Consider the following 55515-nt stretch of genomic DNA (forward strand, 5'->3'; position numbering starts at 1 on the left):
ATGCAGAGACGATCGGTGCGGGCGCGATCCTCTATCTCGAAGGCTATCTGTGGAACGCCGAACAGTCGCGCGATGCGATGAAGCGCGCGATCAAGATGGCGCGCGATGCCGGGCGCAGGGTGGCGTTGACGCTGTCCGACACCTTCGTGGTCGAAGGACATCGCGATGAATTCTTCGAGCTGATCGACGCCGGCCAGATCGACCTGCTGTTCGCCAACGACAACGAAGTCCGCGCGATGATGCAGACCGACGATATCGCGGCGGCGGTGAAGAACCTGGCGGCGCGCGTGCCGACGCTTGTCTGCACGCACGGTCCCAAGGGTGCCGAGGCGCATCATGGCGACCAGCATGCCCGCGTGCCCGCCGAACCGGTCGATCATGTCGTCGACACGACCGGTGCGGGCGACCTGTTCGCGGCGGGCTTCCTCGCCGGCCAGGCGCAGGGCCGCGACCTCGAGACGAGCCTGCGGATGGGCGCGATCTGCGCCGCCGAATGCATCTCGCACGTCGGCCCGCGCCCGCTGGCGGACCTCAAGAAGCTGGTGGCTGAAAAGTTGAGGTGATCCTGTTTCTCTCTCCCGCAAGCGGGAGAGGGAGGGGCTCGCGAAGCGGGAGGGTGAGGGTCTTCTTTCTTCTTCCAGGCGTCCGCCGAGACAGAAGAAAGAAGACCCTCACCCAACCTGCACCGGGTGAACAGTGCCCCGCACTGTTCAGGTCATGCCGGGGGCATGACCGACCCGGTGCACCCGCAGGCGGGAGAGGGCTAGAAAGAAAAGGGGCCGGAGTATCGCTACTCCGGCCCCTTTCTCGATGCCCTAAAGGCGGGCGCTCACTCGGTACCGGGCACGCGCGGCGCGAGGCCTTCATAGGCCTCCGGCTCGGGCACATCGATGATACCCCGGCCGACATGGCTGCGGCTGCGGCTGTAGAAGAAATAGATCAGCAGCCCGATCAATCCCCAACCCGGCAGGACGAGGATCGCGGTCAGCGGCAGCGAGATATAGAGCCCGATACAGCCGATGATCGCGAGCGGTGCGATGATCCACACGCCGGGCGTGCGGAACGGCCGCTTGCGGCCCGGATCAGTGCGGCGCAGCACCATGACCGACACCGCCACCATGAAGAAGGCGAACAGCGTGCCCGAGTTGGAATAGTCGGCGAGCTTACCCACCGGCAGGATCGCCGAAGCCACCGCCGCGCCGACTCCCGTCACGACCGTGACGACATGCGGGGTACGGAACTTCGGGTGGACCGAGGCCAGCCTCTCTGGAAGCAGGCCGTCACGCGCCATGGTGAAGAACACGCGGGTCTGGCCGAACATCATCATCAGCACGACCGACGGCAGCGCGAGCACTGCCGCGACGCCGACCAGTCGGCCGATCACCGGCCAGTTTATAACCTGGAGAACATGGACCAGAGCTTCCTTCGAGCAGACTAGCGGCTCCATCGCGCCCGTCGCGACGATCCGGGCGCAGCGTCCGGCCATTTCGGCCGATCCCGGTGCGAGGACGCTGCCATCGGCGCCGGTCACCGGCTGCGCACCAATCGCACCGATCGCGCCCGAGGCGACGAGCAGGTAGAAGATGGTGCAGATGCCGAGCGACCCGATCAGGCCGATCGGCACGTTGCGCTGCGGATTCTTGGTTTCCTCGGCTGCGGTCGAGACTGCGTCGAAGCCGACATAAGCGAAGAAGATCGATGCCGCGGCGCCCAGCATACCCGTCGTGCCGGTGGGCAGGAACGGCTCGGAGGGCGAGTTGAAATGCGTGCCGTTGAGGACCGGTAGAGTCAGCACGATGAACGTGGTCAGCGCGGTAATCTTGATCAGCACCAGCACCGCATTGACGCGCGCGCTCTCCGTCGTGCCGATGACCAGCAGCCAGGTGACCAGGCCGACGATGAAGACCGCCGGAAGGTTGATCCAGCCGCCGGTGTCCATCGCCGTCTGCAGGTCGACGTTGGGCGTGGCACCGAACGCGACCTGGGCATGAGCCATCAACGCATCGGCGTTCTTGATCGCATTGGGCAAATGGAAGCCGATACCATCGAGCAACCCGGCCAGATGGTTCGACCAGCCGACCGCGACCGCGCTGGCGCCGACCGCATATTCGAGGATCAGCGCCCAGCCGACCATCCAGGCGAGCAATTCGCCGGTCACGGCATAGGTATAGGTATAGGCCGATCCCGATACCGGCACCATCGAGGCGAGTTCGGAATAGCACAAAGCGGCGACCGCGCAGACGAACCCCGCGACGACGAAGCTGAGCAGCATGCCCGGCCCCGCCTTTTGCGCGGCTTCGGAAGTCAGCACGAAGATACCCGTGCCGATCACGGCGCCGATGCCGAGCATCGTCAGCTGGAACGCACCGAGCGATCGGTGCAGCCCCTTTTTCTCGGCGGTCGCAAGGATCGCATCGAGAGGTTTTACGCGGTCAAAAATCATGAATGGCCAACCCCCAAGGTGGTATTTTGGTGCTGGCGGCGGAGCCTAGTCGCAAAACCCCTACGTGCAATCCCTTATTGGTTTCTGCTGCGACGAACGCGCGTTCGGTTTCAGCAGAGCTGAAACGGTGTCGATCCAGCGAAGCTGCAAACGCTCTACCGCGCCAGCATCGGCCCCAGGGCGCGTCCGCCGAACAAGTGGACGTGGAGATGCGCGATCTCCTGGTGTCCGTGCAGGCCGACATTGGCGAGCAGGCGATAGCCCGGCGCGACGAGATCGAGGTCGCGCGCGACCTTGCCGACCGCTCGAACGAAGCCGGCGATCTCCGCTTCGGACGCGTTGGCGCTGAAATCGTCCCACGAGACATAGGGTCCGCGCGGGATCACCAGGACATGGATCGGCGCCTGGGGGTTGATGTCATGGAAGGCGACTGCCCATTCGTCTTCGTACACGCGCTTCGACGGGATCTCATCGCGCAGGATCTTCGCGAAGATGTTCTGGTCGTCATAGGGCAGGGTGGCGTCGATCGGCATCAGCGGCTCCGATTGGCTTTTTCGGTGAGACCGGAGGTGCCCGTCCGCCGCGCCAGCTCGTTGCGCACGTCGTTGAGGCACAAGCCGGATTCCGCGAGCAGGACGAGTAAATGATAGACCAGATCGGCGGCCTCGCTGGTCAACTCTTTCTTGTCCTTGCGCATGGCGGCGATGACGGTTTCGACGGCTTCCTCGCCGACCTTTTGCGCGATCTTGGCACGGCCGCCGACGAACAAGGCAGCAGTGTACGAGCTGGAGGCGCTCTCGCCCTTGCGGGAATGGATCAGCGCGTCGAGCGCGTCGAGCGGATCGTTGTTCATGGCGCGAGCGCTGCCTGTCCGCGCCGCCGCCGTCAATCCTTTGGCGCAGCCGCCGTCGTGTCCGCCGGTTTGGCGAAGCGCTTGCGAAGTGCCCGACGCGCCAGCCAGACGCCCGCAACCGCCATGCCGAACAAGGCGATGTCGGACAGTTCGGGCATCGATCGCGTGTGGATCACCCCGCTATGCGGTGGGACCGAGGCGAGCGTGGGCATTGCGGTCAGCAGCAAGGGCAGGGCGAAGACGTAGCGCATTGAGAGGGCGTAATACCGCGAGCCTCTTAACTTTCCGTCATGTCGGGTTTGTCCCGGCATCCAACACGCAACAACGGCTGGATTCCGTTGAGGAGCGTTGGACCCCGGAACAAGTCCGGGGTGACGTTGTAGCTAGGCTAGCGGTCTACGCACCGGGATGCCCGCCGCGGCCAGCGCGCGGTGCGCGTCCGCGATGCTCGCCTCACCAAAATGGAAAATACTCGCGGCGAGCACCGCGCTGGCATGGCCGTCGCGGATGCCGGCGACGAGGTCGTCAAGGCCACCGACGCCGCCCGAGGCGACCACCGGCACGCTGACCTGGTCGGCGATCGTGCGGATGAGCTCGAGGTCATAGCCGCTGCGCGTGCCGTCGCGGTCCATGCTGGTTACCAGTAACTCGCCCGCGCCAAGTTCGGCTAGCCGCAGGGCATGCGCGACCGCGTCGATTCCGGTCGGCTTGCGGCCGCCGTGGGTGAAGACTTCCCAACCGTGCGTCGTGCGTCGTGCGTCGACCGAGGCGACGCAGCATTGGCTGCCGAAGCGCTCGGCGATGTCGCTGACGAGTTCGGGCCGCGCCACGGCGGCGGAATTGACCGCGACCTTGTCGGCACCGGCGAGCAACAGGGCGCGTGCGTCCTCGGCCGAGCGCACGCCGCCGCCGACGGTCAGCGGCATGAAGCAGACTTCGGCCGTCCGCCGCACGACGTCGAGGATGGTGCCGCGCGCTTCGTGACTGGCCGTGATGTCGAGGAAGCAAAGCTCGTCGGCGCCCGCCGCGTCATAGGCCTGCGCCTGCTCGACGGGATCCCCGGCGTCGCGCAGGTCGACGAAATTGACGCCTTTCACCACTCGGCCATTGGCGACGTCTAGACAGGGGATGACGCGGGCGCGAACGGTCATCTGCCGGTTCCGACCGCGAGAATAAGGATGCCCGCCAAGGCCATGCCGGTAACGATCACCAAGTTGACGGCCGTCGCGCCCCAGAAGAAGGCGGGCGCCTGAGCACGGTCGAAAATGAGCGGGTTGATGTTGCCGAAAAATAGAGCCGGCATCTCGCCGTCGTTATAGCCGTCGCGGAGCTTGCTGGCGCCATAGGCCGCCAGGGCAAACAGAATCAGCGAAAGGACGACCCGGTTCACGCCGCTTCCGCCACCGATATCGCCGTCGCGAGGTCGAGCCGGCCATCGTACAGCGCGCGGCCGGTGATGACGCCCTCGATCCCGTCGCGGGCGTGGAGCGCGAGGATGTGGATGTCCGCAATCCCTCCGACACCGCCCGAGGCGATTACCGGGATGTCGACCGCGCGGGCAAGATCGACCGTCGCCTGGACGTTGCAGCCCTTGAGCAGGCCATCGCGTCCGACATCGGTGAACAGCAAGGCGGCGACCCCGGCATCCTCGAAGCGACGCGCCATATCCTCGACCGACACGTCCGAGACGTCCGCCCAGCCGCGAGTCGCGACCATGCCGTCCCTGGCGTCGACAGCGACCACGATGCCGCCCGGGAAATCGCGCGCGGCCTCGCGCACCAATTGAGGATTGTCGAGCGCCGCAGTGCCGATCACCAATCGCGAGACGCCGACGTCGAACCATCCTTCGATCGCCGCGCGGTCGCGGATCCCTCCGCCCAATTGGACATGGCCCGGAAAGGCGGCAACCACCGCGCGGACGACATCGCCATTGACCGATCTGCCTGCGAACGCACCGTCGAGGTCGACCATATGGAGATGCTGCGATCCCGCCTCGGCAAACGCCATCGCCTGCGCCACGGGGTCGTCGCCATAGACCGTCGCGCGGTCCATATCGCCCTCGGCCAGGCGCACGACATTGCCGCCCTTGAGGTCGATCGCCGGGAAAATGATCAAGGACATCAATAATCCTCCCCGGAACGGGGAGGGGGACCGCTCGGCGCTAGCCGAGTGGTGGAGGGGCCCCGCGACCAACGAGCAACAGTGGAGAAGGCAGCCGCGGGAGGGGCCCCCTCCACCAAGCCGCTGCGCGTCTTGGTCCCCCTCCCCGTTTCGGGGAGGATTTTCACGGCCGCCATTCTAGGAACCTTTCCAACAGCGCTAACCCGTAGCGCTGGCTTTTCTCGGGATGGAATTGCACGCCCGCCATATTGTCGCGCGCGATTGCGGCGACGACCGGGCCGGCGTGGTCGGTGGTCGCGACGACGTCTTCGCCCTCGAATGCGTAGCTGTGCAGAAAATAAGCCTCACCCGCTTCGATCAGCGGGTGCGGGAGTGTCGGCCGGACGTCATTCCAGCCCATGTGCGGTACCTTGGCGGCAGGGTCGGTCGGCGTCAGCAGGCGAATGCGGCCCTTGATCCAGCCGAGCCCTTCGTGATCGCCCATTTCCTCGCCGACGTCCGCCATCAACTGCATGCCGACGCAAATACCGAGGAACGGCGCGCCGTCGCGCCGCACGCGCTGGTCGAGCGCCTCGATCATGCCGGGGACGGCACGCAACGCCGCCGCGCAGGCGCCGAACGCGCCGACGCCGGGAAGGACGATGCGATCGGCACCACGCACCAGCTCGGGATCGGCGGTGACCGCGACGTCCCGCGCGCCTGCCGCCTTCAGCGCGTTAGCTACCGAATGCAGGTTGCCCGCGCCGTAATCGATCAGGGCGAGCGTCACGCGAACAGGGGAGCGACCGCGTCGGCCGCCCAACTCGCATTGAATTCGATCACTTCGATCGTCGCCGAACCTTCGGTCACGAACGGGTCGGTCGCCGCGAGTGCTTCGACTTCCGGCTTGCGGCCGCGGCAGACGATCACGCCGCCGATGCGCGGGTTGCGGCGTCCCGACAGCAGAAACAGGCCTTCGGCATAGCCACGCTCGAGCCAGTCGATATGCGCCTTCATGTGGCGGTCGACCTCATCGAGGGGAACGACATAGGTGATCAGGATCAGGCATACCGGCGCGTCGGCGTTGGTCGCCGGCATCACAGCGTCCCCTTGGTCGAGGGAATCGCACCGGCCTTGCGCGGATCGATCTCGACCGCTTCACGCAAGGCGCGGGCGAGGCCCTTGAACGCGGCTTCGGCGATATGGTGATTGTTCGAGCCGTACAGCGTCTCGATGTGGAGCGTGATTCCGGCGGTCTGCGCGAACGAGTGGAAGAAATGCTCGAACATCTCGGTGTCCATCTCACCGAGGCGCTTCTGCGAGAATTCGGTCTTCCATACGAGGAACGGACGCCCCGAAATGTCGAGCGCGACCCGGGTCAGCGTCTCGTCCATCGGCGACAGCGCTTCGGCATAGCGGCGGATGCCGCGTTTTTCGCCGAGTGCCTTGTTGATCGCCTCGCCGATCGCGAGCCCGGTATCCTCGACCGTGTGATGCTGATCGATATGGAGGTCGCCGATCGTCTTCACATCCAGGTCGATCAGCGAATGGCGCGACAATTGTTCGAGCATATGGTCGAAGAACCCGATGCCGGTCGACACGGCATAGCTGCCGGTCCCGTCGAGATTGACGGCGACGTCGATCGACGTTTCGCTCGTCTTGCGGCTGATCGTCGCGGTGCGCATCGCGCCCCCATATGGGTGTGTCGCACGTCATGCAATCTTGACCCGCCGCTCGCATCGGCTACCCAAGGCATATGAGTGATGGACTGCCCGATAGCCTGATTCCGTATGATGAGATCGTGCAAGAGGCATTGCGCGCCGTGGTCGGCCGCGTGCTGGGCTCGGTCGCGGCCGGCGGCGGGCTGCCCGGCGAGCACCATTTCTATATCACGTTCAAGACCCAGGCGCCCGGAGTAAGCATTCCCGAGCGCCTGATCGAGCGGTTCCCGGACGAGATGACGATCGTCCTGCAGAACCGCTATTGGGACCTGACGGTCGACGACGAGCGATTCTCGGTCGGGCTGAGCTTCAATCAGGTGCCGTCGAAGCTCGAAATTCCCTATTCAGCGATCACCGGCTTTCACGATCCGGCGGTCAATTTCGAACTGCGTTTCCAGGCGCAGGAAGGACCTGAAGGTCCCGAACCGCATGACGAGGCCGAAAACGATCATGTCGAGCGCGTCGATGACGGCTCGAACGTCGTAAGCGTCGATTTCAAAAGGAAGAAGTAGGCCGAAGCGAGCCGCGCAAGCTGCGCGGCGGTCACCTATTGGTGACGCGAACGGCCGGCCGGTGCGGCGATAGCCGCGTCCGACGTCACGGGATTTACTTCCGTGACGGCTCCTGGAGGTCTGCTTTCCCAGGTGAACTAGCCCCATCTCCCGCGTCACCCCGTCCTTGTGCCGAGGTCCACTCCTCCATTCGCGAGATGAGGGGTTGTTGCGCGGTGGATGCCGGGACAAGCCCGGCATGACGAAGAAGGTGAAGGCCTTCTATGGTAACGGCTAGGCTCAATCGAGCCGCTGACTAGGCCGCCAGCGCGAGACGCGATCCGCGTTCGGCATCTCGACCATTTCCCCCGGCGTAACCTCGACCCCCGCCCACAGCCGCGCGATCACCTCGCGGTCGAGCTTATCGCTTTCCTGCAGCAGATGCGGGCACAATGCCGGCCAGTCATGCGCGCCCCAATCGGCGGGATTCTCCTGGCGAAGGACGGTCTTGCACGCGTCGTCATCCGCCAGAATGATGTCGCGCGGTTCGACCAAGCCGTTCGCAGCGGTGTCGTAGAAGACGCGCAGGCGCGGGCGGCTGGCGCGGCGGCCGTTGGACAGCACGATCGCCAGCCGCTGCGAGCGCAGGCGGACGACCATGCCGACCGGGAACACCGCAATGCTCTGGTAGAAAGTGAACAACAGGTCGCGATCGAATTGGCCGTTCCAGCCATGCATCGCGGTTACCGCTTCAATCGGGGACCAGGACTCCTTGTACGCGCGGTCCGACGTCAGCGCGTCATAAACGTCGCAGATCGCGCCCATCCGCGCTGCCAGGCTGATCTCGCTGTCCTTAAGTCCGAACGGATAGCCGGTGCCGTCGATCTTTTCGTGATGATGGCGGCAGACGTCCATCACAATAGCGGGGATGGCGTCGGCCCGGCCGAGAATCGCGCAGCCGCGTTCGGGATGAAGCCGCGCGATGGCGAATTCCTCGTCGGTCAGCCGACCTGGCTTGTTGAGGATTTCGGACGGCACGTCCATCTTGCCGATGTCGTGCAACAGTCCCGCCAGGCCGAGTTCGCGCACCATGTCGTCGGCCAGTCCAAGGTGGTGGGCGAAATTGACCATCAGCGCGCACACCGCGACCGAATGCAGATAGCTGTAATCGTCCTTCGATTTGAGCCGGACGATACCGATCAGGGCATAGGCGTTGCGTTGCACCGATTCCGAAATCTCGTCGACGACTGCTCCGACCTGATCGGAGTCGATTGCCTTCCCCATTCGGGCATCCTCGAAAACGCCGCGGATGATTTCCCTTGTCCGCGCGACGATGTCGGCGGCGCGCTCGCGCTCGGCGGTGATGCCGGTGGGGATGTTGGCGGCGACGGGTTCAGTGATGATGATCGGCTCCGGCTCGTCGTCGACCGGGGCGAGTCCTCGCGCGGTGTCGATCGTCACGAAGGCGATGCCCGCGTCGCGCAGGGCGGCGATCTCGCCGTCCGATCGCAACAGGAACCGGCGGCGCCAGAACGGATGGCTGAGCCACGAGCCCTCTATGGCATGCAGGAACATGCCGGGGCGAAGCAGAGAGAGCGGGACTCGGCGCAGCATGCTCGCCTGAATAATCGATATCGGTTGACAAGTTACTACTTTCGCAGTGTTTTCCTATCCGAGGATATGTCGGCCGTCGGGCTCTGTCTCCGCCGGATCGAGATCGACCTCACCAGGAGAAGGTGGCGCGCCGCATAGGGTGATATGGCTCAACACCAGCCGCAGGATCCGACACCAATGTCACGCGCAACCGCGATCGCTTATGCGGTCGCGCTGCCGATTTCATTGCTGCTGCTCGTGTTCCTACCTGTTGGCGATATCGGCTGGATGCCGGGCTGGATCTTCGTCGCGGCGCTGGCGATCGGGTTCGCGGCATCGGGGTTGGCGCTCGCCAAGGTCAATCCTGTCATCTTTCGTGCGCGCAGTCGCTTCCAGCCGGGGACCGAGCGTTGGGACTTGCCGCTGGTGGCGGTGATCCTGACCGCGATGGTCGCAACCATTCCCGTCGCAAGCTTCGACGCGGGAAGGGCGCATTGGTCGCACGTGCCGCTGTGGTTGGTCGTGATCGGTTACGCTGCCTTGTTCGGCGGGATCGCGGGCACCGCCTGGGCGCAAGCGGTCAATCCGTTCTTCGAACCTGGCGTGCGCATCCAGTCGGAACGGCATCAGCGGGTGATCGACACCGGGCCTTATCGCTTCGTCCGGCACCCCGGCTACAGCGCCGCGGTGGCGATGTTCCTCGGCATGCCGCTGGCGCTCGCTTCCTGGTGGGGACTGCTTCCGGCCGCGATCGCGTCGATCCTGCTCGTCATCCGTACGGCCTGGGAAGACCGGCTGCTCCAGGGGCGCCTGCCCGGCTATCGCGAATATGCCGGTCGTGTGCGCGCAAGGCTTGTGCCCGGCATCTGGTGACGCCAAGTCGGGCGCACCGTCCGACAAGGAGCCTGCGCGATGACCGACACCCGCACCGAAACCGATTCGATCGGCGCGATCGAAGTGCCGGCGGGCGCTTATTGGGGGGCGCAGACCCAGCGATCGATCGAGAATTTTCCCTTCGGCGAGCGCGAGCGCATGCCGATCGCGATCGTCCATGCGCTGGCCCTGGTGAAGCAGGCGGCGGCGCGGGTGAACCGCGCACATGGGCTAGCGGCGGAGAAGGCGGACGCGATCGAGGCGGCCGCCGCGGAAGTCGTCGCCGGCAAGCTCGACGACCAGTTTCCGCTGGTCATCTGGCAGACCGGCAGCGGCACCCAGTCGAACATGAACGTCAACGAGGTGATCGCCGGCCGCGCCAATGAGATGCTGACGGGCACGCGCGGCGGCAAGACGCCGATCCACCCCAATGACGACGTCAATATGAGCCAGTCGTCGAACGACAGCTTTCCGACCGCACTGCACGTCGCGGCGGCGCTGGCGGCGACGCGGCGGCTTCTTCCCGCGCTCGATCGCCTCGCCGACGCGCTGCTCGTCAAAGCGGAGGCATGGGACGATATCGTGAAGATCGGGCGGACGCATTTGCAGGATGCGACGCCGCTGACGCTGGGGCAGGAGTTTTCGGGCTATTACGCGCAACTCAAGCTGGCCCATGCCCGCACCGAACCGTTCGTCGTCCATGCTTTGTCGAAGCTGGCGCAAGGCGGAACCGCCGTCGGAACCGGCCTCAACGCTCCGGCCGGATTCGCCGAGGAAATCGCCGCCGAATTGTCGAAACTGACCGGTTTCGCATTCGAGACCGCGCCTAACAAGTTCGAGGCGCTGGCCTCGAACGACACTTTGGTCGATTTTTCGGGACGATTGAACAGCCTGGCGGTGGCGCTGACCAAGATCGCCAACGACATTCGCCTGCTCGGATCGGGGCCGCGCTCGGGCATCGGCGAGCTGGTACTGCCGGCAAACGAGCCGGGCAGCTCGATCATGCCGGGCAAGGTCAATCCGACCCAGTGCGAGATGCTGACGATGGTCGCGGCGCAAGTGATCGGCAATCACCAGGCCGTGACGGTCGGCGGTATGCAGGGGCATCTCGAGCTCAACGTGTTCAAGCCGATGATCGGGGCCGCGGTGCTGCGGTCCGTCGACCTGCTGAGCGTCGGGATGGAGAGTTTTGCCGAACGGTGCGTCGAGGGAATGGAGCCCGACCGGCGCCGGATCGCCGAGTTGGTCGACCGCTCGCTGATGCTGGTCACCGCGCTCGCGCCGGAGATCGGCTACGACAATGCCGCGAAGATCGCGAAGCATGCGCATGCCGAAGGGATGACGCTGAAGGAAGCGGGGCTGGATTTGGGGCTGGTCGACGAGGCGACGTTCGACCGTGTGGTACGGCCGGAGAAGATGGTGGGGCGGTAAGGCAAATCCTCCCCGCTTTGCCGGAGGGGGACCGCCGGCCGTAGGCTGGCGGTGGAGGGGGTCGGCCGCAATGGACTCGCTTGCGGCCTACCCCCTCCACCAAGCCGCTTCGCGCCTTGGTCCCCCTCCCCGTAAACGGGGAGGATTTTTTAGCCCTTGATCCGCGCCACCTCGGCCTCAAGCTTGTTCAACGTCGTGCGCCAGCCTTCAGGCGCGCCGCCGACCATGGCCTTGGCCGCCTCGTCGTAGATTTCATATTCCTGCCGCACCGACATCAGCGAGCCGTCGCCGTCATCGGTGAAGGTCACGAACGTGCGCACCGCGAACGGCGCGTTGCCGCTGTCGTCGACATGGGCGCCGGCCTCGAACGACAGGCTTTCATTCTCGACCACGTCGATGAAGCGGCCATGGTTCCAGAATTTCTGACCGTCGGGCGCCTGCATGCAGATGTCGAAGCGGCCACCGGGGCGGCATTCGATCACCGCTTCGGGCGTGGTGAAATGTTCGGGGCTGAACCAGTTCTTCATATGCTCGGCCGTGGTCCAGGCCTGGAACACGATGGCGCGTGGCGCATCGAAATGGCGCTCGATCACGAGCGGTTCCGGGCGAATGATCGTCTTCTCGGTCATTTTTGCTGTCCTTTCAGGGTGTTGACATAGTCCTCCAGCTTATCGAGTCGGCCTTCCCACTCGCTGCGGCAATCGGCGGTCCAGCGTTCGACCAGCCCGAACGTCTCGGTGTCGATCCGGCAGGTCCGGACCCGCCCAGCCTTGTGGGACCGGACCAGCCCCGATTCCTCGAGCACCGCCAGGTGCTGCATGACGGCGGGAAGCGACATGGCGAAGGGGGACGCCAATTCGCTCACCGACATCGGCCGAAGCGCGAGCCTTTCCACCATCGCCCGCCGCGTCGAATCGGCGAGGGCGTGGAAGACGCGATCGAGAGAAGGTGATTCGTTAAGCATGCGCTTAAGTATTCCGAGTCTAACACTTTAGCAAGTGCTTTAGTGTTGATCGGCCTATTTTCCCGTCACCCCAGCGAAAGCTGGGGTCTCGGGCGAGGGGCACGATAGGGCCGAAGACCCCAGTTTTCGCTGGGGTGACGGCATGGAACCTTCTGCGCCATCCGGCTTTCAATCACAGACATCACAGGGAGATATTGTGTGATCGGAGACTTCATCGCCGCTGCCATCGGCCGCAACATCGACCAGCGCGACGGGGAGGGAGGGACTCTCGGCGCGGTTGTCGGGGTGGCGACGTGGGAGGTTGCCAAGCGCGTCGTTCCCGCCGCGATCGTGCTCGGTGGCGCGGCGCTCGGCGCACGCTATCTGATGCGCAAGTTCGGGAACGAGCCCGCCAGCGCTTGACGCGCCCCCTGCGCGCACGTCAGTAGCGCGCATGATCGATCATCGTTCCTCGCAGCCGCCGGGCTTCAAACGCCGTGGCCTGATGTTCGTGCTGTCCTCGCCGTCCGGCGCCGGCAAGTCGACCATCGCCAACCGGTTGCTGGCGGAAGAGAATGGTCGCCTCAAGATGTCCATCTCCTACACGACGCGGCCGATGCGCCCAGGCGAGCAGGAGGGGCGCGAATATCATTTCGTCGATACCGACACGTTCAAGGACATGGTCGAAGACGACGCCTTCCTCGAATGGGCGCGGGTGTTCGACCAGCGCTACGGCACCCCGCGCGACACGGTGTTCAAGGACCTTGAGGCCGGGCAGGATATATTGTTCGACATCGACTGGCAGGGCGCGCAGCAGTTGTTTCAGCTTGCCGGGGGCGATGTCGTTCGCGTCTTCATCCTGCCGCCGGGTTTGAAGACGCTCCGCCAGCGACTGGAGGGGCGCAACACCGACAGCCAGGACATTATCGACCGCCGCATGGAACGCGCCCAGGCCGAAGTCAGCCACTGGGACGGCTATGATTATGTCCTGGTCAACGACGATCTCGACGATTGCTTCGAATGCGTCCAGACGATCCTTACGGCCGAACGGCTGAAGCGCTCGCGCCAGCGCGGGCTGATCGGATTCATTCGCAAGCTGCCGGATAATTGATTGGGAGCCAGCAATAAACTCCCTCTCCCCTTGTGGGAGAGGGAGGGAGCGCCGTGGGCGCGGAAGGGTGAGGGGGAGTCACAGCCGATCTCGCTCGTGACTCCCCCTCACCCTTCCAACTCGCTGACGCGAGCGGGCCCCTTCCCTCTCCCACAAGGGGAGAGGGAGTTGGCCATCGGCCGCGCACACTAGACCAAACTCAGAAACCGCGCGGCTGCCTCGAAGTCGCGTTGCCGTGTCTCGCGCGCTTTCACCGCCAGCTCGTCCTCGCCCCATTGCTCGGCCTGCCAATCCTCGTCGAGATTGGCGGCTCTCCAAACGGCGTCGGCGTCCATGGCGCGCTCGGCCAGCGCCAGCGCCAGGACCAAGGATCCCGTGATCGTCACGATCGGCGACAGCGGCGCGAGCTCGAATGGGGCGCGTGCGGCGACAGCGGCGCCCAGCCGATCGATCGTCGCATCGGGTTGGGCGCGGTGGATCACCCCGGTTACGATCTCGAAATGTACGTCGTAGCGGTCGCGTGCCCAATCGAGCGGCGGATTCCATAAAGCGGTCTGACGCTCCACGAGCTCGGGGGGGCTCTCGGCGTGGTAACAGAGCAGGTCGCTCTCACCATAAGCGGCTAGGCCAGCGGCGAAGGCGGCGGGATCTGGCGCTATGCGGTCGATCGCGGCATTGGCGAGGCCGGTCAGCGGCATCGCGCGCGGATCGATATCGTCGGCGACCATGCGCCATTCGTCGGCGACGGCTTCGGCCAGGCCGGCGGTCGGCAGCACCAGCGGCGCGCGACCCGGCGTGCGCACCGGCCGGTCGTCGAGCCGCACGCCGCGCTCGGCGTCGACGGTGACATCCTTCCAGAATCTCTTCATCGCCGCGTCTTGGTCGTCCGTTTGGGCGGTTCGTCGACGGTGCGCCAGCGATGCGCGAGCGAGGCGGGAACCGCCCAGGACATATAAAGCGCCGACAGCACGATCGCGACGCCCAGCACCTTTGGAGGCCAGGTCGGCGCGCGCCCGATCAGGATCACCGCGAACACCGCGCCGGCGATCGCGAGCAGGCGGATAGCGGTGATGATCAGCCAACGGTTGCGGGATTGGACGGCGGAATCGGTCATCATGCCTCCAGATGATGCGGCAGGTCGGCGACCGCAAGCGCCACGCCATGCGCGCCCGCCGCGACGAGTTCCTCGGCGGGATGATAGCCCCAGGCGACTCCCACCGCGCGGACGCCGGCATTCACCGCCATCAATATGTCGAAGCTGGTGTCGCCGATCATTACCGTTCGCGCCGGGTCGGCGCCGGCTTCCGCGATCGCCGCCGCGATCATCGACGGATGCGGCTTGGAGGGATGACGGTCCGCGGTCTGCAACGTGACGAAATGATGCTTCAGGCCATGCGCGGTCAGGATATGGTCGAGCCCGCGATCGGATTTGCCGGTGGCGACCCCCAGCATCCAGCCGTCGTCGGCGAGCTGCTCGACGATCGCGTCGATGCCGTCGAACAATGGCTCGTCGGCGAGCGCGCCGCTGGTCCGCATCGCGAAGAATTTGTCCTTATACGCCTGGGCCAAGCGGCGGTGATCCAGGTCGCCGGCGTCCGGCAGCAGCGCCTGCATCGCTTCGACCAGGCTCAACCCGACGATGCGGCGGATGCGGTCGCGCGAGGGTACCTCGACCCGCGCCTCGGTCAGCGCCTCCTCGACCGCGCGGCAGATATTGGCCTGGCTGTCGACCAATGTCCCGTCGCAATCGAAGATTGCCAATCTGGTCGTCGCGGGGCCGCTCACGCGTTGCGCATCCAGTGCGCGATGCCGCGCCGTCCCGATGCCTCGACGCCGTCGGCGGCCGACAGCCGCGCTGCTTCGGACTTGTTCTGGCCGAGCTTCAGCGTGCCGCGCCAGGCGGCGATCTCCAGCCGGAAGCCGACGATCGCGCTCGTCATCTTGCCGAACAGCGCCGGGTCCATTTTGCCGCGGGTCCATGGCGTCTTGTCGAGCCGCTCTTCCTGATGAGCGGTCAGTTGATCGACCTGTGCGACCAGCGCGTCATGTTCCATCCGCCGCATCGTGCCTTCGAGTTCCACCGCGACGTAATTCCAGGTCGGGACCTGATTGTCGTCGAGGCCGTACCAGTCCGGGCTGACATAGCCGTCAGGCCCTTGCGCCACGAACAAGGCGGTCGCGCCGTCGAGATGACGGACGATGCCGTTGCCGCGCGCCAGATGCAGGCCGAGCGTGGTTTCGTCGAGCCACACGATTGGCACATGCGCGACGCGCGGGCCGTCCGGCGTCGCACAGAACAAGGCGCCGAAACCGAGTTCGGCGACCAACGCACGCATAGCGTCGCGATCTTCCCACCGGAACGCGGCATTGGGATGCATCAGCGCCCCTTCCGAGGCGGCCCCTTGGGACCGCCCGATTTGGGCCTTGCAGGCTTTGCCCCGGCAGTCCTGGACCCGGCGGTCTTCGGGCGCGATCCACCCTTGCGCGGCTCTGCGACCGTTCCTCGGTTGCGGCGCTCGCCCTTGCGTTCCCTGCGCACCGATTTGGCATGGGCTTTCGCCTTGGCCTTTTGCGCGTGCTTGGTCGGCGGGGCCGGTTCGTCGAGCGGCATCATATTGCCCGCCATCTGGTCGAAGCCCAGGCTTGCCAGGCTTTCGGCGAAATGGGTCGGCAATTCGGCCTCGACATCGATCTTGCCGCCATCGGGATGATCGACCGAAATACGGCGCGAATGGAGGTGCATCTTGCGGCTGATGCCGCCGCTCAGAAAGGCTTCGGGACCGCCATATTTGCCGTCGCCGACGATCGGATGGCCGATCGCCGCCATATGCACGCGCAATTGATGCGTGCGCCCGGTGAACGGCTGCAATTCGACCCAGGCGGCGCGGTTGCCGGCGCGCTCGATCACGCGATAGCGCGAACGGGCGGGCTGGCCCTCGGCTTCGTCGACATGCATCTTTTCGCCACCGGTGCCCGGCTGCTTGGCGATCGGCAATTCGATCATGCCGTCCTCGATCGACGGCACGCCGACGACCAAGGCCCAATACACTTTCTTTGCGGTGCGACCCGAAAACGTCTTGGCGAAGAATGCAGCCGCGCGCGCGGTGCGCGCGACGAGCAAGGCGCCCGACGTGTCCTTGTCGAGCCGATGGACCAGCTTGGGCCGCCCTTCATTGTCGAACTGCAGCGCGTCGAGCAGCCCGTCGACATGCTGGTGGGTCTTGGTCCCGCCTTGCGTCGCAAGCCCCGGCGGCTTGTTGAGCACAAATGCCTGCGGATCCTGATGGATCACCAATTCGCGCGCGAAGGCGATCTCGTCTTCGGTAAGGGGAGGGCGCTCGCGCTTCGGCTTGCCGGCCACCGCGACGGGCTCGGGCGGAGGGAAGCGCAATGTCTGTCCAGCGGCAATCCGGTCGCCCGGTGCGGCGCGCGCGCCATCCACGCGCAATTGGCCCGTGCGCGCCCATTTGGCGACGGTGGTGAAGCTGGTGTCGGGCAGATGCCGTTTGAACCAGCGATCGAGCCGGATGTCGTCGTCATCGGGTGCGACGATGAAGGTGCGGATCTCGCTCATGCCATTGCCCGGATCAGGTGCAGCCCGGCGAACAGCGCGAGGATCGAGCCGATCGCCGAGACCAGGACATACGCGATCGCGATGCCCAATTCGCCGCGCTCGATCATCAGCACGGTGTCGAGGGAGAAGGAGGAAAAGGTGGTGAAGCCGCCCAGCACGCCGACGCCGAGCAGCAAGCGCGTATGTTCGCTGCCGCCGGTGCGCGCGAGGATTCCGGCGAGCACGCCCATCAGGAACCCGCCGATCAGGTTCACGGCGAGCGTACCCCAGGGATAATCGGGTCCGAACCAGCCGAGCGTCAGCTTGCCGACCCCATAGCGCGCCGCGCTACCGACGGCGCCTCCGGCCATGACGAGAAGGAAATTCATTCGCGCGCTGTAGCCGGAGGCGGGCATTCGGACAAATGGCGGTTTTGCGGAGCGGGCGCGCGTCGTGCCAGTCGTCACCCCGGACTTGTTTCGGGGTCTAATCCTCAACAACGGAATCCAGCCGTTGTTGCCCGCTGGATGCCGGGACGAGCCCGACATGACGAAAACTGGTTGACTGCTTGCTGCCCGAGGCCCCGGCCTTCGCCGGGGCGATCGCCGCGTTGCGGCGATCGGTTTTCAGCATCGACGCGAACGGCGTGACCCTTGCTGTCCGTTATCGGGAGGGCGAGCTCGCGTCGATGCTGAAGCGGCTAGAAGAGATGAGAACCCAATCAGTTCCCGTTATTTGCGACCAAATCCACTTCGGTCCGCCCGTCACCGCGTTTTTCCACGTAGATGACATAGGCGCCGCCGTCCTTGCCCCGGGTGCCGCCCAGCACATGCTGCCCGCCATCCGCCTGATGTTCGGCCGAATAGCCGGCGGCGGTGACGCGGCCATAATAATAATCGAGCACCGTCTGGACCGAGGCCCCGGTCGAGAAACTGACGACGCGGAGCGCGCAGCCATTGCCGGCGACGCCGGCCGCCTCGTCGACGCGGGCGTCGGGATAGAGCGGAATGTCGGCGGGCAGGCGCTGTACCCAGGCGGTCGAATATTGAAGGCTGCGCGCGCAGCCCGATGTGCGCTTGTCGGCCTGGCGCTGCGCCAGTGCGCCGAGCGTAACGGAATCGCGCTTCACCTTGCATTGCAGACAATCGCCGGCCGGGGCGGGTGCCGGCTTGCTGCCGCCGCTCGAAGATCCGGTGCCGTCGGCGATGTTGGTGCCGTCGGTCTTGGACGGCGCCACCGAATCGGGCGGCGTCGCGCCCGAATAAGGCTGTTGCGGCGGACGGACGGCGTCGTTGTTGGCCTGACCGGTCAGCGCGGGGTCGACCATGATCTGGTCCTGGAGCGCGCTCATCATCGCCGGGTCGCGGCTGTTGCCCGTCGTGTTGCCGGCCAGTTCCGCATCGAGCGAATCGATATTGCTGTCGGCCGGCGGCTTCGATCCGCACGCCGCGAGGGCGAGCGGGGCGAGCGCCCAGGCCAGATTGCGAAAGGTGATAGCCACCCAAAACTCCGATCGGTTCGGCGCCCGCCATGCCCGTGAAGTGGTTAATAAACCGCCTATCATGATGACAACGGACTTGCACCCGAGGTGTATTGCCCACATATGACGCAGCATGTTCAACGTGCTCTCGATCGTCATCGGCGTGATCCTGCTGGTCGTCACGCTCGTCGCTCCAGGGTCTGTACTCAATTAGCACGAGGTCGTGACGGAGCCGATTTTGGTGTCCGGCGAGGAGCAAGGAGGGAGCGATGCTGTAGGCATCGTGACCGACGCGCGACGACGTCCGGGCGCCAAAATCGGCCCGCCGCTTCGCGGTTGCCCGCAGGAGCCCGCCGAGCGTCGTCGCTTGCTTGCGCGTAGCTTCAGCTACGCGTCTGCGCTGCGCTCCTCGTCGGAGGGCTCCTGCGGGCAATCACGATCCTCGCGCTAATTGAGTACAGACCCTCATCCCGTTCCTGGGCTGGCTGAACTGGCTCGGACTGATGATCGGCGCGTTCGGGGTGTTGTTCGGCGCGCTGTCGAAGAACAAGGCCGGACTGACCATCAACCTCGTGCTGATGGCGATTGCCGCGTTCCGCCTGTTCCTGGGCGGCGGCATCCTGTAAGAGAGTCCCTGCGCGCCCGTCCGCTAAGAGGCGGGAAGCAATAGGGGACGTCTCAATGCGCTACCAATATGGGGTGGCCATCGCGCTGCTGGGGCTCGCTGCCCCGGCCTATGCCGATGCCCTGGATTTCATCCTGACCAACAATACCGGCAAGGAAATCACGCTGGTCGAGCTGTCGCCGCTGGGGGCCAACCAATGGCAGCCCAACAAGGTCGACGAGGGTGAGAAGCCCAAGAACATCAAGATCGGCGGCCGTGCCACGATCCATTTCGACAAGACCGGTACCCAGTGCAAATGGGAGATCAAGGTCACGTTCGTCGACAAGAGCGTGACGACATTCCCGGCAGTCAACGTCTGCGACGATTCGTTCGTGACGTTGAGCTTCAAGGGTACGACGCCGGCGTCGAGCGGAAGCTGATGCGAAAACGAGGGCCCGGCTTGCCGCCGGACCCTCGCCCGCCTATCCTGAACGTTCGGCTTTTTTAACGGCAGACCACGCGACCACGGTCGATCGATGAGCCGAGCGCCGCACCACCCGCGACGCCTAGCAGGGTGCCGAAGGTCGCCGATCGCCCGCTGGACAAGGCATTGCCGAGCAGGCCACCCAGCGCTGCGCCAGCGATCAGCCCGGTCGTGCCGTCCGACCGGCGGCAATAATAGCGACCGTCATTGCCGCGATAGACGCGGTCGTTGCGGCTCAGGCGATAGGGGCGATAATAGCGACCGTCGCGATAATAGCGGTCGGCATAATAATAACGCTGGCCCGGCTCGGTGCGGTTCCAGTCATACGACCGATAGCGGCGCCAGTCGCGCGTGTCCTTGCGATAGTCCTTGCGCGCGTCCCGGATCTCGCGATTGCGTTCCCGATTGGCGCGCTGAACGTCGCGCCAGTTATCGGCGTGGCGCAGGTCCTTGCGGTAATCCTTGTTGGCATCGCGAACCTCGTCGCGATACTCCTTACGCGCGTGATAGGGATTGTCCTGAGCCATCGCCGCTATCGGGGCGATCGTCACACTACCGGCCAAGGCGGCCATGATCAGCCGTCGCATCATTCATTCTCCCGTTGTTTGGGTGCAGTAAGAACAAACCGCATCGCGGGGAGGTTGCGTGAACGTGAAACTACCTCACGTTCATCGCAGCGACAGTCGGGCGCTCAGCCGTTGAGCGTGTGTGTCAGCGTGATCTCGGCGTTGAGCACCTTGGACACCGGACAATTGGCCTTGGCGTCCGCGGCGATGCGCTCGAACTGCGCGCTGTCGATACCCTCGATATGCGCGGCGAGCGTCAGGTCGGAGCGCGTGATCGCGAAACCTTCGCCCTGTTTGTCGAGCGTCACTTTCGCGCTGGTCTCGAGCGTGCCGTCGGTAAAGCCCTCACGAGCGAGCGCGAAGCTGAGCGCCATGGTGAAGCAGCTGGCATGCGCCGCCGCTATTAATTCCTCCGGATTGGTACCGGGTTCGTCGCCGAAGCGGGTGTTGAAACCGTATTTCTGGTCGCTGAGGACGCCCGATTGGGTCGAGACATGACCGACGCCGTCCTTGCCAAACCCTTCATATTTTGCCGATCCGCTGCGTGTAGGCATCGTGCGTTCCTCATGAAAGAAGGGCGCGGTTCTTGCGAACCGCGCCCCGTTTAGCCGTATCGCCTTAGCGGCAACGACGCTTCTTGGTGATCGTCTTGTCGATCGCCTGGCCGCCGAACGCGCCGGCGACACCGCCGACGATCGTGCCGAGGGTCTTGTCGCCACGGCCGGCGACGCCATGGCCGATCAGCGCGCCGGTCACGCCACCGACGACCAGGCCCGTGGTGCCGTTGGACCGGGTGCAATAGGTACGGCCATCACGACCGCGCCATTCGCGATACTGATGCCGACGCGCGTCGGCCTGGGTGAGCGGCACGACCATCGAAGTAACCATCGATGCCGCGCTGAGCGCGAGCAGAACTTTACGCATAGTGTTTCCCTTGCTTCCTTGTGGATGTGATTCAATGCCGGGTGCGTAACGTTCCCGCGACGATTGGGTTGCATGGCGTGCCGAATCCGGGACGAAATGATGCTGCGAAACTTTGTTTCAACGCTGCTCCGATCTGTGCACGTTATCCACGTTATCCACAGCCTCGCGTAGGTGTTTCCTGCTTGGTGCGACTCGGCTTTGGTGACAGCATGATGACATCAGGAACGAGAGCGGTTCACCGAGAAATCGGAAGAAAGTTCAAGAACTTGATCTTCGAAATTTGCGTCCGACCCGCAAGGGAAGGAAGGCGGTTTCGAGGTAGGGACGGCAGCGCTGCTGCGTCCGAATGGAGCGTGCAAGCGCGACGGCCGGACTATGCATCTGACGGACCGAACGCGACCGGAAAGCTTTCGAGCGAACGGGCGCGGCTCGCGACGGAACGCTGTTCATCGAGCCGGGCAACCGGGGAAATGAAAGGGGCACTGCAGCGACGCAGCGAAGATAGCATGCTTCGGCAGAGGATCTTCGTAAGGCCGCTGGTGGCCGGGATCGCTGAGACTCTTCGGATGATCGCGCCCGGCCCCGACGACCGAGCCGGGAAGCTCTGGTGGGTCTTCGGACTAAACCGAGTGGAACGGAGCGATGCCAGGGCAGCTTTCGGGCCGGCCGGGCAAAGCAAATCGCGATGGACGAAATGCCTTCGGGTGGTTCGGCCGGAGCGGCGCCTAGCGAGGAACGTCGCAAGACGATCCGAACGAAGCGAAACGCGAGATTCCAGGGACTTTCGGGTCCGAGGGGTGGAGCGATCCGGGAAGGACGAAGTGTCTTCGGACAGTTCGACCGGAACGGTGCGAAGGGAGGAACGTCGCAAGACGATCCGAACGGAGCAAAGCGCGAAACCTGGCGCCGTCTTCGGACAGCACGGGCGTAGCGAGCCGCCGAAACCAGAAAGCGCGGTCAGGTCGCAAGACGTGGCGAGCGGATCGAAGTCCGGCGACAGGGGAGTCGGTGGCAACACCGGCTCCCCAATTGCGTTTTGGGGGCGGCGCGATCGCGTTGGCGAGGCATATTTCTCGTCATCCCCGCGAAAGCGGGGACCCATCTCCCGATCGATCAGCTTGCCAAACAGTCGTGGCGCTTGTGGCGCCTCTCCGAGCTGGGTCCCCGCTTTCGCGGGGATGACGAGCTTGGAAATGGATCGCTTCGACAAGCCCAAAGCCGGTGGCGAAGCTTGGTGGGGCGCGCTACCCATGATGCAATGCTTCCCCACACTCCCGAATGGCTCCCCGCGATCGCGCCCTGGCTCGATCTTGCCGGCCTCGTCGTGTTCGCGGCATCGGGCGCGCTCGCGGCCGCGCGGCGGGGACAGACGATGGTCACGCTCTGCTTTTTCGCGTTGGTGACCGGCGTCGGCGGCGGGACGGTGCGCGATCTGTTGATCGGGGCGCCGGTCTTCTGGATCCATGACAGCCGCGCGGCGGCCGCTTGCCTGGTGGTGGCGTTCGCGGTGTGGTTGACGCCCGTCGCGTGGTGGCGTGGCCAGGCGCTCGATTGGTTCGACGCGATCGGGCTCGCCGCTTATGCCGTGTTCGGGGCAGCCAAGGCGATCGGGTTCGGCGTACCCCCCGTGCCGGCGGCGTTGATGGGCGTCGTCACGGCGTGCGTCGGCGGCATCATCCGCGACGTGCTGGCGGGCGAGCCATCGATCATCATGCGCCCCGAAATTTACGTCACCGCGGCTGCGCTGGCGTCGGGGTCTTATGTCGCCTTGGGGCTGCTCGGCGTGCCGCTGCCGATCGCCGCCGGGATTGCGGCCGTTGCCGGGTTCAGCCTGCGCGCGGCGGCTCTGCGCTGGAAGCTCGCGCTGCCGGCGTATCGCAAGTGATCCTGACCTAACCCCGAACCAGGCCGACCTCGCTAAATGGCTTGGGTTCGACCGGCGGGATGGCGGCGTCGTTGAGCTCGCGCTGCCAGAAACCGATGTCGATCCACCGGCCGTGCTTGAACCCCAGTTCACGCAAGACGCCCTGGCGACGGAAGCCCGCGGCCTCATGCAGGCCGATCGAATAATCGTTGGGCAACGAGATCACGCTGACCGCCTGGACGAATCCCTGGGCACGCAGCGTATTGATCAGCGCCGGGTAGAGCAGCCGCCCCACGCCCTGGCCCTGCACCGGCCCGGAGACATAGATCGAGGTTTCGACGACATAGCGATAGGCCGGCCGCTCACGAAACCTGGTGGCATAGGCATAAGCCAGCACCGCATCGCCATCGGCCTCGCCGTTGGTCGCGACGATCCAGGGATAGAGGCCGTCGCTCGCCGTCATGCGGTTGCGCATCGCGCGGGCATCCGGCGCCTCTGTTTCGAACGATACCGTGCCGGTCAGGACATAAGGCGCGTAGATCGCGGCGATCGACGCGGCATCGTCCGGCCGCGCCGGGCGTAGCGCGATCACTGCCAGATCGCCTTGATCAGCATCTGCGCGAGCGTGCGGTCGTCGGCATCGGCACGCGCGTCGGAGAAACCGCCGCATTCGAGGCAGCGCGCCTGCACCGAACTCGCCGTCGCCAGTCGCTTGGCATCGCCCAACGCGCGCGCGAATACGTCCTGGCGCTGTGCCGCGAGCATCGCGAACACGTCGCCCGCCTTGGCGTCGTCGGTCGCGCTCGAATCGTCATCGTCCTTGTCGGCCAGACCCTGGACCAGCTTGGCGAACCAGCCGGGCTGTTTCTCCAGATAGACGCGGCGGACGTTCTTCGGATCGATTCCGGCGCGCTTGGCGGCTTCGGCAACGGCGTCGTCGAGCGAGCCGAAGCGATCGACCAGCCCGAGCTGATGCGCGGTGCCGCCGTCCCAGACGCGGCCCTGGCCGATCTCGTCCACCCGCTGCGGTGTCATCTTGCGCGCGGCGGCGACGCGGCCGATGAATTCGGCATAGCCATGTTCGATCGACGCCTGCAGGATCGAATCGACTTGCGGATTGGTGCCGCCATAGACGTCGGGCTGGCCCGACAGGGGCGTGGTCTTCACCCCGTCGGTGGTGATGCCGAGCTTCTTCAGCGAATTCTCGAAGGTCGGGATGATGCCGAAGATGCCGATCGATCCGGTGATCGTGTTGGGCTCTGCGAACACGACGTCGCCGGCGGTCGACACCCAATAGCCGCCCGACGCGGCGAGCCCGCCCATCGAGACGACGATCGGCAGCTTCTGTGCCTTGGCCTCGAGCACCGCCTTGCGGATCGTCTCCGACGCCAGCGCCGAGCCGCCAGGCGAGTCGATGCGGACGACGAGCGCCTTGAGATCCTTCTTGGCGAGGCCGTCGAGCACCGCCTTGGCGATCGTGTCGCCGCCTGCGGTGCCGGGCCCGGCCTTGCCGTCGACGATGTCGCCGGCGACCGTCACGATGCCGATCTTGTCGCCCGATGTGGCCATCGGGTGCGCGGCGGCGAAATCGTCATATTTGATCGCGGCGAAGGTGCCGGCGATCTTCTTCGGGCCATCGCCCGCCAATTGGGCAACGCGCTTGCCGAAGGCGAGCCGGTCGCCGAGCTTGTCGACCAGCCCCGATGCGAGGTTGGCGTGGGCGATATCGCCCTTGGTCGCGGCGATCGCCTGATCGGGCGCGGTCAGGAAGGCGTCGATCTGCGCCTTGGGCCGCGCCTTATGGACCAAATCCTTCCACTGGCTGAAGATCGACGCATAGAGCGCGGTCAGCGCCTCTTTCGCTTCGGGCGACTGGGCGTCGCGTTCATAGGGTTCGACGAACGACTTGAACTTGCCGACGCGATAGACGTGGACGTTGACGCCGAGCTTGTCGATCAGGCCCTTGTAATAGAGCTGGTTGCCGCCCGGGCCCATGAACAAAGTTCCGCCCATCGGGTTGAGCCAGACCTCGCTGGCATTCGCGGCGAGCAGATAGCTGCCGTCGGTATAAGCGGTGGCATAAGCCAGCACCGGCTTGCCCGATGCCTTGACCCGGCCGAGCGCGTTGGCGACCTCAGTCACCGCGGCAGGATAGCCGCCGCCATAACCGTCCAGATCGAGAACGACGACCTTGACCCGCGTATCATCCTTGGCCGCGTCGATCGCGCGGACCAGGTCGCGCAGGCGGAATTGATGTTGCGCGCGGCTGCCCTGCATTGCGGCGAACGGGCTGACATTCTCCGGCTGTTCGACGATCGGTCCGTCGAGCTTGAGCAACAACGCACCGTCGCGGACCGAGCTGTTGGGCTTGGCCGACAGAGCGGCGAACAGCATGCCGAAAAACAGCAGCATGAAGATCAGGACCAGGCCGTCCTTGATCCCGACCAATATCTTCCAGGCGCCGCGTACCAGTTTCACGTCGATCATCTCCCCGCTGCGTCATGCAGCGTGTCGTAAAGCCGCCCTAGCCGCAAGTGTGATGGTTGAGCAATACGCGTTTGGAAGGGCGCGCTCACGGCATGTCCCGCTTTCGCTCGCCTTCATCCCGATCGTCACCACAGACTTGTTCCTGGGCCGAACGCTCCACAATGGAGTGCAGCCATTGTTGTACCTTGGATGCCGGAACAAGTCCGGCATGACGGCGTGGGGGCGGGAATGGGGGGTGCCTGGGCAGGTCGCCTGCGGATAGGCCCCACCCAAACGCATTCAGTGAGGGGAGAGGCCTCTGCCTCGCGCCCCGAGGTGTTGCCGCCCGCCAATACACGCCCTAGAGCCACCGTCCCCATGTCCGCTCTAGCTGCCCCCATGCCGTTGGCCGGCTCTGCTCCCGCCTCGACACGGGACGAACTGACGGCGCTGCTGCGTCTGTCCGCGCCGCTGGTCGGCGCCAACCTGTTGCAGATGGGCGTCTATGCGGTCGACGTGATGTTCGTGGCGCGGCTGGGCGCGATCGATTTTGCCGCATCGACGCTCGGCGTCTTTCTTCTCAGCCTGGTGATGTGGGCGCTGATCGGCATGACGGGTGCCTGCGCGCCGATCATCGCCGCCGAACTGGGCGCGCGGGCGCACGCGGTGCGCCAGGTACGACGGTCGTTCCGCATGGCCATGTGGCTGGGGCTGCTCGCTGGCCTGATCGCGATGGGCATGCTCGCCTTCGGCCAGCAAATCCTGCTCACGCTCGGCCAGGATCCCCATGTCGCGGCGCGGACGGGCGCGTTTCTCGATATCCTTTTATGGGTGATGCTGCCCAATCTCTGGGCGGGCGTCATGCGTACCGTTGCCGCCGCGCTCGGCCGCCCGGGATGGGCAATGCTGGTAACGGCGGGGGCCTTGGGCGTGAATGCCTTGGGCAACTGGCTCCTGGTGTTCGGGAATGCAGGCTTTCCGGCGATGGGGCTCGAAGGGTCGGCGACCGCCAGCCTGGTCACGGCGTCGATGATGATGCTGGCCTACACCGCGATCCTCGCCTTCGACCGCAAGCTGCGACGCTATCGGCTGTTCGGCAAATGGTGGCTGCCGCATTGGCGCCGGCTCTGGGAGATCGTCAAACTCGGCACGCCGATCGCCATCGTGTTCACGCTCGAAGGCGGGCTGTTCGGTGGTGCTGCGTTCCTGATGGGCTTGATCGGCGTGACCGAGGTCGCCGCGCATGCGATCGCGCTCAACATTGCCGCGCTCGCCTTTCAGGTGCCGTTCGGCATCGCACAGGCGGCGACGATCCGGGTCGGCATGGCCTATGGCGCGCGCAACCGCGTGTGGATCGGCCGCGCCGGCTGGGCGTCGATCGTGACCGGCACGGGTTTCATGGTGGTGACCGCCACGACGATCTGGGTCGCGCCGAGGCTGATCGTCGGCATTTATGTCGATGTCGACGACCCGGCGCGCGCACGGGAAGTGACGCTGGCGATCCAATATCTCGCGGTCGCCGCGATGTTCCAGCTGTTCGACGGGGCGCAAGCCGTCGCGGCGGGCGCGTTGCGCGGACTGCAGGACACGCGCATCCCGATGGTGGTCGCGGCGTTCGGCTATTGGGTGGCGGGGTTCGGCACCGCGATTCTGCTCGGCTTTCATTTGCATTGGCAAGGCGTCGGCATCTGGGTTGGACTTGCCGTCGGACTGGCGGTGGTGTCGGCGCTGCTGGTCACGCGCTGGGCGATGCGCGATCGGTTGGGGCTGTTGCCCGGCTGACCGCTTCATCGCGGCTTCGATCCATCTCGCCACGTCGATGCAAAAGATTTGTTCCGCCCCGTTGACGTGTTGGAGGTCGAGACACATATGCGCGGCGTTGGCACTCGGGGGAATCGAGTGCTAATTGCAAATTCACTCTGCTTGAGGGACTCACGCAAATGAACTTTCGTCCGTTGCATGACCGCGTCCTCGTCCGCCGTGTTGAGGCGGAAGAGAAGACTGCGGGCGGGATCATCATCCCCGACACCGCCAAGGAAAAGCCGCAGGAAGGCGAAGTCGTCGCCGCCGGCAGCGGCGCCAAGAGCGAGGACGGCAAGGTTACGCCGCTCGACGTCAAGGCCGGCGACCGCATCCTGTTCGGCAAATGGTCGGGCACCGAGGTCAAGGTCAATGGCGAAGACCTGCTGATCATGAAGGAATCCGACATCCTTGGGATCGTCGGCTGATCATGATCGTCGCCCCGGCGGAAGCCGGGGCCGCTGCATAATCTATTGCAGCGTATCGAAATCCAACGGCCCCGGCCTTCGCCGGGGCGACGAATGAGGGAATAGCCAACATGGCAGCCAAGGACGTAAAATTCAGCCGCGACGCGCGTGAGCGCATCCTGCGCGGCGTCGATATCCTGGCCGACGCGGTCAAGGTCACGCTCGGTCCGAAGGGCCGCAACGTCGTGATCGAGAAGTCGTTTGGCGCTCCGCGCATCACCAAGGACGGCGTCACCGTCGCCAAGGAAATCGAACTCAAGGACAAGTTCGAGAACATGGGCGCGCAGATGATCCGTGAGGTCGCGTCCAAGACCAACGATCTCGCCGGCGACGGCACCACCACCGCCACCGTTCTGGCCCAGGCGATCGTTCGGGAGGGCATGAAGTCGGTCGCGGCCGGCATGAACCCAATGGACCTGAAGCGCGGCATCGACCTCGCGGTGACCAAGGTCGTCGAGGACGTGAAGGCCCGCTCGAAGCCCGTCTCGGGCTCGAACGAGATCGCCCAGGTCGGCATCATCTCGGCCAATGGCGACACCGTCGTCGGTGAGAAGATCGCCGAGGCGATGGACAAGGTCGGCAAGGAAGGCGTGATCACCGTCGAAGAGGCGAAGGGTCTCGAATTCGAACTCGACGTCGTCGAGGGCATGCAGTTCGACCGCGGCTATCTGTCGCCCTATTTCATCACCAACCCGGAAAAGATGACGGTCGAACTCAACGACCCGTACATCCTGATCCACGAGAAGAAGCTGTCGAACCTGCAGGCGATGCTCCCGATCCTGGAAGCGGTCGTCCAGTCGGGCCGTCCGCTGCTGATCATCGCCGAGGATATCGAGGGCGAGGCGCTGGCCACGCTCGTCGTCAACAAGCTGCGTGGCGGCCTGAAGGTCGCCGCCGTCAAGGCGCCGGGCTTCGGCGATCGCCGCAAGGCGATGCTCGAGGACATTGCGATCCTGACCAAGGGCGAGATGATCTCGGAAGATCTCGGCATCAAGCTCGAGAGCGTCACCATCGGCATGCTCGGCACCGCCAAGCGCGTCACGATCGACAAGGACAACACCACCATCGTCGATGGCGCCGGTGATGCCGATGCGATCAAGGGCCGCACCGAGGCGATCCGCCAGCAGATCGAGAACACCACGTCGGATTACGACCGTGAGAAGCTCCAGGAGCGCCTGGCCAAGCTCGCGGGCGGCGTCGCGGTGATCAAGGTCGGCGGTGCGTCGGAAGTCGAGGTCAAGGAGCGCAAGGATCGCGTCGACGACGCTCTCCATGCGACCCGCGCCGCGGTCGAGGAGGGTATCGTCCCCGGTGGCGGTACTGCTCTGCTCTACGCGACCAAGGCTCTCGAAGGCCTCAAGGGCGCCAATGACGACCAGACCCGCGGCATCGATATCGTCCGCAAGGCGCTCTACGCGCCGCTGCGCCAGATCGCGCAGAATGCCGGTCACGACGGCGCGGTGATCTCGGGCAAGCTGCTCGAGGGCAACGACGCGTCGCAGGGCTTCAACGCCCAGACCGACACGTACGAGAACCTCGTCACTGCCGGCGTGATCGACCCGACCAAGGTCGTTCGCACCGCGCTGCAGGACGCGGCCTCGGTCGCCGGTCTGCTGATCACCACCGAAGCGGCGGTGTCGGAATTGCCGGAAGACAAGCCCGCGATGCCGATGGGCGCCGGCGGCATGGGCGGCATGGGCGGCATGGACTTCTGATTTTGGACGGGAGCAGCGAACGCTGCTCCCGATACGAAATCGGAACGGCCGGCGGGCTTCGGCCTCTGGCCGAAGTCCCGTCCGACGTCAGGCAGCGGCTTCGCCGCTGCCCCGACCAGACAAAAGAAGGGCCGGTGGAGCGATCCGCCGGCTCTTCTTTTTTACGAGATCAGTGCCGATCGGACGGGTCGAAGCCTCGCGACCACGCGAATGCTCTCAGGTAATCCGGTACCGCGGCGGTTATCGAGGCGATCCATTCATCCCAGTCCGATTGTCGAAGCGAGGCCGGATGCGCGGCCATCAATTCGTCCCAACCGGAGTGGTGGTCGCCAACGATCTCATCCCGCGCTCGTCGTCGTTCGGCCAGGGAATGCCCCTCGGAGTCGAGCAATGCCGGCGGAACGGCCGACGAGGTGAACGTCGCCAGCGCGTCGAGCCAGTGCTTCTTCGTTTTCAGGATGCGTGCGTCGCCGAAGTCGGTTTCAAAATAGTCGTTTTCCTGGCCGATGAGTTCGCGAGCGGCGGCACGCATCGCTTCGACGAAGCGGCCCTCCTCTCCGGCGAGGACGCGTAATCCCAGCAAGCAATAATATGGTCTGAACCAATCGGTGCTGAACAGGAGCACGCACTGGTCAGCCGAATTGCAATGGCCGTCTTCCATACCGCGCACATACCGGCAAGACGTTAACGGGTCGCGGCGATGCGGCGGTTGGGAAAACGATTACGCCGAAGCAGGACGCGGCCCAGTGTACAACATAGCCACATTGCACCGCGCATATCTCTTCCCGAACTCCTCCATGATCCCCGCATCATGGACGAACCCGACTTTCTCATAGAGGTGCACGCCCGCCGCGCCCTTGGCGTTGCTCAGCAGATACAACCGGTCGCAACCCAAGGCGAAAGCACGCTCGATCGTCGCGTGGAGCAGGAATTCGCCGGCCTTGCGCCCGCGCGCCTCCGGCACGACGCCCATCTTGGTCAGCTCGAACTGGCGCTCCCCGGTCTTCTGCAGCGCGCAGGTGCCGATGATGCCGAGCTTGGGATCCTCGACGAACAGGATATCGCCGCCGGGCTCGATCAGCCGTTCGCGCGGATGGGTCAGCACGTCCACATCGGTCGGTTCGAGCGTGTACATGTCCTCGATCCATTGGGCGTTGATGCGATAGAAATCGGGCGCGAGATCATCGCTGAACCGGCGGATGGCGAGACCGCCGCGCGGGCGCTGTTCGAGCGGCTGGGCCGCGAGCGCAGTCTCCATTGCGGCGATCTGCGGCAGAAAAGCATCGACGTCGCACACTTCGGCAACCGCGGCACGCAGCCGCGGCCACAGCACGGTTCTGGCCAAATCCATCGCCTCGCGGCCTTTGCCGGTCAGGGCGATGGTCCTGGTGCGTTGATCGCGCTCGTCGCGGCTGGTCTCGATGAGATCGAGTTCGAGCAGCCGCGACTGGATGCGGGTGACCGCGGGCTGGCTGATTCCGATGCGTTCTGCGAGTTCGCCCACCGTTTGCGGACCGTGGCGGTAAAGGGCGGTCAACAGGGGCATTTGGCTTGGTTGCGTCGGCAGGCCGCAATCGACGGCGATGCGTTCGGCGCCGTTCTGAAGGCGCTCGGCAAGACGCTTGAGGCGGCTGCCCAGCATAACCGCTCCTTCGAACGCTATCGCATCATCGATCATCGAATCTTCCTCTTCTGATATAAAACATAACATGATATATATCGCGTTATATAGTCAAGCGAGGAGCGACGGATCGTCTCGCATCCGGCGGGGACATCGTCCGTTAACTATAAAGTAGCGCGCGTCGGGCAAGCCGCACTCGTGCGCGCGCTTCTGCCTCGACTGCCTTTGCTGCTGTTGCCGCTGGCGCTGTTCCTGGCACTGTTCCACCCGGCGACGCTCGATATCGGCAATGCGGGCTGGCTGATCCGAGGATCGGACAATGGCGAGAACGCGTTGGGGATTCACGCGTGGCTGCACGATCCCGCGCCTGGCGTATTGCGCACCTATCTGCTCAATGCGCCCGATGGTGTGCCGTTGCTGTTCACCGACAGCAATCCGCTGATCGGTATCGCGAGTTGGCCGATCGCCTCATTGCTGCCCGCCGATGCGCAATTCGTCGGCCCGTGGATCCTGACGTGCCTGTTCCTGCAAATATTCTTCGCCTGGCTGTTGCTCAGGAGATACGCGCCGGGCCCGATCGCGCTCTGGTGCGGCGTGATCCTCCTCGCCGCGCTGCCGACGCTGGCCAACCGTTACGTCCATGCCAATCTGATGGCGCATTGGCTGATCCTGTGGGCATTGTGGCGCTTCCTCGATCCGGAGCGCGCCGGATCGAACCGGGGCTGGGCCGTGCTGCTGCTGATCGCCGCGCTGGTGCACAATTACCTGCTGATGATGGTCGGAGCGATCTGGCTGACGGCGATGATCGAGCGCTTCATGATCGCCGATCGTCGCGGGCGCGTCGTGTTGGCGGGGGGTGCGGCTGCGATCCTGGCGATGGTCGCGGGGCTTGCCTGGACGCTCGGGGCCGGCGAGGCGCATGCGCTGGCGGGCAATTATGGCGCGTTCGCGATGCCGATCGACGCGCCGGTAAATCCTGGCACGCCGGCCTATTCGCGCCTGCTCCCCTCCGTCGCGCAGCGCGCCGGGCGCGGTTTCGAGGGGTTTCAGTATATAGGGGCCGGCTTGCTCCTATTGCTTCCCATAGCGGTTTTGGTCGCATGGAACCGGCCGCCGGCCGACGACCAGCGCGTGCCATTGCATCGGTTGCGCTGGCTAATCCCCGCGCTCGTCGCGCTCACCCTGCTTGCGATCAGCAATTATCCCGACATCGCCGGTCAGATGCTGCCGCGCCTGCCGTTGCCGGCCTTCCTGATCGCGGCACTCGACCTGGTGCGCGCATCGGGCCGCCTGTTCTGGCCGGTCGCCTATGTGCTCGTGCTGGTCGCGATCCTCGCCGCATATCGGCTGCCGCGTGCCCAGGCGGACGGATTGCTCGCGTTGGTCTTGGCCGTCCAGCTTATCGACCTGTCGGGCATGGCGGCGGTCGTTCGCGCGCAGAGCGCCGAGGCCGGCGCGCATCGGCTCTATGTCCTGACGCCCGATCCCCGTTGGGACGCCGCGGTGTCGGCGGCGCGAGACGTTACTTTCGTACCGCCCGATGCGACCCGCGACTTGGCGTTGTTCCAGGAAGTCGCCTGGCGCGCGGCGGGGCAGGGCAAGCCCGTCCGGCTGGTCTATGCAGCGCGCGATTCCCTCGCGACCGTTCAGCGCCAGCGACGCGAGTTGGCCGCGTTCGCCGCAGGGCATGTCGACCCGCATCGGCTCTACGTGCTGGCGCCCGACGTCGTCGTGCCCCCAGCGGCCACGCGGCGGTTCGCGCGGATCGACAATGTGCCCGTGATCCTTCCTGTCGGTGCGCTAACTCGCTAATACACGCTTCCCTTTGGCCGATCATCGCGGCAGGATGGCGGCATTCACTCGATGCCGGTCCACCGGCGCGCTCAAAAGGGAAACAGCATGACCGAACTTTCGCGCCGTGAGGCGATGACCGCTGCGGCGATGATCTCGATTGCCGCGGCGATGCCAGCCTGGGCGCAGGATGCGGCGCCCGGCGCGATGTGGGACCTGACCGACCTCTATCCGAACGCTGCGGCATGGGACGATGCGCGCAAGAAGACGCTCGCCGACATCCCGAACCTGACCAAGTACAAGGGCAAACTGGGCGAGAGCGCTGATACGCTCGCGGCCTTCCTGGCCGCGCAGTCCGACATCGGCCGCGCCGTGAGCCGAATCTATACTTATGCCAGCCTCAACGCCGACGCCGATCTGCGCGTCTCGGCCAATCAGGAGCGCCAGGCGCAGGCGATCGACCTGTTCACCGCTTTAGGCGAGGCGACCGCTTGGGCCACGCCGGAGATCCTGTCGTTAGGCAAGGCGAAAATCGATGGGTTCATCGCCTCGAACGACACGCTCAAGAAGCGGTTCGACTTCGCGCTCGCCGACACGTTGAGGCAGGCCGAGCATACTTTGTCGCCCGAAGGCGAAACGCTGCTGGCGGGCGTCGGCTCGCCCTTGTCCGGGCCGAGCGACATCCGCGAGCAACTCGTAGCGTCGGACATTCCTTGGCCGACCGTGACGCTCTCGACCGGCAAGCAGGTGCGGCTCGACGACCAGGCCTATACGCTCAACCGCGACGCGCCCAATCGCGCCGACCGCAAATTGGTGTTCGACACGTTCTGGGCCGAATACGGCAAGTTCCAGAATTCGCTCGGCGCCGCCTATGCCGCCAAGCTCAAGGCGGACGTATTCAGCAAGAAAGCGCGCAAATATCCGACCTCGCTCGCCATGTCGCTGTCGGGCAACAACGTGCCGGAGGGCGTGTACCGCACGCTGGTGGCGGAGACCAACAAGGGCCTGCCCGAGCTGCATCGCTATTTCGAATTGCGCCGCAAGCTGCTCGGCCTGCCCGACATGGCCTATTACGACATCTATCCGCCGCTGGTGAAGCTCGACACAAAGGTCGAACTCGCCGACATGCGGACCAATACGCTGGCCGCGACCAAGGTGCTCGGTCCCGAATATACTGACCTGTTGGGCAAGGCGACCGCGGCGAAGTGGATGGATCCGTTCCCGCGCACGGGCAAGAAATCGGGTGCGTACATGAATCCGGGCGCGGCGTACGATCTGCACCCCTATTTGCTGCTCAATCTCGGCCACAATTACGAGGGCATGACCACCTTCGCGCACGAATGGGGCCATGCGATGCACACATTGCTCGCGAACAAGAACCAGGTGTACGAAAAGTCGGATTACCCGCTGTTCCTCGCCGAGATCGCCTCGACCTGCAACGAGCAACTGCTGGCCGCGTACATGGTCGCGAACGCCAAGACCAAGCAGGAGAAGCTCTATTATCTCGGCATGCAGCTTGAGGGCATGCGGGGCACCTTCTACCGCCAGGCGATGTTCGCCGAGTTCGAGCTTGCCGCGCACGACAAGGCCGAGGCGGGCGAGGGGATGTCGGGCGAGAAGTTCAGCGCGATGTATCTCGACTTGCTCAAGCGCTATCACGGACCCAAGGTCGCGGTATCGGACACGTACGCGTCGGAATGGGCGTACATCCCGCATTTCTATTCGAGCTTCTACGTCTATCAATACGCGACCTCGATCTCGGCAGCGTCCTATTTCGCGCGTTCGATCCTGAAGGGCGGCGCCAAGGAACGCGACAATTATCTCACCGTGCTGAAATCCGGCGGATCGGATTATCCGACCGAGATCCTCAAGCGTGCCGGCCTCGATATGGCGAGCCCGGCGCCGTACCAGGCGATCATTCAGACGTTCCGCGAGACGCTGGATGCCTGCGAGAAACTGATGGCGTGAAGTTCTTTGAAGCCCTTCCCCCTCGGGGGAGGGGCTAGGAGACTTCGCGGCCCGCGCCACAAAAGCTTCCCCAAAGCGTAACGCCCCCGTCACCCCGGAGTCGCGCGATTGTCGCGCGGCAGGAATAGCGCCCGCTGCGATGCGATATCGGGAATTCCCGATGATCCGGCACTTCGGGGGGTACGAACATGGCCAGCTTTACGTTGCGCGGCACGGCGTCGCGCTTCGCTCTTGGGTTCATGGCGCTCGGCGCCGCGGCTCCGGCTTTTGCGGCCGGCGGCCAGACCGCCGCCGCCTCGCCGACCACGAGCGGCGCGCCACGGGCCGCGGACGGCGCCGCCGAGGCGGATGACGGAACATCCAATGACATTGTCGTGACCGGCTCGCGGGCCGCGCTGCGTGCCGCCACGACCGAGAAGCGGGACGCTGACAATTTCGTCGAGGCGCTCCATGCCAACGACGTCGGCAAGCTTCCCGACCAGAACGTCGCCGAGGCGGTCAAGCGCCTGCCCGGCCTGTCGGTCGCCAACGATCAGGGCGAGGGGCGCTATGTCGTTATCCGGGGCATCGATCCCAGCCTCGTCAACGTCACCCTCAACGGCCAGACCTTGCCCGCGCCGGAGCCGGATGGCCGCGTGGTCAAGCTCGACGACCTGCCCTCGGCGATGATCCAGTCGGTCACCGTCACCAAATCGCTGCTGGCGAGCCAGGACGCCAATGCGATCGGCGGCGAAGTCAATATCCGCACCAAGACGGCGTTCGACAGCAAGACGCCGTTCTTCTTCGACGCGCGCGGCGCGATCGGCCTGTACGGCCTGAACAAAAGATCGCCTTACGAAGTGGACGGTACCATCGGGGGCCGTTTCGGTGCCGGCGAAACGTTCGGCGCGGTCCTGTCGGTCAATTATTCGCGGCGTCCGATCGAGTCGGAGAACTTTCAGGGCTCGTCGGACTGGAGCCATGTCGTGGCCGGCGTGAACGTGCCGGCTGGCGGCGGCTATCGCGACTATAGCCCGCTGCGCACGCGTTTGGGGGTCGTCGGCAATTTCGACTGGCGGCCCAATGACGATGTGAAGCTCTATATACGCTCGAGCTATTCCAAATATCAGGACCATGAAACCCGCGACCAGAATCTGCTCGCGCTCAACCTGCCGTCCAAGCCCGCCGACCTTGCGGCGCTAACCCTGATGACCCTGCCGGCAACCGCGACGATTCTGGTGCGCCATCGCGAGGAGGACGACAACACCAAGTCGGTCACACTGGGAGGCGATTTCAATGTCGGCGGCGGCAAGCTGTCGATGTCGGGCGGCTGGACCCGTGCCGAAAAGCGCGACCCGATCCGCAGCGAATTTACCTTCACCTATACGCCGCCGAAGAACAGTCCGCCCCTGCTGGCGACCTACGATCCATCGACTTATCCCTATACGCTGGTGCCGAGCGGCGCGAATGCGGGGATCTTTTCGGACCCGACCAATTTCATCCAGAGCAAGCTGAAGGCCGAGCATCGCTTCACCTTCGAGCGCATTTGGCAGGGGCGGATCGACTACAGCCATCCACTGGCGATCGGCACCGATTCGTCGTTTCAGATCGGCTTCAAATATCTCGACCGGCACAAGAACGACGATCACGATCTGACCAGCTACAAGACGGTCAAGGGCGCCAACTGGTCGCTCGCGACGGTCGGCTATCTCGGCGACAGCGACTTCTACGACGGTCTGTTCACCTTCGGCCAGCGGGTCGACTGGCACAAGGCGCAGGCCTATCTCGCTGCTCATCCGAACGTGGCGACATTCGATTATTCCGGCAATCTCAGCGGCTCGCTGGCGCCCGATTACGACGTCAAGGAACGGATCGTGGCCGGCTATGCCATGGTCACGCTCAAGTTCGGCAATTTGACCGTGATCCCGGGTCTGCGCGTCGAGAATACGCGCGACCGGACGGCAGCGAAAATCGTCGGACCAGCGATCACCAAGATCGGCAAGGCCATCACCACCGATGCGGCTTATGCCGCGGCGCTGGCCGCGAACAATGATTTCAATGCCCGTGCCAGCAACAGCTACACGGACTGGTTCCCCGGCCTGAACGTCAAGTTCGAGGCGATGCCCAACCTGCTGCTGCGCGGCGCGGTCACCACGTCGATCGGGCGTCCGAACTACAGCACGCTGGCGCCGTTCATCACGGTGACGAACGACACGGTGCCCGCGACGGTCAATGCCGGCAATCCGTTTCTGAAGCCCTATAAGGCGGTCAATTTCGACGCCGCGGTCGAATATTATCCGAACAAGGACAGCCTGTTCAGCGCCGGGTTCTTCTACAAGGACATCAAGAACCCGATCTATCAGATCGGCATGCCCAACGTCGCCAACCCGGGCGACATTCCCGGTGCGCCGGCAGCCGACTATCCGACCATCAACCTCACCCAATATACCAATATGGACAAGGAGTTCATCGGCGGTGTCGAGCTCAACGCCCAGACCCAGTTCACGGGGTTGCCGGGCTTCCTTGGCGGCTTCGGTATCTCGGCCAATTACACCCATGTCTGGGGCCATGCCACGGGAGCGGCCTTCCGCGCCGGCGCAATCCCGCTCGCCTATCAGTCGCACGATCTCGGCAATGTCAGCCTGTTCTACGAGAAATACGGCCTGACAGCGCGCTTGGCATTCAACTACCGCTCGGCTTTCTCAGACGTGGTCGGTACCAGCGCGGCGACGGATTCCTATTGGGACTCGCAGGGACAACTCGACCTGCACGTCGGCTATCAGGTCACCCCACAATATACGATCTATGTCGACGCGGCCAACCTGACCGATTCGCCCTGGCGCCACTATCAGGGCAGCAAGGCTTTCCTGGTCGAGCGCGAGCATTATGGGTCGACCTACCGCATCGGCGTGCAGCTGCATTTCTAGGACGACTTGACTTTGGCGCGCCGGGTCGGCGCGCTGAAGTCGGGCGGTTTGCCGGCGATCCACGCGAGAAAGCGCTGAATCGCCGGTTCCGCTCGCAAAGAATCGAGATCGCTATAGCGCCGCGCAAGTTCGGTATTGCCGAAGGCCGCATGGATCGCGCGGTGGCAGATCGGGTGAAGCGGGGCGGTGTCGCGACCGCCTTCGCTTTTTGGAACCAGATGGTGCCATTCGACGCGACGGCCGAGCGGGCGCTCGCATAGCGCGCAACGATCGGGCGGCGGGGCAGGCGTCGGGATTGCGGCGAGTGCCTTGCGCCGGACGCGCCCGGCCATCGCTATTTCATCGCCTCGATCAGCTTCTTGACCTCCTGGCTGCGGCCGCGCGGCAGGACGAGCACGTCCTTGCCGTTGGAGACGACGATCAGGTCGGTGACGCCGACCAGGGCTATGCGCACGCCATCGGCCTGGACCAGGCAATTCTCGGTCTCGATTGCGACCACGTCGCCCTTCAAGCAATTGCCCGCTTCGTCGCCCACGCTCAATTCGTGCAACGCGTCCCAGCTGCCGAGGTCGCTCCAGCCCATGCTGACCGGCACCACCGCGACGCGCGGCGCCTTTTCCATCACCGCATAATCGATCGAATCCGATGGCGAAGCGGCGAAGGCCTGTGCGTCGGGATGGACGCGCGCGCCTTCGTGCTTCGCGTTGAGCATAGCCTGCTGTGCGGCATGCAGGATTTCGGGCCCATGCACCGCGAGCGCGCCCAGGAACGCGTCGGCGCGGAACAGGAAGATGCCGCCGTTCCAGACATGGTCGCCCGCCGCCAGCATCGCCTCGGCGCGGTCGCGCGGGGGCTTTTCGACGAATCGCGCCACCTTGTGCACGCGCGGCGCCACCGCCTCGCCGACATGGATCCAGCCGTAGCCGGTTTCGGGGGCGTGCGGATCGATCCCGAACGTGACCAGCCACCCCTGGTCGACCATCGCACGTGCGGCATGGATCGCGGCGTGGAAGGCATCGGTATCGGCGATGACATGGTCCGACGGCATCACCAGCAATGCCGCGTCGCCGCTGCCCGCCGCGAGCGCGGCGAGGGCGATCGCCGGAGCCGTATTGCGCGCCACCGGCTCGAGGATCAGCGCCTGGGCCGGGGTGCCGACCGCTTTGAGCTGCGCTTCGATCTCTTCGGCATGGCGCTGGTTGGCGACCACGATCGGCGGGGCGAAATGGTCGCCACAGGCGCGCCGTGCGGTCAACTGGAGCATGGTTTCGTCGGCGGTCAGCGCAAGCAATTGCTTGGGTGTTTCCGGCGTCGACATCGGCCACAAGCGCGTGCCCGATCCGCCCGAGAGGATGACAGGGATGATCGACGTCGCCTCGGGCATTCAAAAATCCTTTGCTGGTTGATGGTAATCTAGGGCCTTCCCCCGATTTCCCCAACTCACAGAAAGCCGCCGGTTTCCGCGGCGTTCAGTCTTTCTTTGTCAATTTCTGCGACATCGCCTGAAACCGTGTCGGAAAATCTTACACCCGACGATCGAACTAGGGTGCGGACCAAGGCCGAAAAGGCAGGCGAAGACGATGATCAGGCTGTTCAAGCACTATGTGCCGCATGCCGTTTTGTTCCTGGGGCTTCTCGACGTCGCGCTGCTGATCGCGGCGGCGGAGATCGCCTATTCGATCCGCCTCCACCAACTCGGCAGCATCGTCGAACCGATCGTCGACCGCCTGCCGCAGCTTTTCACCTTTGCCGTCTCGCTCGAAACCGCAATGATCGCGGTCGGCGTCTATGGCGCCGACGCACTGCAATCGCTGCGCCGGGCGATCGCACGCATCCTGGTCGCGATCTCGCTCGGCATCATCTTCCTGTCGGTTCTGTTCTTCCTCTCGCCGGCAATCACGTTCTGGCGATCGAACCTGTTCTACGCGATGGGGATTTCGGCGGTATCGCTGATCGCGATCCGTATCCTGCTCGGCAAGATGCTGGGCAGCCATGTGTTCAAACGCCGCGTCGTCGTGCTCGGCGCCGGCCCGCGTGCCGCGCGGTTGAAGGCGTTGCAGCAACAACCCGGCTCGGCATTCGTCGTGGTCGGCTATGTGTCGATGAGCGAAGCCAATCGCGTGATCCCGGAAGCGATCGCGCGCGATGCGATCTACAACCTCGCCGACCATGTCGTATTGCTCAACGCGAGCGAAGTGGTGCTGGCGCTCGAGGAGCGGCGCAACGCGCTGCCGCTCAAGGACCTGCTCAGGATCAAGACCACCGGGGTGCATGTCAACGACATCTCGACCTTCCTCGAACGCGAAACCGGCCGCGTCGACCTGCAGAGCGTCAATCCCAGCTGGCTGATCTTCTCCGACGGATTCTCGTCGGGGCGGATGCTGTCGGGCGTGTTCAAGCGGCTGTTCGACATTACCGCCAGCCTGATCCTGCTCGTGCTCGCGGGTCCCATCATCCTGCTCACCGCGATGGCGGTGAAGCTCGAGAGCAAGGGCCCGGCTTTCTACCGCCAGCGCCGCGTCGGCCTCTATGGCGTCGGGTTCGACTGCCTCAAGCTGCGCTCGATGCGCCAGGATGCGGAGGTCGCTGGCCAGGCGGTCTGGGCCGAGAAGGACGATCCGCGCATCACCCGAGTCGGCCGCTTCATCCGCAAGGTGCGGATCGACGAGCTGCCGCAATGCTGGTCGGTGCTGAAGGGCGAGATGAGCTTTGTCGGCCCGCGTCCCGAACGCCCACAATTCGTCGAGGATCTCGAGCAGCAGCTGCCTTATTATGCGGAACGCCACATGGTGAAACCCGGCATTACCGGCTGGGCGCAGATCAATTATCCCTATGGCGCGTCGATCGAGGACAGCCGGCAAAAGCTTGAATATGATCTCTATTACGCCAAGAATTATTCTCCCTTTCTCGACCTGTTGATCCTGCTCCAGACGATCCGCGTCGTTTTGTGGCCGGAAGGGGCGCGCTGAGGCGATGACGCCGACCGTCATCCTGTGGAGCCACGCGCTCGCGGCTTTGCTGTTCGCGGGGCTCGCCCTGTCGCAGTTGCGCGACCGAGCGGTCAGCGTGCCGCGTACCGCGTTCGTCGCGGCGCTGGGCATGACCGCGCTGTGGACGCTCGCGGTCGCCGGGATCGGCGGCCAGGACTTGACGACACAGATCACCGAGAGCCTGCGCAATATCGCCTGGCTGGCGTTCATGCTCGCGGTATTGCGGCGCGACCCGGCGGCGCGGCAGGCGCGCGCGGTTACGATGATCTACAGCGTGGTCGGACTGGTCGCGGTTGTCGGCATCGCGCTCAGCCTCGCCCAATCGACCGTGGCCGGCGATCTGGTCCAGGGTATCGCGGCGGTTCGTATCCTGTTGCGCATGATGGTCGCGCTGGGATCGCTGGTGCTGGTCCACCATCTCTATTCGGTAGTCGCGCCCGGCGCGCGCGACGGCATTCGTCTGGCGGTGGTCGCACTTGCGGCGATGTGGCTCGCGGACCTGTCGGTATATACCGCCACCTATCTCAGCGGCGGTTGGCCGCAGGAACTGACCGCGGGACGCGGACTGGTGATGATCGCGATCGTGCCCGTGCTCGCGATCGCGGTGCATCGCAACGGCGACTGGACGCTTAACGTGTCGCGCACGGTGACGTGGCAATCGCTCTCCCTGGTCGCGTTGATCGCCTATGCCGTCGTCACCGTGCTTGCGATCAGCGCGATCGAAGCATTTGGCGGCAGCTATGCGCGATTGGGGCAGACCGCGTTCGTGTTCGGCTCGGCTGCCGCCTTGCTCACGTTACTGTCTTCGCCGGCGATCAAGGCGTGGCTGCGGGTGATGGTCGCCAAGCATCTGTTCCATCACCGCTATGATTATCGCGCGGAATGGACGCGCTTCACGGAGACGCTGGGCACGCCGGGGGAGGGCGCCGCCCCGCTCGAGGAACGTATCGTCAAGGCGGTCGCCGACGTTACCGATTCCCCGGCCGGACTGTTGCTGGTCGCCGGCGACGGCGATCTCGGCCTTGGCGCGGCATGGAATTGGGACGGGCCGACCCCGGTTGCGGTTTCGGGTGAGCCGCTGGCGGAATTCCTCGCGCGGGGCGACCGGATCATCGAACTCGACACGCTCCGCGCCGGCCAGGCCGCGCCGGCCGAACTCGCGGCGGTGCCGCAATGGATGCTCGACGCGCCCGCTGCCTGGGCGATCGTGCCCCTGGTCCATCTCAACCAGCTGATCGGCGCGATCCTGCTCGCGCGGCCGCCGATCGATCGTTCGCTCGACTGGGAGGATTTCGACTTGCTCCGGATCGCGGGGCGCCAGGTGGCCAGCTATCTCGCCGAGGCGCGCGCGCACGAGGCGCTGGCCGATGCGCGCCGCTTCGACGAGTTCAACCGCCGCTTCGCCTTCATCATGCACGACGTGAAAAATCTGGTCAGCCAGCTCACGTTGGTTGCCAGAAATGCGGAGCGGCATGCCGACAATCCCGAGTTCCGCGCCGACATGATCGCGACCTTGAAGGATTCGGTCGGCCGCATGAACGACCTGCTGGCACGCTTGTCGCAGCACAATTCGGGCCGCGTCGAAGAGCCGGTGGCGGTCGAGCTGATGCCGATCGTCGAGCGCGTCACGCGCCGCCGCGGCACCAGCCACCCGATCGCGGTCACCGGCAAGCGCGATGCGGTCGCCGTCGCGGATCCGGCACGGCTCGAACAGGCGCTCGGGCATCTGATCCAGAATGCGATCGAGGCAAGCAGGCCGGGCGAACCGGTCGGAATCGTGGTCGGCGCCGCGACCATCGCGATCGTCGACAAGGGTGCGGGGATGAGCGCGAGCTTTGTCCGCGACCGGCTGTTCCGGCCGTTCGTCTCGACCAAGGACGGCGGCTTCGGCATCGGCGCGTTCGAAGCGCGGCAGGTGGTCCAGGCTATGGGGGGGCGGCTCGACGTGGTCAGCCGCGAAGGCGAGGGCACGCGCTTCACGATCGTGCTTCGCGAGGCGCTCGCGCCGGTCAAGATGGAGCGGGCGGCATGAACACCGGGTCACGACCGAAATTGCTGATTATCGAGGACGATGCCGGGCTGCAGCGGCAGTTGCGTTGGGCCTATGACGATTACGAGGTGATCGTAGCGGGTGACCGCCGCGAGGCGATCGATGCGGTGCGCGCCGAGGAACCGGCGGTGGTGACGCTCGATCTGGGCCTGCCGCCCGATCCCGACGGCGTCAGCGAGGGCTTCGCGACGCTCGCCGAGATCCTGCGGTTGAAACCCGATACCAAGGTCATCGTCGCCTCGGGCCACGGCGCGCGTGAAAGCGCACTGCGCGCGATCGCCGAGGGCGCGTGGGACTTCTATCACAAGCCGATCGATATCGACGCCTTGGGCCTGATCGTCGCGCGCGCTTTCCATGTCCATGCGCTCGAAGAAGAGAATCGCCGCCTTGCAACCGCACCCCGCGAGGCGCTGGGCGGCCTGATCACCGCAGCGCCGGAAATGCTCAAGGTCACGGGGATGATCGAGCGCGTTGCCAGCGCGGACGTCTCGGTGATGCTGCTGGGGGCGAGCGGCACCGGCAAGGAAGTGCTGGCGCGCGGTCTGCACGAAAAGTCCGGGCGCAAGGGCCAGTTCGTCGCGATCAATTGCGCGGCGATTCCCGAGACATTGCTCGAAAGCGAATTGTTCGGGCACGAGAAGGGTGCGTTCACCGGCGCGGTCAAGACCACCGAAGGCAAGATCGAACTCGCCGATGGTGGGACCTTGTTCCTCGACGAAATCGGCGATGTGCCGCTGCCGCTCCAGGTCAAGTTGCTGCGCTTCCTGCAGGAGCGGGTGATCGAGCGCGTCGGCGGGCGCAAGGCGATCGCGGTCGATACCCGCATCGTCTGCGCCACTCACCAGGATGTCGATGCGATGGTCGCCGGCGGGGCGTTCCGCGAAGACCTCTATTACCGCCTGGCGGAGATCGTCGTGCGCATCCCCAGCCTGGCCCAGCGCACCGGCGATCCGGTACTGCTCGCCAAGCATTTCCTGCATCATTACGCCAAGACCATGAACCGGCCGGTCACCGGCCTGTCGCCCGACGCTCTGTCGGCGATCGACGCCTGGGGTTGGCCGGGCAATGTGCGCGAACTCGAAAACCGTATGAAGCGCGCGGTGATCATGGCCGATGGCAAGAGCGTGACCGCGATCGATCTCGATCTCGCCGAGCGCGACACGCCCGATCCGATCAACCTCAAGGCAGTGCGCGAAAGCGCCGACCGTAAGGCGATCCGCCATGCCTTGGCGCGTGCCGAGGGCAATATCTCGAACACTGCCAAGTTGCTCGGGATCAGCCGTCCGACACTCTACGATTTGCTCAAGAATTACGACCTCCATGCCTAGGACCGGGACCATGAAGACCATCGTCAAAGGCGCGCTGATCGGCGCGACCGCGATCGCCGCGGTTGTCGGCGTCACGGCGACGCTGACCGCGCCGGCCCAGGCCGACGCGACTGGCGCGCGCACCGAATTGGGCTATAGTCTGGCGTTGCTCCAGGCCGGCAATTTCAACGCCGCGCGGTCGCATGCCCAGGCAGCGGTCAAGCAGGACCCGCAATGGGGCGCCGCACATGCCGTGCTGGCACGCACTTTCCTCGCGCTGGGCGATGGCGTGGGCGCCGAGTCCGAGCTCGGCCGTGCCGCCGCCGCCGGTTTCGACATGCGCCGCGGTCATCAATTGCTGGCCGAGGCCTGGCTGTTGCAGGGCGACGCCAAGCGCGCGCTGGCCGAGGCGGCCAAGGCCGATCCGAGATTCGGCGGCTATGCCACGCGCGTCACGGCGCGCGCATTGGCGGCGCAGGGCAAAGCGGCCGAAGCGCAGGCGCTGTTCGGCGAGTTGCTCGACGGCAATCCCGCCAATTCCTACGCCTGGTCCGACCTCGCTCGCATCCGTTACAGCGCGGGCGACATCGCCGGCGCCTCGGGCAACGCACAAAAAGCGGTCGAGCTCGATCCCAACAATCTCGAGGCACTTACTCTGCGCGGCGAATTGGTGCGCGAGCAATATGGCCTCAATGCCGCCTTGCCGTGGTTCGAAGCGGCGTTGCAGCGCGATGCCTATTACCACCCGGCGCTGATCGAATATGCCGCCACGCTCGGCGATCTCGGTCGTTACACCGATATGCTCGGCGCCACGCGGCGCGCGCTCGCCGCGCGACCGGCGAGCCCGCAGGCCTTCTATCTCCAGGCGGTGCTCGCGGCGCGCGCCGAGAATTACGATCTCGCGCGCAGCCTGATGGAGCGGACCGGCGGACGGATCGATGACCTGCCCGGCGCGCTGCTGCTCAACGGCACGCTCGCCTACCAGGCCGGCGCCTATGAACAGGCGATCGGGGCCTGGCGCGAGCTCGTCGGGCGGCAGCCGATGAACATCACCGCGCGCCGGTTGCTCGGCGCAGCATTGCTGCGGTCGGGCGACGCCAAGGGCGCACTCGACGTGCTGCGTCCGGTGGCGATTCGCGGTGACGCCGACAGCTATACGTTGGGGCTGGTCGGTCGCGCGTTCGAGGCGACCGGCGAACGCGATTGGGCCGCCAAGTTCCTCGACCGGTCGGCCTGGCCGGTACGTGCCGGGGCGACTCCTTTCGGAACGGACGATAGCTTGGCGGTGTTGACAGGGGCGGCCGACAAGGATCCGACCAATCCGGTGCTCGCGGTCACGGTGATCCGCGGGCTGATCGATGCCGGCCAGAGCGACGCCGCCTTGGCCCGGGCGCGTGCGCTCGAGGCAGCGACGCCGGGCGCGCCGGCGGCGCATCTGCTGGTCGGCGACACGCTGATGACGATGGGCCGATATGGCGATGCCGCCGATGCCTATCGCAAGGCCGCCGATATCAAGTTCGACGAGCCGACCATGTTGCGCACCGTCGACGCGCTCGATCAGGCGGGGCGCCGGCCCGAGGCGACCGGCGTGTTGGCGCTGTTCCTGACCCAACATCCCGAAAGCGTACCCGCTCTGCGCCTCGCCGCGCATTGGCAGATCGCGTCGGGCGACTGGGATGGGGCGATCGATACGCTCGAGGATTTGCGCGCACGCGTCGGCTCACGCGATTCTGGCCTGCTCTCTGAACTCGCTTATGCCAATGTGGGGGCGGACAATATCGATGACGCCGTCTCCTACGGCACGGCGGCCTATGACATCGCGCCGATGAGCCCGGCGGCTACCGACGCTTATGGCTGGGCGCTGTACGCGGCGGGCGAGAATGAGAAGGCGATCGATCTGTTCGAGAAAGCCGTGTCGCTCGCGCCGAAGCAAAGCGGTATCCGCTGGCATTTGGCCCAAGCCTATGCCGATAGCGGCCGCAATGCCGAAGCAAAGGCCGCCATCGCTGCGTTGCTCGGCGATCCCGGCTTTACCGATCGCGCACCGGCGCAGGCCTTGCTCAAGACACTGGGCTGAGAGTGCCGGGCCGTGTAACGCGGGCGGCATGACCGACCCGCTCGACCGTATCGCCGCCGCGCTCGAACGCATCGCGCCGGCCGTGCCGGCTGATGCCGACCCGCTTGTCCACCCCGCCTATATCTGGCGCGACGGCCGACTGGCCGCCGCGCGCAAGTTCGACCCGCTGCCGCTCGACCTGCTGTTGGGGATCGATGCGCAGAAGGCCGCTTTGGTCGAGGATTTCGGCCGGCTGGCGGACGGGTTCGCCGCGCAGGACGTATTGTTGTGGGGCGCGCGCGGGACCGGCAAGTCGGCGCTGGTCAAGAGCGCGGTGTCGGCGGTCCAGGCCGAGGGCCGCAAGCTAGCGCTGGTCGAGGTAGCGGCGATGGACGGGCTGCGGGCGCTGTTCGACCGGATCGACGGACTGCCGCGCGCGTTCGTCCTGTTCCTCGACGATCTCGGTTTCGATGCCGGCGGTGACGCCCGGGCGCTGCGCTCGCTGCTCCAGGGCGGCGCGGAAGCGCGGCCGGCCAATGCCCGGCTGGTGGTGACCGCCAATCGCCGCCATCTGGTGCCGCGCGACATCGCCGAACAGGAAAGCGCGATCAATCCGCGCGACAGCGTCGACGACCATCTCGCGCTTGCCGACCGATTCGGGCTCAGTCTGGGATTCCATGTCATGGATCAGGCGGGATATCTGGCGATCGTCCGCGCTTATGCCGACCGCTTCGGTTTATCGTTCGATCCCGACGAGGCAGTCGGCTGGTCGACCCGCCGCGGCGGACGGTCCGGACGCGTAGCCTGGCATTATATCACTGATTTGGCTGGACGATCGGGCAAGCGGCTGCCTTTCTAAGCCGATAAGGATCATTTTCAGGCCGGTTCGGCTTGACTTGGGGGGCGGTAACGATGCCCAGTCGATACATGGCCAGGATCGGCGAACTCGATCTGCCCGACCGGTTGTTCCCGGCGGTGCCGCGCTGGGCGACCCAGTGCGGTGTGGCATTATTGTGCGTCGGCGCGGCGGGGCTGTTGCGGTTCGGGATCAACGTTGTGGCACCGGGAGCCGCGGTGTTCGCCCTGGTCTATCCCGCCGTGATGATCGCGACGTTGTTCGCGCGCTGGCAATCGGGCCTGCTGACCGCCGTGATCTCGATCGGATATGCGTTCTTCGCAATCTATTTGCCGTCCCCGACGACGACCGAGAGCGGTCCCTATTGGACGCTGTTTGCAATCGTCGTCGCGGCGGCGCTGACCATTGCGCTCGCCGAAACCTTCCGCCGCGCGGTGTACCGCGCGACTACCGAGCGCGATCGCGAAATCGCCGACCGCGACCTGATGCTCAGCGAATTCGAACATCGCGTGAAGAACAATTTTCAGATCGTCGCGAGCATCCTCGATATCCAGCGCCGCCGCGTCAAGGATCCGGCCGCCAGTGAAGCCCTGACGTCGGCGTTGATGCGCGTCGACAGCATCGCACGTGCGCATCGCCATCTTTATCGCGATGGTCAGGGGAGCGAGGTCAATGTCAGCGACTATCTGAGGGACCTTTGCAACACGCTGTCGGATGCCTTGCTGCTTCGCGGAGGCATCACGCTGACCTGCGATGCCGACACTGCGCATATCCCGCGTGACCATGCGGTATCCATCGGCCTGGTGGTCAACGAACTCGTCACCAACGCCGCCAAACATGCGTTTGCCGACCGTGAGACGGGAACGATCAGCGTCTCCTGGAAGCATCTGCCCGAAGGCGGATGGCGGCTGACCGTAGCCGATGACGGCGTCGGACTTCCACCCGGGTCGCGCGCGAAGAGCAAGGATGGCGGACTTGGTCAAAAATTGATCGAAGCGTTTGCCAAGCAAGCGGGTGGCACATTGACCACGGCAAGCGATGCCAACGGCTTGCGCGTGACGATGGATGTGCCCGACTGAAACTTCGCGACTGCGGCGCGTTGTGTCGGGCATGGAACGACTGTGGTTCATTACCAATCCGCATTCCGGTTCGTCCGACGCGGAAAAGGCCGAGGCGATCGAAGCGGCTTGTACCGAACGTGGGCTGAACTTTGTCGGGCGAACCGATTTCCCCGATCAGACGCTGCCGACGATCGCCGATCTCGACCGTGCCGGAGCGGACACCGTCGTCCTGTTCGCTGGGGATGGGACGATCAACGCGGCCTCGTGCGCGCTGGCGGCATGGGATGGCGGCCTCCTGATCCTGCCTGGTGGCACGATGAACATGCTCGCCAAGATGCTGCACGGCGACGCCGATCCGGCGGCGATCGTGCACGCGGCGCATGAACATGGGCAGCGCGCCACGCTTCCTTATGTCGAAGCGGGTAAGCACCGCGCGCTAGTCGGGACGATCGTCGGGCCCGCGGCGAGCTGGTATCGTGCCCGCGAGCATGTGCGCGAGGGCAGCTTCGGCAAAATCTGGCCAGCGATCCGCGCGGCGTGGCGGCGAACATTCGGGCGCGGCGTCCATTTGACCGGCGCGGCCGGTTTCCCGTCCCGCGTCCAGGCCGCCTATATTCGGGCACAGGACGATCATCTGCAGATCGCCGCGGTCGACGCCCGCGATGCCCGCGCGATCGCCGATCTCGGCTGGAATTGGGTGACCGGGGATTGGCTCGCGGCCCAGGCGGTGACTGAAGTCCGTACCGGCCGGGTGCGCGTGGCCGAGCGCCGCCCGGTACTGGCATTGTTCGACGGCGAGCCCCAGATGCTCGATCCGGGAACGACCATCACGGTCGGGCGTAGCAGGCCGCAGTTCATCACCACTGCGAAAGAGCAAGCATGACGAGGCTGTTCCACGTCAGCGACGTGCATTTCGGACGCGAGGACAAGGCGGCCGTCGCGTGGTTCGACGCGCTGGTCGCGGCGGAAAGACCCGATGCGGTGGTGATGACCGGTGACCTGACCATGCGCGCGCGGCGTCACGAATTCGACGCTGGCCTTGCTTGGCTGCGATCGCTCGATCGGCCGGTCACGGTCGAGGTCGGCAATCACGATCTGCCCTATTTCAACCCCCTTGCTCGGATCTTCACGCCATATCGCCGGGTCCGCGAGATCGAGCGCATGATCGAAAAGCCGCTCGAACTACCGGGCGTCGCGATCGTCCCGCTCAAGACCACGGCGCGCGCGCAATTCCGACTCAATTGGGCCTCAGGTCATGTCAGCCGGCATGCGCTCGATCAGGCGCTGGCGTTGGTGGAGGCAGTGCCCAAGGAAAAATTGGTGTTCGTCGCTTGTCACCATCCCCTCATCGAGCCGCATAAGCGACTGTCGAAGCAGACGCATCGCGGCGCCGAAGCGCTGGAGGCGCTCATGAGGGCAGGAGCGAATGCGGTCCTGACCGGGCACGTCCATGATGCTTTCGATGTCGAGCATCGCGATGGCGATGCGGTGGTGCGGATGATCGGCGCCGGTACCCTTTCGGAACGCACGCGATCAACTCCGCCGTCGTTCAACGAGATCCGTATCGAGGATGGCGCGTTCGAAGTCGTCTGCCGGACGATGACGCCGCAGCCCGACGAGATTTTGCCCGTGGAGGAACCGGAGGCGGCGTAAACTCCCGTACGACAGAAAGCCCTCTCCCGCTCGCGGGAGAGGGTTGGGTTAGGGTCTTCTTTCTTCTTCCAGGCGGTGATTTCCCAAAAGAAGAAAGAAGACCCTCACCCTCCCACCGCCTTTGGCGGCAGGCCCCTCCCTCTCCCGCAGGCGGGAGAGGGGAGAGGGAGGCTCGCAGCCGATATTCCCTCACTTACCGCGCCCATAACCACCGGTAGGACTTGAGCCGCTCGCAATCCCGGCTAGGCTCGCCGCCCATGCGTCATGCTTTAGCCCTGCTGCTCGCCGCCCCGCTGATGATCAGCGCCGGTCCCGCCTCCTACGAAACCCGCGTCGCCAACGTCCTGGCGAAGACGCCGCTGATCGACGGGCATAACGACTGGGCGGAGACGCTGGCCGACAAGGCAGGCGATGCGCGCTGGACGATGGACCTGACGCGGCTCGATCCAGCCAAGTACAATACCGACATCACACGGCTGCGCGCGGGGCACGTCGGCGGGCAATTCTGGTCGGTCTATGTCTCGGCCAATCTGCCGGGGCCCGAACAGGTCAAGGAAACGCTCGACCAGATCGGGTTGATGAAGGAGATTTTCCGCCGCTATCCAGCCGTCTTCGCGCCGGCAGTCACCGCGGCCGACGTGCGGCGCATCCACGCCTCGGGCCGGATCGCGTCGATGCTCGGGGTCGAAGGCGGCGGCCAGATCGACGGCAGCTTCTCGGTGCTGCGCGCCTATCGCGCACTGGGCGCATCCTATCTGACGCTGACCCACACCAAGACGATCGAATGGGCGGACTCGGCCACCGACAATCCGCAGCATGGCGGCCTGACCAAATTCGGCGAGGCGGTGGTGCACGAGCTCAACCGGCTGGGCATGCTGGTCGATCTCAGCCATGTGAGCGAGGACACGATGATCGATGCGCTGCGCGTGTCGAAGGCACCGGTGATCTTTTCGCACAGCTCGGCGCGCGCGCTCGACGATCATCCGCGCGACGTGTCGGACAAGGTGCTCAAGCTGCTTGCCCAGAATGGCGGCGTGATCATGGTCAATTACGCGCCGAGCTACGTGTCGGAAGAGCGGCGGCAATGGGAGGCCGCACGCAACGCCGAAAGGGCGCGCTACAATTCACCGCCTTATGGCGGCCTCTATATCGGTCAGCCCGATCGCGCGAAGGCGGCGATGGAGGAATGGGAAAAGGCACATCCGCGTCCGCCCGTGACGCTCGCCATGGTCGCCGACCATATCGACCATGTCGTCAAGGTCGCCGGTATCGACCATGTCGGGATCGGATCGGATTTCGACGGCGTGGAGAGCCTGCCCGACGGGCTGGACAGCGTCGCCACCTATCCGGCGCTGCTCGCCGAGCTGATGCGCCGCGGCTGGACCGACGAGATGATCGCCAAGCTCGCGGGCGGTAACGTCCTGCGGGTGATGGAAGGCGCCGAGCGCGTAGCCGCGTCGATGGCGAAGGAGCCGCCCGCCACCGCGACGATCAAGATGCTCGACGGCAAGTGACGGACGGCCTGCGGACGAGGATCGCGACCGACGCCGACATTCCCGCGATCGCGGCGTTGATGGAGCGCGCGATCGGCGCATTGCAGCGGGATTATCTGACGCCCGAACAGGTCGAGGCGAGCCGGTTGAGCATGGGGCTCGACACCCAGCTGATCGCCGATGGCACCTATGTCGTGGTCGAGGATGATGCGAGCAGGATCGTCGGCTGCGGCGGCTGGAGCTATCGCGCGACCCTGTACGGCGGCGATGCCGGTGCGGTCGCGCGCGACGCCGCAGTGCTCGATCCGGCCAAGGACCCGGCGCGGATCCGGGCGATGTACACCGACCCCGATTTCACTCGGCGCGGGATTGGCCGGATGGTGCTGGCGGCCAACGAGGCCGCCGCCCGCGCGGCTGGGTTCAAGCGGGCAGAATTGATGGGGACGCTCGCGGGCGAGCCGCTCTATCGCGCCTGCGGGTATGAGGCGATCGAGCGCGTCGACAGCATGGCGGATCGCGGCGTGCCGGTGCCGGGGGTCCGGATGGGCAAGGTATTGGCCTAGCCCGCTAACGCCCGCCGAGTGACGCTAGCGGCCGACAAATCCTCCCCATCGCAGATGGGGAGGGGAACCGCCGAAGGCGGTGGAGGGGCCGCAGCCGCGTAGCGGCGAGGATAGCGCAGGGCACTTCCCCTCCACCATTTTGCTGCGTAAAACGGTCCCCCTCCCCATGCATTCGCATAGGGAGGATTTGAGTTATGCAGCGGCTGGTAGCAGAATAGGAATTCTGAAGGACAGGTGGGCGACGGCTATGCCGCGTGCTCGCAGTACGAACACTTGCCCCGCACCTCGATCACCGGCCGCACCGGCGAGAAGCCTGCTGCCTCCGCCGCATGACGGACGTTATTCGCGATCTTGTCGTCGTCGATATGCGTGGTCTGGCCGCAGCTGTCGCAGACCAGGAAGATGCAATCGTGCAGGCAATCGGGATGCGCGTTGGCGATATAGGCGTTCGAGCTCTCCACCCGGCGCGCCAGATTGGCGCCGACGAACAGGTCGAGGATGCGATAGACGCTGTTGGCAGCGACGCGGCGCCCTTCCGCCTTCGACACCGCATCGGCGATGTCATAGGCGCTGGCCGGCTTGTCGAACTTGGCGAGCGCATCGAAGATGCTCGCGCGCATCGTCGTCCATTGCTCGCCGGATTTCTCCAGCGTCGCTTGCGCGACCTTGGTCAGCTCCGTCCCGGAAGCCTCATGATGGTCGTGATGATGATGCGCACCCATGAGCGTAAATCTAGGGATTGTGACGGGACAGGGCAATGGTCCAGCTGGACCCGCACCGGTTCGGCTTCAGTGTGTCGCGCGCCGGTTGAGATCGTGGCCGAGCGCCAGGATCGCGACGCCGATCAGCGTCCACAACGTCTCGCCGCCATTGCCATGCGGCAGTTGCATTGCGCCGGCCATCATGCCCAGCCCGAGCGATCCGGTGACCGCGGGCGCCATATAGCCATGTTCGAAAATACCGCGACCCAGCGCCAGCGCGCCCAGGATGATCGCGACGGTCAGCCCGATCTCATGGAAAGCGGGGTTGAGCAGCATGCCGCCGGCGGTCGAGGCAAGCGCCACGAGCACTGCGCTGGCGAAGCAATGCACCGCGCATAGCCCGGACAAACCCATCGCATAGCGATCGAGTTGGGGGATGCGGGCCAACCAGGAAAGGCGAATCGCGGGATGCATCGAGCGCCCATCTAGGCGCAACCGCGCGACGTTACAATATTACATCGGGAAAAATCGATTGTGTCGATATCGGCCGCCGACCAGCGGGCGCCGAAACCGGGGGAGCGATGGCTCCCCCGGGTGCATGCGGTTAGAAGGCAACGCCGATCGAGAAGACCACGCCGCTCTGCGAGATGTTCTTGCCCGACGGCGAGAACAGATCCTTGCTGGTGTCGACATAGCTGATGCCGGCGGTGAACTGCTTGTAGGTCGCCGTCATGCCGAGCGCCCAATCGGTATATTCCTTGCCGATCGACAGGTAGCTCGGGCCGAACGTGTGGCCAAGATGCCCGGTGAACGCTAGCGGCGTCTTCGGCACCGCTACCGACAGGTCGCCGGCGAGATAGAAATTGTCGTCCTTGTCGCGGCCCGGCAGACCCGACCAGATCGCCTTCTGCTTGGGAGCGTAATTGGCCGTGACTTTCAGCGTCGCCGGACCATAGGTATCGGCGACCGACAGATACGGCTCGACAAAGTCTGTGTTCACGCCCTTGATCGCGCCCGGATAGTAATAATAAAGCACGCCGCCATCGATCGTCACACCGTTCTTGAAAGTGTGCTTGTAGCCGAGGATCAGGTCGAGCTCCTGATGGCTCGTCGCGGCGACATAGTCGCTGATCGAACTGCCCCAGACCGATGCGTAGAGGCCGACCGACGTCGTCGCGGTAAGGCCGCCCTGCATCGCGAAATGCTTGTTGGTCTGCGAAATGCCACGGAAACGATAGTCCGAGACCAGCGTCGCCGATCCGCTGAACGTAACCGGCGGCGGGGGCGCGGTGTCGCCCTCGGCTGCCGCGGCGGGCACCGGGGCCGGATCGTCGACGGTCGCCACGGCGGCCGGGGTGCCGCTATCCGTCGCCGTTGATGCCGCGGGAACGGCCGCCGCATCGGGCGCCGGCGTGCTCGCGGGCAAGGGGTCCGCCAAGGCGGGAGTCGCAATGGCGAGCGCCAGCGCGCCAAGGCTGATGTGAGACAAGCGCATTATCTTCCTTTCGAAGCGAAAAGTGCGTTCGTCCCGCCTGCGGTGCCGGTCCAGCCTCTGTACCGGCGATTGCCGATCGGGCCGTTGAGCCGGTCACACGCAGATAGAGTGCAGACTTTCGCTGCGCTGCACAACACTAATCGACCTTAATCGTGCCCATAGGCGTAATGATGTTGCGGCGGAGCAACACTTTCCGGAGATCAATCGGATACGACCGTGCCGACAAGGTGTACGTCGCGGCGCGGATAGGGGAGGGTGATGCCATTGTCCCTGAACAGCACCCAGAGCCGGTTCAGCACGTCGGATCGGATACTGCCGACGCCGCTTTCGGGGTCATTGATCCACACGAGGATATCGTGCTCGATCCCGATCTCGCCGAACTTGCTGACCCAGACATTGGACTTGGGCATATCGAGCACGCGCGGGCTTTCCGCCGCCGCGCGCAGCATCAATTCCTGCGCGAGGGGCAGGTCGCAATCATAGGCGACCGTCACGGGGATCCGCACCCGCACGTTGCGATCGGTATAGGACCAATTCTCGACCGGCTTGGTCATCAGGTCTTCGTTCGGGATCAGATGCTCCTTGCCGTCGCGCGTGATGATGCTGACCGCGCGCACGCCGATCTTGTTGACCCAGCCGACATCCTTGTCGGCGACGACGATGACGTCGCCCGGCTTGATCGATCGATCGAGCAACAGGATGATGCCGGCAATGAGGTTGCCGACGGTCTTTTGCAGGCCGAATCCCACCGCCAGGCCGAGCGCACCGGAGAATACCGTCAGGCTGGTCAGGCTGATGTCGAGCAAGTCGATGCCGATGAAGAAAGCGAGCGTGACCGTCGCGATCCCGGCCAGTTTCTGCGCGAGCAATTTCTGGGTCGGGTCGAAGCTGCTGGTGCTGACGATGGCGTGACCGACCAGCCGGTTGACCAGCCGGATCGCGGCGAACAGGCATATCACTGTCACCAGCACGATGATCACCCGCAGCAACGAAAAGCGCCACGAACCGAGATCGAAGCCGACCGAATCGAGTGCGTTATTGATCGGCGCGAGGCCGCCGACCGAATGGCTGAAGATCGCGGCGAACAGCACGAGCCCGACGGTCCACGCCATCCAGCGCGCGAGGTTGAGGCCGCGCAGGATGTGTGCCGCCATCCGCGCGACTGCTGCACCCAGGAAGAAGCCGATCAGTCCGGCGGCGAGCGGCGGCCATTGCCCCGCCGCCTGGAGAATCGAGAGGAGCAAGGCTACGGCACCGTGTCGTACCACCGAGGGCACGCGGGGGCCGATCCCTTCGGCATGATGGCCGAGCTGGCGCTGCCACAGCGCCTCGATCGGCGGACCGAGCCAGCGGCCGGCCAATATGCCGAGCGCCAGCGCTACGACAATCAGCCCGACGACGATCAGGGTTTCGGTCGCCTCGCTACCGCGCGGGACGGCCAGTCCCTGCGCGTTCAACCAGGCCATCGCGTCGTTCATCCCCGCGCCGCGCGGAAGGCCGCGAACGCCTGATCGAGGTCGGC

Annotated in this window: 60 protein-coding genes (2 of these 60 only partly in view); 26 read left to right on the forward strand and 34 right to left on the reverse strand. The window is 65.1% G+C overall.

All coding sequences use genetic code 11. From position 1 onward, the window contains the following. Window positions 1–563 carry the 3' portion of an adenosine kinase gene (locus Q0L25_RS16480; RefSeq protein WP_296616164.1) on the forward strand. The gene continues 436 nt to the left of window position 1, outside the view, so 563 of the gene's 999 nt are visible here — the last part of the coding sequence; its start codon lies off the left edge, out of view; the stop codon is at window positions 561–563. Window positions 564–829: 266 nt separating this feature from the next. On the opposite strand, the gene Q0L25_RS16485 is transcribed toward Q0L25_RS16480, so the two are convergent. The 10 genes from Q0L25_RS16485 to hisB all read right to left on the reverse strand — a co-directional run bounded on the left by Q0L25_RS16485 (window position 830) and on the right by hisB (window position 7081). Beyond that, window positions 830–2443 (reverse strand): amino acid permease, encoded by a 1614-nt coding sequence (locus tag Q0L25_RS16485; protein ID WP_296616166.1) that lies wholly within the window; start codon window positions 2441–2443, stop codon window positions 830–832. Window positions 2444–2598: 155 nt separating this feature from the next. Then, complete coding sequence (locus Q0L25_RS16490; RefSeq protein WP_296616168.1) at window positions 2599–2976, reverse strand: histidine triad nucleotide-binding protein; 378 nt, start codon at window positions 2974–2976, stop codon at window positions 2599–2601. Further along, on the reverse strand, window positions 2976–3296 hold the full coding sequence (locus Q0L25_RS16495) for a phosphoribosyl-ATP diphosphatase (RefSeq protein WP_296616169.1): 321 nt from the start codon (window positions 3294–3296) through the stop codon (window positions 2976–2978). The genes Q0L25_RS16490 and Q0L25_RS16495 overlap by 1 nt, the downstream gene beginning before the upstream one ends. Before the next feature lie 32 nt (window positions 3297–3328). After that, window positions 3329–3547, reverse strand: coding sequence for a hypothetical protein (locus Q0L25_RS16500; protein WP_296616171.1), 219 nt, complete (start codon window positions 3545–3547; stop codon window positions 3329–3331). 132 nt (window positions 3548–3679) lie between these two features. Then, window positions 3680–4447, reverse strand: a complete 768-nt coding sequence (gene hisF / locus Q0L25_RS16505) for an imidazole glycerol phosphate synthase subunit HisF (RefSeq protein WP_296616172.1) — start codon at window positions 4445–4447, stop codon at window positions 3680–3682. After that, window positions 4444–4686: a hypothetical protein gene (locus Q0L25_RS16510; protein ID WP_296616174.1), complete on the reverse strand. Its 243-nt coding sequence runs from the start codon at window positions 4684–4686 to the stop codon at window positions 4444–4446. The genes hisF and Q0L25_RS16510 overlap by 4 nt, the downstream gene beginning before the upstream one ends. Next, window positions 4683–5417: a 1-(5-phosphoribosyl)-5-[(5-phosphoribosylamino)methylideneamino]imidazole-4-carboxamide isomerase gene (hisA, locus tag Q0L25_RS16515; RefSeq protein WP_296616175.1), complete on the reverse strand. Its 735-nt coding sequence runs from the start codon at window positions 5415–5417 to the stop codon at window positions 4683–4685. The genes Q0L25_RS16510 and hisA overlap by 4 nt, the downstream gene beginning before the upstream one ends. A gap of 163 nt (window positions 5418–5580) precedes the next feature. After that, on the reverse strand, window positions 5581–6186 hold the full coding sequence (gene hisH / locus Q0L25_RS16520; protein WP_296616177.1) for an imidazole glycerol phosphate synthase subunit HisH: 606 nt from the start codon (window positions 6184–6186) through the stop codon (window positions 5581–5583). Continuing rightward, window positions 6183–6494 (reverse strand): YciI family protein, encoded by a 312-nt coding sequence (locus Q0L25_RS16525; protein WP_296616180.1) that lies wholly within the window; start codon window positions 6492–6494, stop codon window positions 6183–6185. The genes hisH and Q0L25_RS16525 overlap by 4 nt, the downstream gene beginning before the upstream one ends. Next, window positions 6494–7081, reverse strand: coding sequence for an imidazoleglycerol-phosphate dehydratase HisB (gene hisB / locus Q0L25_RS16530; protein WP_296616182.1), 588 nt, complete (start codon window positions 7079–7081; stop codon window positions 6494–6496). The genes Q0L25_RS16525 and hisB overlap by 1 nt, the downstream gene beginning before the upstream one ends. A 71-nt stretch (window positions 7082–7152) precedes the next feature. Here hisB and Q0L25_RS16535 point away from each other — a divergent pair, with 71 nt between their 5' ends. Next, on the forward strand, window positions 7153–7629 hold the full coding sequence (locus Q0L25_RS16535; protein ID WP_066593775.1) for an SspB family protein: 477 nt from the start codon (window positions 7153–7155) through the stop codon (window positions 7627–7629). A 279-nt stretch (window positions 7630–7908) separates the two neighbouring features. Here the strand turns inward: Q0L25_RS16535 and Q0L25_RS16540 are convergent, their stop codons facing one another. Next, window positions 7909–9222, reverse strand: coding sequence for an HD-GYP domain-containing protein (locus tag Q0L25_RS16540; RefSeq protein ID WP_296616185.1), 1314 nt, complete (start codon window positions 9220–9222; stop codon window positions 7909–7911). Between the two features lie 177 nt (window positions 9223–9399). On the opposite strand from Q0L25_RS16540, the gene Q0L25_RS16545 reads away from it, so the two are divergent. After that, window positions 9400–10074 (forward strand): isoprenylcysteine carboxylmethyltransferase family protein, encoded by a 675-nt coding sequence (locus Q0L25_RS16545; protein ID WP_296616187.1) that lies wholly within the window; start codon window positions 9400–9402, stop codon window positions 10072–10074. Between the two features lie 39 nt (window positions 10075–10113). After that, window positions 10114–11505, forward strand: a complete 1392-nt coding sequence (gene fumC / locus Q0L25_RS16550; RefSeq protein ID WP_296616189.1) for a class II fumarate hydratase — start codon at window positions 10114–10116, stop codon at window positions 11503–11505. Window positions 11506–11654: 149 nt separating this feature from the next. On the opposite strand, the gene Q0L25_RS16555 is transcribed toward fumC, so the two are convergent. Together Q0L25_RS16555 and Q0L25_RS16560 are read right to left on the reverse strand one after the other, a co-directional pair. Next, window positions 11655–12134, reverse strand: coding sequence for an SRPBCC domain-containing protein (locus tag Q0L25_RS16555; RefSeq protein WP_296616191.1), 480 nt, complete (start codon window positions 12132–12134; stop codon window positions 11655–11657). Beyond that, a complete protein-coding gene (locus Q0L25_RS16560) occupies window positions 12131–12469 on the reverse strand; it encodes a helix-turn-helix transcriptional regulator (protein ID WP_066593780.1) in 339 nt (112 codons plus the stop codon). Before Q0L25_RS16560 ends, Q0L25_RS16555 begins: the two co-directional genes overlap by 4 nt. 198 nt (window positions 12470–12667) lie before the next feature. On the opposite strand from Q0L25_RS16560, the gene Q0L25_RS16565 reads away from it, so the two are divergent. Next, on the forward strand, window positions 12668–12871 hold the full coding sequence (locus tag Q0L25_RS16565; protein WP_296616195.1) for a hypothetical protein: 204 nt from the start codon (window positions 12668–12670) through the stop codon (window positions 12869–12871). Between the two features lie 31 nt (window positions 12872–12902). Beyond that, window positions 12903–13559 carry a guanylate kinase gene (gene gmk, locus Q0L25_RS16570; RefSeq protein ID WP_296616196.1) on the forward strand — a complete coding sequence of 219 codons (657 nt, stop codon included), beginning with the start codon at window positions 12903–12905 and terminating at the stop codon, window positions 13557–13559. Between the two features lie 188 nt (window positions 13560–13747). On the opposite strand, the gene Q0L25_RS16575 is transcribed toward gmk, so the two are convergent. The 7 genes from Q0L25_RS16575 to Q0L25_RS16605 form a co-directional block, all read right to left on the reverse strand. Continuing rightward, window positions 13748–14428, reverse strand: coding sequence for an ATP12 family chaperone protein (locus tag Q0L25_RS16575; protein ID WP_296616198.1), 681 nt, complete (start codon window positions 14426–14428; stop codon window positions 13748–13750). Further along, complete coding sequence (locus Q0L25_RS16580; protein WP_296616200.1) at window positions 14425–14673, reverse strand: hypothetical protein; 249 nt, start codon at window positions 14671–14673, stop codon at window positions 14425–14427. Before Q0L25_RS16580 ends, Q0L25_RS16575 begins: the two co-directional genes overlap by 4 nt. Beyond that, entirely contained in the window at window positions 14673–15320 is a 648-nt protein-coding gene (locus tag Q0L25_RS16585; protein ID WP_296616202.1) for an HAD-IA family hydrolase, read from the reverse strand. The genes Q0L25_RS16580 and Q0L25_RS16585 overlap by 1 nt, the downstream gene beginning before the upstream one ends. Before the next feature lie 20 nt (window positions 15321–15340). Beyond that, window positions 15341–15937, reverse strand: coding sequence for an FMN-binding negative transcriptional regulator (locus Q0L25_RS16590; RefSeq protein ID WP_296616204.1), 597 nt, complete (start codon window positions 15935–15937; stop codon window positions 15341–15343). Then, window positions 15937–17133 (reverse strand): RluA family pseudouridine synthase, encoded by a 1197-nt coding sequence (locus Q0L25_RS16595; RefSeq protein ID WP_296616206.1) that lies wholly within the window; start codon window positions 17131–17133, stop codon window positions 15937–15939. The genes Q0L25_RS16590 and Q0L25_RS16595 overlap by 1 nt, the downstream gene beginning before the upstream one ends. Further along, window positions 17130–17501, reverse strand: a complete 372-nt coding sequence (gene crcB / locus Q0L25_RS16600; RefSeq protein ID WP_296616207.1) for a fluoride efflux transporter CrcB — start codon at window positions 17499–17501, stop codon at window positions 17130–17132. The genes Q0L25_RS16595 and crcB overlap by 4 nt, the downstream gene beginning before the upstream one ends. Window positions 17502–17833: 332 nt before the next feature. Continuing rightward, on the reverse strand, window positions 17834–18613 hold the full coding sequence (locus tag Q0L25_RS16605) for a hypothetical protein (protein WP_296616209.1): 780 nt from the start codon (window positions 18611–18613) through the stop codon (window positions 17834–17836). A 482-nt stretch (window positions 18614–19095) separates the two neighbouring features. Between Q0L25_RS16605 and Q0L25_RS16610 the strand changes: the two genes are divergently transcribed. Then, window positions 19096–19218, forward strand: a complete 123-nt coding sequence (locus Q0L25_RS16610) for a hypothetical protein (RefSeq protein ID WP_296616211.1) — start codon at window positions 19096–19098, stop codon at window positions 19216–19218. A 55-nt stretch (window positions 19219–19273) separates the two neighbouring features. Next, entirely contained in the window at window positions 19274–19636 is a 363-nt protein-coding gene (locus tag Q0L25_RS16615; protein WP_296616213.1) for a hypothetical protein, read from the forward strand. A 64-nt stretch (window positions 19637–19700) separates the two neighbouring features. Here Q0L25_RS16615 and Q0L25_RS16620 read toward each other — a convergent pair whose 3' ends face one another. The 3 genes from Q0L25_RS16620 to Q0L25_RS16630 all read right to left on the reverse strand — a co-directional run bounded on the left by Q0L25_RS16620 (window position 19701) and on the right by Q0L25_RS16630 (window position 21170). Then, window positions 19701–20267, reverse strand: a complete 567-nt coding sequence (locus tag Q0L25_RS16620; protein ID WP_084251236.1) for a glycine zipper 2TM domain-containing protein — start codon at window positions 20265–20267, stop codon at window positions 19701–19703. 104 nt (window positions 20268–20371) lie between these two features. Next, the gene (locus tag Q0L25_RS16625; protein WP_296616215.1) at window positions 20372–20800 is read right to left on the reverse strand and encodes an OsmC family protein; all 429 of its coding nucleotides are present in this window, start codon (window positions 20798–20800) and stop codon (window positions 20372–20374) included. A 64-nt stretch (window positions 20801–20864) separates the two neighbouring features. Next, window positions 20865–21170: a glycine zipper 2TM domain-containing protein gene (locus tag Q0L25_RS16630; RefSeq protein WP_296616216.1), complete on the reverse strand. Its 306-nt coding sequence runs from the start codon at window positions 21168–21170 to the stop codon at window positions 20865–20867. Window positions 21171–22428: 1258 nt separating this feature from the next. Between Q0L25_RS16630 and Q0L25_RS16635 the strand changes: the two genes are divergently transcribed. Further along, complete coding sequence (locus Q0L25_RS16635; protein WP_296616218.1) at window positions 22429–23055, forward strand: trimeric intracellular cation channel family protein; 627 nt, start codon at window positions 22429–22431, stop codon at window positions 23053–23055. Window positions 23056–23062: 7 nt separating this feature from the next. Here Q0L25_RS16635 and Q0L25_RS16640 read toward each other — a convergent pair whose 3' ends face one another. Further along, window positions 23063–23626: a GNAT family N-acetyltransferase gene (locus Q0L25_RS16640; RefSeq protein WP_296616220.1), complete on the reverse strand. Its 564-nt coding sequence runs from the start codon at window positions 23624–23626 to the stop codon at window positions 23063–23065. Continuing rightward, window positions 23623–25512, reverse strand: coding sequence for a signal peptide peptidase SppA (sppA, locus tag Q0L25_RS16645; RefSeq protein ID WP_296617788.1), 1890 nt, complete (start codon window positions 25510–25512; stop codon window positions 23623–23625). Before sppA ends, Q0L25_RS16640 begins: the two co-directional genes overlap by 4 nt. A 366-nt stretch (window positions 25513–25878) precedes the next feature. Between sppA and Q0L25_RS16650 the strand changes: the two genes are divergently transcribed. From Q0L25_RS16650 to groL, 3 genes are all read left to right on the forward strand, one after another. Beyond that, a complete protein-coding gene (locus Q0L25_RS16650; RefSeq protein WP_296616221.1) occupies window positions 25879–27282 on the forward strand; it encodes an MATE family efflux transporter in 1404 nt (467 codons plus the stop codon). Between the two features lie 158 nt (window positions 27283–27440). Beyond that, window positions 27441–27728: a co-chaperone GroES gene (groES, locus tag Q0L25_RS16655; protein ID WP_066590981.1), complete on the forward strand. Its 288-nt coding sequence runs from the start codon at window positions 27441–27443 to the stop codon at window positions 27726–27728. A gap of 110 nt (window positions 27729–27838) precedes the next feature. Then, on the forward strand, window positions 27839–29482 hold the full coding sequence (gene groL, locus Q0L25_RS16660; RefSeq protein WP_296616223.1) for a chaperonin GroEL: 1644 nt from the start codon (window positions 27839–27841) through the stop codon (window positions 29480–29482). Between the two features lie 169 nt (window positions 29483–29651). On the opposite strand, the gene Q0L25_RS16665 is transcribed toward groL, so the two are convergent. Both Q0L25_RS16665 and Q0L25_RS16670 read right to left on the reverse strand, forming a co-directional pair. Continuing rightward, window positions 29652–30143: a hypothetical protein gene (locus tag Q0L25_RS16665; RefSeq protein ID WP_296616225.1), complete on the reverse strand. Its 492-nt coding sequence runs from the start codon at window positions 30141–30143 to the stop codon at window positions 29652–29654. Window positions 30144–30203: 60 nt separating this feature from the next. Then, window positions 30204–31028 carry a bifunctional helix-turn-helix transcriptional regulator/GNAT family N-acetyltransferase gene (locus Q0L25_RS16670; protein ID WP_296616226.1) on the reverse strand — a complete coding sequence of 275 codons (825 nt, stop codon included), beginning with the start codon at window positions 31026–31028 and terminating at the stop codon, window positions 30204–30206. Between Q0L25_RS16670 and Q0L25_RS16675 the strand changes: the two genes are divergently transcribed. The 4 genes from Q0L25_RS16675 (at window position 30999) to Q0L25_RS16690 (ending at window position 37768) form a co-directional block, all read left to right on the forward strand. Then, complete coding sequence (locus Q0L25_RS16675; RefSeq protein ID WP_296617824.1) at window positions 30999–31178, forward strand: hypothetical protein; 180 nt, start codon at window positions 30999–31001, stop codon at window positions 31176–31178. The two genes, Q0L25_RS16670 and Q0L25_RS16675, sit on opposite strands and share 30 nt — an antisense overlap. A 123-nt stretch (window positions 31179–31301) precedes the next feature. Further along, window positions 31302–32915, forward strand: coding sequence for a DUF6311 domain-containing protein (locus tag Q0L25_RS16680; protein WP_296616228.1), 1614 nt, complete (start codon window positions 31302–31304; stop codon window positions 32913–32915). 87 nt (window positions 32916–33002) lie between these two features. Then, window positions 33003–34862 (forward strand): oligoendopeptidase F, encoded by a 1860-nt coding sequence (gene pepF, locus Q0L25_RS16685; protein ID WP_296616230.1) that lies wholly within the window; start codon window positions 33003–33005, stop codon window positions 34860–34862. Between the two features lie 188 nt (window positions 34863–35050). Then, the gene (locus tag Q0L25_RS16690; protein WP_296616232.1) at window positions 35051–37768 is read left to right on the forward strand and encodes a TonB-dependent receptor; all 2718 of its coding nucleotides are present in this window, start codon (window positions 35051–35053) and stop codon (window positions 37766–37768) included. Here the strand turns inward: Q0L25_RS16690 and Q0L25_RS16695 are convergent. Next, window positions 37765–38100 carry an HNH endonuclease gene (locus tag Q0L25_RS16695; protein WP_296616234.1) on the reverse strand — a complete coding sequence of 112 codons (336 nt, stop codon included), beginning with the start codon at window positions 38098–38100 and terminating at the stop codon, window positions 37765–37767. The two genes, Q0L25_RS16690 and Q0L25_RS16695, sit on opposite strands and share 4 nt — an antisense overlap. A gap of 2 nt (window positions 38101–38102) precedes the next feature. Next, window positions 38103–39152 (reverse strand): mannose-1-phosphate guanylyltransferase/mannose-6-phosphate isomerase, encoded by a 1050-nt coding sequence (locus Q0L25_RS16700; protein WP_296616236.1) that lies wholly within the window; start codon window positions 39150–39152, stop codon window positions 38103–38105. 196 nt (window positions 39153–39348) lie between these two features. Here Q0L25_RS16700 and Q0L25_RS16705 point away from each other — a divergent pair, with 196 nt between their 5' ends. The 10 genes from Q0L25_RS16705 (at window position 39349) to Q0L25_RS16750 (ending at window position 51797) form a co-directional block, all read left to right on the forward strand. After that, on the forward strand, window positions 39349–40737 hold the full coding sequence (locus tag Q0L25_RS16705) for a TIGR03013 family XrtA/PEP-CTERM system glycosyltransferase (RefSeq protein WP_296616237.1): 1389 nt from the start codon (window positions 39349–39351) through the stop codon (window positions 40735–40737). A gap of 4 nt (window positions 40738–40741) precedes the next feature. Beyond that, a complete protein-coding gene (gene prsK / locus Q0L25_RS16710; protein ID WP_296616239.1) occupies window positions 40742–42790 on the forward strand; it encodes an XrtA/PEP-CTERM system histidine kinase PrsK in 2049 nt (682 codons plus the stop codon). Continuing rightward, complete coding sequence (gene prsR, locus Q0L25_RS16715) at window positions 42787–44136, forward strand: PEP-CTERM-box response regulator transcription factor (RefSeq protein WP_296616241.1); 1350 nt, start codon at window positions 42787–42789, stop codon at window positions 44134–44136. The genes prsK and prsR overlap by 4 nt, the downstream gene beginning before the upstream one ends. A 10-nt stretch (window positions 44137–44146) precedes the next feature. Continuing rightward, the gene (locus tag Q0L25_RS16720) at window positions 44147–46192 is read left to right on the forward strand and encodes a tetratricopeptide repeat protein (RefSeq protein ID WP_296616242.1); all 2046 of its coding nucleotides are present in this window, start codon (window positions 44147–44149) and stop codon (window positions 46190–46192) included. A gap of 28 nt (window positions 46193–46220) precedes the next feature. Next, window positions 46221–47030, forward strand: coding sequence for a DUF815 domain-containing protein (locus Q0L25_RS16725; RefSeq protein WP_296616244.1), 810 nt, complete (start codon window positions 46221–46223; stop codon window positions 47028–47030). A gap of 68 nt (window positions 47031–47098) precedes the next feature. Then, entirely contained in the window at window positions 47099–48106 is a 1008-nt protein-coding gene (locus Q0L25_RS16730) for a histidine kinase dimerization/phosphoacceptor domain -containing protein (protein WP_296616246.1), read from the forward strand. 31 nt (window positions 48107–48137) lie between these two features. After that, window positions 48138–48971: a diacylglycerol kinase family protein gene (locus Q0L25_RS16735; RefSeq protein WP_296616248.1), complete on the forward strand. Its 834-nt coding sequence runs from the start codon at window positions 48138–48140 to the stop codon at window positions 48969–48971. Then, on the forward strand, window positions 48968–49741 hold the full coding sequence (locus Q0L25_RS16740) for a metallophosphoesterase (RefSeq protein WP_296616250.1): 774 nt from the start codon (window positions 48968–48970) through the stop codon (window positions 49739–49741). Before Q0L25_RS16735 ends, Q0L25_RS16740 begins: the two co-directional genes overlap by 4 nt. A gap of 257 nt (window positions 49742–49998) precedes the next feature. Then, complete coding sequence (locus Q0L25_RS16745) at window positions 49999–51255, forward strand: dipeptidase (RefSeq protein ID WP_296616252.1); 1257 nt, start codon at window positions 49999–50001, stop codon at window positions 51253–51255. A gap of 59 nt (window positions 51256–51314) precedes the next feature. After that, window positions 51315–51797, forward strand: coding sequence for a GNAT family N-acetyltransferase (locus Q0L25_RS16750; RefSeq protein ID WP_296617789.1), 483 nt, complete (start codon window positions 51315–51317; stop codon window positions 51795–51797). Between the two features lie 245 nt (window positions 51798–52042). On the opposite strand, the gene Q0L25_RS16755 is transcribed toward Q0L25_RS16750, so the two are convergent. From Q0L25_RS16755 to metC, 5 genes are all read right to left on the reverse strand, one after another. After that, window positions 52043–52519: a Fur family transcriptional regulator gene (locus tag Q0L25_RS16755; protein WP_296616255.1), complete on the reverse strand. Its 477-nt coding sequence runs from the start codon at window positions 52517–52519 to the stop codon at window positions 52043–52045. A 66-nt stretch (window positions 52520–52585) separates the two neighbouring features. Next, window positions 52586–52972 carry a MerC domain-containing protein gene (locus Q0L25_RS16760; RefSeq protein ID WP_296616256.1) on the reverse strand — a complete coding sequence of 129 codons (387 nt, stop codon included), beginning with the start codon at window positions 52970–52972 and terminating at the stop codon, window positions 52586–52588. A gap of 130 nt (window positions 52973–53102) precedes the next feature. Beyond that, a complete protein-coding gene (locus tag Q0L25_RS16765) occupies window positions 53103–53993 on the reverse strand; it encodes a TorF family putative porin (protein WP_296616258.1) in 891 nt (296 codons plus the stop codon). Between the two features lie 200 nt (window positions 53994–54193). Further along, window positions 54194–55471: a mechanosensitive ion channel domain-containing protein gene (locus tag Q0L25_RS16770; RefSeq protein WP_296616260.1), complete on the reverse strand. Its 1278-nt coding sequence runs from the start codon at window positions 55469–55471 to the stop codon at window positions 54194–54196. Continuing rightward, a protein-coding gene (gene metC, locus Q0L25_RS16775; protein WP_296616262.1) for a cystathionine beta-lyase crosses the window boundary here: on the reverse strand, window positions 55468–55515 show its end. It continues 1140 nt past the right edge of the window; 48 of the gene's 1188 nt are visible here — the last part of the coding sequence; its start codon lies beyond the right edge, outside the window; the stop codon is at window positions 55468–55470. Before metC ends, Q0L25_RS16770 begins: the two co-directional genes overlap by 4 nt.

It is taken from the genome of Sphingomonas sp. (assembly GCF_024508665.1).
Taxonomy (GTDB): domain Bacteria; phylum Pseudomonadota; class Alphaproteobacteria; order Sphingomonadales; family Sphingomonadaceae; genus Sphingomonas.

Coding starts and splice junctions, on each gene's coding strand:
- Q0L25_RS16770 (WP_296616260.1), bottom strand. CDS start 55,471: ATGAACGACGCGATGGCCTGGTTGAACGCGCAGGGACTGGCCGTCCCG.
- Q0L25_RS16750 (WP_296617789.1), top strand. CDS start 51,315: ATGGAGCGCGCGATCGGCGCATTGCAGCGGGATTATCTGACGCCCGAA.
- fumC (WP_296616189.1), top strand. CDS start 10,114: ATGACCGACACCCGCACCGAAACCGATTCGATCGGCGCGATCGAAGTG.
- Q0L25_RS16595 (WP_296616206.1), bottom strand. CDS start 17,133: ATGAGCGAGATCCGCACCTTCATCGTCGCACCCGATGACGACGACATC.
- groL (WP_296616223.1), top strand. CDS start 27,839: ATGGCAGCCAAGGACGTAAAATTCAGCCGCGACGCGCGTGAGCGCATC.
- Q0L25_RS16745 (WP_296616252.1), top strand. CDS start 49,999: ATGCGTCATGCTTTAGCCCTGCTGCTCGCCGCCCCGCTGATGATCAGC.
- crcB (WP_296616207.1), bottom strand. CDS start 17,501: ATGAATTTCCTTCTCGTCATGGCCGGAGGCGCCGTCGGTAGCGCGGCG.
- Q0L25_RS16760 (WP_296616256.1), bottom strand. CDS start 52,972: ATGCATCCCGCGATTCGCCTTTCCTGGTTGGCCCGCATCCCCCAACTC.
- Q0L25_RS16635 (WP_296616218.1), top strand. CDS start 22,429: ATGCTTCCCCACACTCCCGAATGGCTCCCCGCGATCGCGCCCTGGCTC.
- hisB (WP_296616182.1), bottom strand. CDS start 7,081: ATGCGCACCGCGACGATCAGCCGCAAGACGAGCGAAACGTCGATCGAC.
- Q0L25_RS16740 (WP_296616250.1), top strand. CDS start 48,968: ATGACGAGGCTGTTCCACGTCAGCGACGTGCATTTCGGACGCGAGGAC.
- gmk (WP_296616196.1), top strand. CDS start 12,903: ATGATCGATCATCGTTCCTCGCAGCCGCCGGGCTTCAAACGCCGTGGC.
- Q0L25_RS16650 (WP_296616221.1), top strand. CDS start 25,879: ATGTCCGCTCTAGCTGCCCCCATGCCGTTGGCCGGCTCTGCTCCCGCC.
- Q0L25_RS16560 (WP_066593780.1), bottom strand. CDS start 12,469: ATGCTTAACGAATCACCTTCTCTCGATCGCGTCTTCCACGCCCTCGCC.
- Q0L25_RS16690 (WP_296616232.1), top strand. CDS start 35,051: ATGGCCAGCTTTACGTTGCGCGGCACGGCGTCGCGCTTCGCTCTTGGG.
- Q0L25_RS16490 (WP_296616168.1), bottom strand. CDS start 2,976: ATGCCGATCGACGCCACCCTGCCCTATGACGACCAGAACATCTTCGCG.
- hisF (WP_296616172.1), bottom strand. CDS start 4,447: ATGACCGTTCGCGCCCGCGTCATCCCCTGTCTAGACGTCGCCAATGGC.
- Q0L25_RS16620 (WP_084251236.1), bottom strand. CDS start 20,267: ATGCGACGGCTGATCATGGCCGCCTTGGCCGGTAGTGTGACGATCGCC.
- Q0L25_RS16545 (WP_296616187.1), top strand. CDS start 9,400: ATGTCACGCGCAACCGCGATCGCTTATGCGGTCGCGCTGCCGATTTCA.
- Q0L25_RS16695 (WP_296616234.1), bottom strand. CDS start 38,100: ATGGCCGGGCGCGTCCGGCGCAAGGCACTCGCCGCAATCCCGACGCCT.
- Q0L25_RS16535 (WP_066593775.1), top strand. CDS start 7,153: ATGAGTGATGGACTGCCCGATAGCCTGATTCCGTATGATGAGATCGTG.
- Q0L25_RS16720 (WP_296616242.1), top strand. CDS start 44,147: ATGAAGACCATCGTCAAAGGCGCGCTGATCGGCGCGACCGCGATCGCC.
- Q0L25_RS16735 (WP_296616248.1), top strand. CDS start 48,138: ATGGAACGACTGTGGTTCATTACCAATCCGCATTCCGGTTCGTCCGAC.
- Q0L25_RS16725 (WP_296616244.1), top strand. CDS start 46,221: ATGACCGACCCGCTCGACCGTATCGCCGCCGCGCTCGAACGCATCGCG.
- Q0L25_RS16755 (WP_296616255.1), bottom strand. CDS start 52,519: ATGGGTGCGCATCATCATCACGACCATCATGAGGCTTCCGGGACGGAG.
- pepF (WP_296616230.1), top strand. CDS start 33,003: ATGACCGAACTTTCGCGCCGTGAGGCGATGACCGCTGCGGCGATGATC.
- Q0L25_RS16555 (WP_296616191.1), bottom strand. CDS start 12,134: ATGACCGAGAAGACGATCATTCGCCCGGAACCGCTCGTGATCGAGCGC.
- Q0L25_RS16590 (WP_296616204.1), bottom strand. CDS start 15,937: ATGCATCCCAATGCCGCGTTCCGGTGGGAAGATCGCGACGCTATGCGT.
- Q0L25_RS16730 (WP_296616246.1), top strand. CDS start 47,099: ATGGCCAGGATCGGCGAACTCGATCTGCCCGACCGGTTGTTCCCGGCG.
- Q0L25_RS16765 (WP_296616258.1), bottom strand. CDS start 53,993: ATGCGCTTGTCTCACATCAGCCTTGGCGCGCTGGCGCTCGCCATTGCG.
- Q0L25_RS16630 (WP_296616216.1), bottom strand. CDS start 21,170: ATGCGTAAAGTTCTGCTCGCGCTCAGCGCGGCATCGATGGTTACTTCG.
- Q0L25_RS16500 (WP_296616171.1), bottom strand. CDS start 3,547: ATGCGCTACGTCTTCGCCCTGCCCTTGCTGCTGACCGCAATGCCCACG.
- Q0L25_RS16485 (WP_296616166.1), bottom strand. CDS start 2,443: ATGATTTTTGACCGCGTAAAACCTCTCGATGCGATCCTTGCGACCGCC.
- prsK (WP_296616239.1), top strand. CDS start 40,742: ATGACGCCGACCGTCATCCTGTGGAGCCACGCGCTCGCGGCTTTGCTG.
- Q0L25_RS16705 (WP_296616237.1), top strand. CDS start 39,349: ATGATCAGGCTGTTCAAGCACTATGTGCCGCATGCCGTTTTGTTCCTG.
- Q0L25_RS16575 (WP_296616198.1), bottom strand. CDS start 14,428: ATGAAGAGATTCTGGAAGGATGTCACCGTCGACGCCGAGCGCGGCGTG.
- Q0L25_RS16615 (WP_296616213.1), top strand. CDS start 19,274: ATGCGCTACCAATATGGGGTGGCCATCGCGCTGCTGGGGCTCGCTGCC.
- Q0L25_RS16610 (WP_296616211.1), top strand. CDS start 19,096: ATGATCGGCGCGTTCGGGGTGTTGTTCGGCGCGCTGTCGAAGAACAAG.
- Q0L25_RS16580 (WP_296616200.1), bottom strand. CDS start 14,673: ATGACCGATTCCGCCGTCCAATCCCGCAACCGTTGGCTGATCATCACC.
- Q0L25_RS16495 (WP_296616169.1), bottom strand. CDS start 3,296: ATGAACAACGATCCGCTCGACGCGCTCGACGCGCTGATCCATTCCCGC.
- groES (WP_066590981.1), top strand. CDS start 27,441: ATGAACTTTCGTCCGTTGCATGACCGCGTCCTCGTCCGCCGTGTTGAG.
- Q0L25_RS16525 (WP_296616180.1), bottom strand. CDS start 6,494: ATGCCGGCGACCAACGCCGACGCGCCGGTATGCCTGATCCTGATCACC.
- Q0L25_RS16670 (WP_296616226.1), bottom strand. CDS start 31,028: ATGCCCCTGTTGACCGCCCTTTACCGCCACGGTCCGCAAACGGTGGGC.
- prsR (WP_296616241.1), top strand. CDS start 42,787: ATGAACACCGGGTCACGACCGAAATTGCTGATTATCGAGGACGATGCC.
- Q0L25_RS16700 (WP_296616236.1), bottom strand. CDS start 39,152: ATGCCCGAGGCGACGTCGATCATCCCTGTCATCCTCTCGGGCGGATCG.
- Q0L25_RS16665 (WP_296616225.1), bottom strand. CDS start 30,143: ATGGAAGACGGCCATTGCAATTCGGCTGACCAGTGCGTGCTCCTGTTC.
- hisA (WP_296616175.1), bottom strand. CDS start 5,417: ATGTCCTTGATCATTTTCCCGGCGATCGACCTCAAGGGCGGCAATGTC.
- Q0L25_RS16625 (WP_296616215.1), bottom strand. CDS start 20,800: ATGCCTACACGCAGCGGATCGGCAAAATATGAAGGGTTTGGCAAGGAC.
- Q0L25_RS16540 (WP_296616185.1), bottom strand. CDS start 9,222: ATGCTGCGCCGAGTCCCGCTCTCTCTGCTTCGCCCCGGCATGTTCCTG.